We start from the raw sequence: 57,671 nt of genomic DNA, 5'->3' as shown, positions 1-57,671 counted from the left end.
GATACGGGATTATGCAGGATACCGAGAAGATGAGCAACGGGCGGGTAAAGATTGGAGCCGGCACCTTATATACGGCGCTTAACACCTTATTAAATAAAGGGCTAATTGATCATTACCCTGTGCCTGAGGGTACAGATTCGCGGCGCAAGATGTATGCCATTACGGAGACGGGCGAACAGGTTCTGGAGGCTGAGGTAACAAGGCTGGAGGAGCTTCTGCAAGTTGGGCGTCAGGCCCTGATCACGAGAAAGGGTGAGGCAGTTGAATGAACAGCTGGAAAAGCGTCATCGTCTAGTTATGGCCTGGAATTATGAAAAGGGAGAGCAATGGCTGAACGAGTTGTCCGGTCAAGGATTGCATTTTAAAAAAGGCGGGCTCATAAGCAATTCTTTCGTGCGCGATGAATCGGTCCGGTATACGTACAGGATGGATTATCAGATGGGGAAGGAAGGCGAGAAGCTCCAGGAGTATCTTGATTTGTATCAGGATGCGGGCTGGGAATATGTCAGTTCATTCGGATTGACATGGCATTATTTCCGAAAGGAATGGCAGCCGGGAGAAGAGCCTCAGCTGTATACGGACCGCGAGTCGTTAGTCATGCTATATAAAAGGTTACAGCAGGTTTTCAGTATAATGATGGTCGTCAATCTTATCTTAATGTTTGTGAACATAATTAACTTGAATACCTTCTTTACAGAGGGCTTATGGACGCTAGGCATACCGCTGTTGATTCTCTATCTCTCTCTATTTGCCTTGTTAGGATTTGGCTGTTGGAAGATACAGCAGAAAGTAAAGAAGCTTAAGCTGCATATTTAGTCTGGAAGGCTGCAAACCTTGGGGTTTGCGGCTTTTTATATTATGATGAAGAGGATGCACAAAGATAAACTAATAAGGAATTAATCGCATAAGACGTCTTTAAAATAAAGGAGTGAGACAGGGATGAAACAGAATCAGTTAGGTAGCTCTGAGATCTATGTAGGTGAGATCGGACTTGGATGTATGTCGCTTGGCACGGATGAGGAGAAGGCGTCAGCCCTTATTCATGAGGCACTGGAGCGGGGGGTTACCTTGCTCGATACAGCCGATCTGTATGACAGCGGCAAGAACGAGGAGCTAGTTGGCAAAGCAATCCGCGGACGGCGTGAGCAAGTGGTGCTCGCGACCAAGGTTGGCAACCGGAGAATTCCCGGTCAGGAAGGCTGGGCATGGGACCCGTCGAAGGCGTACATTTTATCCGCGGTAAAAGAGAGCCTCCGCAGGCTGGGTACGGATTATATTGATCTGTATCAGCTTCATGGCGGTACAATCGAGGACCCAATCGATGAGACGATCGAAGCGTTCGAGCAGCTGAAGCAGGAAGGCGTTATCCGGGAATACGGCATATCCTCGATCCGTCCAAATGTGATCCGGGAATATGCATCCAGATCCTCTATCGTAAGCGTAATGAATCCATACAGCATCGTGGACCGACGCGCAGAGGAAACGGTGCTTCCGCTTCTCGCGGAGAAGGGAATCAGTCTGATTGCCAGAGGGCCGGTTGCGAGCGGAGCGCTTGCGGCAAACCGTCAGCCTTCCAAAAGCATGCCGGATTATGAGCTGGAGGAGCTGCTTTTGCTTCGCGGTCAACTAGAACAGCTGACCAGCCCGGAGCGTAGTCTCTCGCAGCTTGCGATCCGTTATTCCCTCAGTGATCCTTCCGTAGCCGTAGCCATTCCGGGAGCAAGCTCCCGCGAGCAGCTTCTGCAAAATATCGCGGCCGCGGGCATTCCGGCTTTATCCGAAGAAGAAGTGCAGCTCATTCGCCGCTTGAGCAAAGCGGGCGCGTACAAGATTCACCGGTAAGTATTTCACAGCGCGGGGGTCGTTGTTCGGATATGCGGTATGAGCGGAATATCATGAAGACGGAAGTAGAGTCGATGAGGCTTGTGGCTGACAATCCGGCTTTGCCTGTCCCCCGCATCTATACGTACGATTCGTCTTGCGAGCTGATTCGGGCGGATTATTTCGTTATGGAGTATGTAGAAGGGACCGCACTGAACAAAATAAGGGACTCCCTTGCTCCGGAAGAGAGGGAGGACATTGTCCGTCAGCTTGGCGGTTATAGCCGAACAATTAATGCCTATAAGAACAGCTTTTTTGGCTCGCTTCAGCCCGGTGGCCGGATACGGGATTAACGGGTTAACCGAATCCGAGCGGAGAAGGCGGGTGCTGTACGACTTCTATCTGGATCTTATTTTCATTATCGAATGCGCCTACCGCAAATATCAGAATCAGGATCATATTAAGTGGACGCGCGAGAATCTCAAGCAGGGCGTAAAAGAAATACGGGCCTTATAAAATAACGAAAGCTGATGACGGTCGAGGGACGTTATCAGCTTTTTCTTTTAAATAGCGCAATTCCCCCTTCGGAATATCAGGTTCCTTTTCTTAAAATTTACAAATGTTTTCTAGATTAGTAGATTTAATTAGATTATATTTATAGAGGTTTAAAGTCATTTTTACTAAATAAAAAGGGAGAAAAGCAGGATGACTAAGAAGATTTTGTCACGTTTCATTATCTGTTTATGTCTATTGGTTGTATTAGTACCTGGCATGACGGCCATGGCAGCTTCGCCAACAGTGACTTCAGCCGCCGTTCAATCCGGATTATCCGATATTGAAGGTCATTGGGCAAAAGATACTATTGTTAAATGGATTAATCAGGGGTGGATCCATGGATATACAGATGGAACCTTTAAACCTAATGCATCTATTACAAGAGCGGAGTTTGTAACTCTGATTAATAAAGCATTTGGTTATACGGAAGGCGCTGAGAAGCTTCCTTTCACGGATCTTCCGGCTAAGCATTGGGCTTACAAAGAGATTGCGGCAGCCTATCAAGCTGATTATTTCCATGGTGCTGATGGGAAAGCTAATGCGGACCAAAAGACGACTCGCCAAGAGGGTGCTGTTATGCTGGCGAACGTTCTGGGAATTAATCCAGCAGCCGGCGGCGACCTTTCCCAATATAAAGATGGTAATGTTGTAGCCGCGTGGGCTAAGGGTGCTCTGGCGGAATTATCTACTAAACAGATTTTTAAAGGCGATACTACCGGTAAACTTCGTCCGGCTGATACCCTCACACGTGCTGAAGCAGTGACCATTATTGACGCTGCTAAATTGCAGGAAACCACCGTGTTCGATAAAGCTGGGGAGTATGGTACTTCAACAGCAACGCAAACGATTCAAGGGGACGTTGTTATCTCCGTTGCAGGAGTAACGTTGAATAATATGACGATTAACGGAAACCTTTTGCTGGATAAAGGTATTGGCGAAGGCGATGTTTTTCTGAATAAGGTAACGGTAAAAGGAAAAACAGTTGTGCAAGGCGGCGGCGAACATTCAGTACATGCGGTCGACTCTGTATTTGTACAGATTATAGTAGACAAGGCAACCGGCAAAGTGCGTATAGTGGCAAGCGGAACGACGACTGTACAAACCATTGTTGTTAATACACCTGTAAAAATTGAAGCATCGGAACTGACTACCGGCGTTATTAACGCAGTGGAGCTCAGTAATATCTTGCCAAGCAATTCAACTGTTGATCTAGCTGGGAAATTCGAGGATGTGCGCATCCTAGCAGCTACAGTTCAAGTTAATCTTCCAAGCGGGTCTATTAAGCATTTGGAAGTAGGCAAAGATGCTTCAGGAAATAAAATTAATATCAGCAGTGGGGCTTCGGTTGAAGTGCTCGTACTGAACGCCGTAGCTAATTTTGTTGGAGCGGGTAAGATCCAAAAAGCAACGATTAATGAGTTGGCTAAAGGCTCGAAGTTCGAGACCAAGCCTGAAAAGGTCGATGGTGCCGGACAGGGAACGGATGAAGTAATTGTTGGAGGCGGCGGTGATTCTGGAGGCTCGATCCCAGGAGGCGGTGGCGGAGACAATCCAGGCACTCCATCTGGAGACCAAAAGACAGCTTATCTTAATTCGGTAAGTGTTGGGGGAAATCTAAGCTTAGTTGCTAGAGATGAATCCGGGGTAATTAGCCCTGGGTTTAATAAGGAAGCTTACGAGTATACCGTTACTACCGATCGTGCTATGGAAGCTGCTGCGATTCCCGTAACGGTTGTTCCAGAATCCAATGCCGAGACGGTTAAGTATACGGTCGATTATATCGATCAAGAAGGCGAGACCAGTCAAACATTAAGCAGTAAAGGAACATTTAATGTAAATGTAACGCCGTTGGAAGACGTTCATATTACAGTCAATACAACTAGCGGTGACGGTAAATCGCAAAAGAGCTACGTGATTCATATTCAATACAAGAGAACCCTCCAGGAAACGTTTCTTTTAGAGTCTAAATACAGCCTAGAGTCAGGTGGTGCGAGCCATCGGACCTACTCGCTACTTTCAAATCGCATCTTGCAGCGCGGAGATGTTGTTAATTTATACGCTTCATCTGCCGATACAACCCCGCTAAATACAACTACAGTTATATTTGACGGATACTATGATACTTCCTTAACCAACTGGGCCTATGAGTTCCAGCAGTATGGACAGTTTTATATTACGGTTACGCGTGACGGAAAGATCGTAGATCAAGGGAATTATAACTATGAACTAACCGAAATGGATCGTATTAATAGCAGTGCAGGTATTGATGTTCGACAGCTTACGAAACAGGAACTCATGAATCTTGACTATGAGATTCCCGCAGCGGTAAATGTAAAGCTAGATCCGGCACAATGGGCGGGGAGCCCGCTAAAAGATGCCAAGTACTATCAGGCCTTCCTTTCTAATTCGTATCCGATTTACCAGGGGCCAACCGCTCCATTGCAGGCTTTTAATCGGGGAGATTTTGTTCCTACATTCTTTAACCTGACTTCAATCTCGAATAAGAGCAAAACCATTACGAATTATTGGTTGGAACCTGGGGTTGCCACGGATGGCTATCTGCAAGTTATTTTCTTGGATGGTGACCGTAATCCTATCGGATATTATGAAACAACGATTATACCGGATGCCGATCATCTGATTGAGGGTTACACCATTAAGCATACGATTGACCCAACACTTAATACCGGTGATTCTACACCTCCGGTCATTACTAAATTCAATTCGGCCTCTTACGCAAGAATTGGTGAAGATATAGATGTTGCTGTCAGTGAGAATGCAGATGTATACCTCGTTCCTGCGAGTACAGAATGGAACGGACGAACCTTGCATGATTTAGTTATGAGCGGCGGCGGCAGTGGGTCAACCATTCAATATGGCTTTAGTTCTGCTATTAAAACGGAAGGTTTATCAGCAGGAGACTGGAAACTCGTTGCGGTGGATGAATCAGGGAATCTCTCTGCGCCAATCGCAATTGAGTTATATGGGCAGGATGTACCACTAATATTTGATTCTATCAAATTAGATTATAACAATTCGATATTCCTTAATTTCGATAAGGAAGTTGTTAACCATTATGGGAACGGGATTGAGTTAAAGGAAGCTATTACCATATCGAGAGATGGAGGAGAAACCTACCAGCCTCTGAGTACAAACGATACAGTGACCGTATCTGGTAACTTTGTTCACATCCTTTTTGAGCAGCCTTATGCCGGAGCTAATAATAAAATTAAAATTGCAGCCAATAGTCTTGCCAATTTAGATGGTAAGGTTCTGGACCATGAATTTATTAGTCCAAGCTTTGCGGCAGGTCCTGCCTTAACAATGAGTAGTCCTGAAGTTATTCATGTCGGAGATGATGTTACATTCCGAGTGAATAAACCATGTAAAGTTTATTTGGTATCGTATCGGGATTACAACAACAAGGATACTGCAGTAGCAGAGGGCAGAGCCAGGGTTGGAGAGTTTAATGAAAGCCAAGTTGACGGTATTCAAACCTTTTCTACAAGCGGATTAGCACCGGGGCAATATATGTTGACCATAGAGGGCGGAGAGCAGAAGAGCTTGGTCATTATTAATTAAGCAACGCAAAAAAGACGATGCAGGAGACTCCTGCATCGTCTTTTGTATACCCCGCTTACTTCTTGTCCGAGCTCAGATCCAGCCAGTCCATTTCTTCGCGGGTCAGCTTGATACGCGAGCCTTCGTCGCAGGAGCGGAGCTCCTCGAGAGATTGAGCGCCGATAAGGGCGCAGGTCGGGAAGGCTTGGTTAAGCACGTAGGCCAGCGCGATCTGAATCTGCGTGACATTCTTTTGCTCGGCAAGCTGCTTCGCGCGCTCATAACGCTCCCAGTTGTCGTCGCTGTAGAAGACACGGACCAGATCGGCATTGCTGCGATCCTCCGGAGTGAAACGGCCTGTGAAGAAGCCGCGTGCTTGGGAAGACCAGGAGAAGAGCGGCATTTGGTTCGCTTCATGCCAAGCGATAGTCTCCGCATCAGCGGACACGCAGCCCGCCCAGAACGGCTCGTTTGCTTTGGCAAGGCTCAGGTTGGGGCTGCTGAACGAGAAGCCAACGAGACCTTTCTCCGCCGCATAATCATTAGCTTCTTGAATGCGCTGCCAAGTCCAGTTGGATACACCGATCGTTTGCACGGCGCCGGACTTAATGTGCTCATTTAGAATCTCGATAACTTCGCCGGCAGGTACGTTTGGATCATCGCGGTGAAGGCCGTACATATCGATCGTATCGATTTGCAGACGCTCAAGACTTGTCATCAGGTCGCTGCGGATCGCTTCGCGGCTGACGCGCGGACCGTTCTGGTCATGATGGGCGCCTTTGGTCAGAATGACCCACTGATCGCGGTTGCCGCGTTCCTTCAAATATCGTCCCATTACGACTTCGCTTTGCCCGCCGCAATAAATATGGGCGGAATCCATGCAGTTGCCGCCGATAGCGAAGTAAGCATCCAGGTTGGCAGCGGCTTTCTCATAAGAGTCGTTGTAGAAATAGTCGGTGCCTTTCATTAAGCGGGATACCGGTTTGTCCAATCCTTGTACCTTCAAGAATTCCATATGAATCAGCCTCCTTGGATTATAACGTTACTCTTGTCCGTTCACGGGCAGACAGCAAGCACGCATCAATGACTTTCATATTGCTGATCGCATCCGACGTTGGGAAGGTCAGCGGCGTTCCGGTTGTAATGGAACGGTACAAAGAATCCGCTTGCTCGGTATACGAGTTCACATACGGCATTTCTATCTGGCGGCGCTCGCCGCCCGCATTCAGGTAGATATGGCTGCTTGCCGCGTCTGGAGTAACAAAGGCGGAAGGAACCTCGATAATGCCGTCCGTACCAAGAACCTCCAGCGGGTTGCGGAAGGCTGCCCACATGCCGCAGTCAAACGTAAGCGATACATCACCCTCGAACTCGACAAGTCCGGAAGCCATCATATCCACATCGTCATGCTGAGGAGAGAAGAGGGCGTTAACCGTAACGGCTTGAGGCTCTTTGCCAAGCAGGAGCCGCGCAGCGTTAAGCGGGTAGCAGCCTACGTCGTAGATCGAGCCGCCGCCCCATTCCTTGCGGAAGCGGACGTTTTTGGCATCATTCGGGTTGTTAAAAGTAAACGCGCTGCGTATCCCGCGAATCTCGCCGATAGCGCCGGATGCGATTAGATCTTTAATCTGCTGGTAGCGCGGATGATAGCGGTACATGAAGGCTTCGGAGAGAAGGACGCCGGCTTTGTCAGCCGCTTCGGCCATCTCTGCCGCCTCGCGCGCGTTTAAGGCGAGAGGCTTCTCGCACAGGATATGCTTCCCGGCTTCGGCTGCGCGAATCGCCCACTCCTTGTGGAGATGGTTCGGCAGCGGGATATAGATAACGTCAATCGAGCTGTCTTCCAAGAGGGCCTCGTAGCTGTCATAGGCCGTTGGAATGTTAAGCTCTTCCGCCGTATGTTTGGCTTTGTCTCCGTCACGGCTCGCGATCGCGGCCGCTTCATTCAACTCGGATAAATGAAGACCTGGAATAACCGCACGTTTTGCAATTCCGGCGCATCCCAGGATGCCCCATTTTAACTTTTTGCTCATGCTTCACCCTCGCTTCGTCTAAATAATTTATGACTATATTGCGATTATAGGAGAAGATAATTAAAATTAAAATGATATTATTTTGTATACCATTAAAACAATATTGTCATATGAGGTGCAAGGTATGAAACGCCAAAGCCTGCTGCTTACGCTTCCGAATATGCCCTACTTCTGCATGCCCGAATCGGTCGGCAATTACCGCCATGACCCGGATCACAGCACAACAAGGGAAGCCGGGGCCCTTAACAATTTTAATATCCACTACTGCGTATCGGGCAAAGGCTATGCCGAGATCGACGGGGTGGTCCACGAGCTTCGGGCAGGAGAAGCCATCCTGTATTTCCCCTTGCAGAAGCAGCGATATTACAGCAGCCAGGATGAGCCCTGGGACGTGCGGTGGTTTCATTTTTACGGCGGGACGGGGCTACGGGATTATCTGATTGAGCAGGGCTTTCATAAAAGCCCATTGTGGAAGCTTCGCCAGCCCCAAATCTGGGAGAAGGCGCACGAGGAGCTGCTGAGCGAAGCGGAGACGCACCGGATGCTGCGGCCAGCGCATCTGTCGATGCTGACCTATATGCTGCTGACGATCTTTGTTGAGCAGGCGGTGGCGCTGCAAGGGAATAAAACGGGGACTTCGAGCGAACGGATTATGGAGCTGCTTCCGCTTATGCAGCAGGAGGCGGTGAAGCCCTTTATCCTGGAGGAATGGGCCGATCGGGTAGGAGTGACGCCTTATTACTTCTGCAAGCTGTTCCGGAGCGCGACGCGCATGACGCCAATGGACTTCATTACCCGCTGTCGCCTGCAGGCGGCAAAGCAGTGGCTGCTCGAGAGGAAGGACGATAACATCGGGCAGATCGCGGAGGAAGCCGGTTACCCAAGCGTCAGCTACTTCAACAAACGGTTTATGGAGCATGAGGGGATGACGCCTACGGCGTACAGAAGATTGTACGGGTTATAAAAAACGCCGGTGACCTTAACAGGTTACCGGCGTTTCTATTAGCCCTTTGGCATTTTGCTCTCGTCCATATACAACAGGTTCCAGCGGTGGCCGTCCAGATCGGCAAAGCCCGCGCCGTACATCCAGCCGTCAACCTCGCTTGGCTTGCCAAAGATCGTGCCGCCGGCAAACTCTACCTTTTGAATAAGTTCGTCAATTTCTTCCCTGCTGTTAGCGCCAAGGGAGAACAAGACCTCCGCGCTTTGGGAGGTATCCGCTATTTTTGCCCCGGCAAATTTCTCAAGCACAGCGTTCGGGAACAGCAATATCGTCGTCTGTCCGATCGTAAGCTTGGCTCTCTCGTTACCTACGCTAGAAGCTTCAAATCCGATTTGATTGAAAAAGGCAGTTGACCGCAGAACATCCCTAACCGGCAGGTTAATCCAAATCTCCTGTGACATGGCTGTAGCCTCCTAGAATAGAATATTAACAAATCCTACTATACTCTACTTCTGCCGGCAGAAGCCAATCCTATTGATTTATCGGGACGATTATAAGATAGAATTTGCTTATCCGGCGAAGCATTGACAGCGTTATTATTTATCCCCCATAATAATACTGACTAGTCAGTACAAATGGGAGGTTGTTTATATGATGGGTTGGGCGAGCCAAAACGAATTGCTTCCTCTAGAGCGGTACCGACAACAACGAGCGGCGGGAGAGGCCGTGTACGACTTGGCTAGCGGATCATGGTCGGTCTATTCGCATAGCGGCGTCAAACGGATCCTTGCCGATTACGAGCATTTTTCCTCTCAGATGCAAGCAAATCCTACCGAGGACGAACCGATAGAGGGCAGCATCCTGCGGCGAGATCCCCCCAAACACAAGCAGATGAGATCGCTTATCGCGAAAGCATTTTCCGCTAAGGTCGTGAAGGCCATGGAATCCCAAATCCGGAATATCGCAGAGGAATTGCTGGACCGTGCCGCATCCTCGGGCGGCCTCGAAGTGGTTGGCGAATTTGCCAGTCCGCTGCCGGTGATCGTTATCGCGGAGCTGTTAGGCGTACCTTCGGAAGACCGGGAACTGTTCAAGGGCTGGTCCGATGATCTCGTCGGAAACGACTACTCGCGATACTTGCAATGCCAGAAAGAAATGACGGCTTATTTCCGCATCCAAATCGAAGAACGCCGCAAGCAGCCGAAGAACGATTTGGTTACGGCGCTCGTGCAGTCTTGCATGAACGATGATAATGGGCTTAGCGAGTTGGAAGTGATCGGAATGTGCATCCTGCTGCTCGTCGCCGGGAACGAAACGACGACCAATCTCATTTCGTCGATGATGATGTGCCTCGAGAGCAGCCCGGAGACCTACGCGGATCTTCGCCGGGATCGGGAGTTGATCCCGGGAACGATCGAGGAAACCCTCCGCTTCTGTTCTCCCGTGCAGGTCATTGAGCGCAGGGTGAAGGCGGATATGTTTTGGAATGGGCATTGGATGCAAGCGGGACAAAGAGTTTATACTTATATCGGAGCTGCAAACCACGATGAAAGAGTGTTTGCTGATCCGGAGCGATTCAACGTCAAACGCAGCCCGAACCCGCATTTGGCTTTTGGTCAAGGCATTCATTTCTGCTTGGGGGCTATGCTGGCGCGGCTTGAAGCAAAAGTAGCGCTAAACGTCATAGTCGATCGTTTGGAAAGTTTGCGTCGTCTCGATGACGAGCCGTTCGAGAGGCTGGATAGCGATATGATGTTTGGCATTAAACAAATGAGAATAAAGGTTTGAACGAGGGTATTGGCTTCTTTTGATTATGGAGGTGACGGATATTGAGCAGAAACAAGATAATAGAAGCCGCCGCCCGAATGTTTTCGCGCAGCGGTTATCACCGGACCAGCATGGATGAGATTGCGCTGGAGGCGGGCGTTGCCAAGGGAACGCTCTACTATCATTTCCCGGGGAAGGCACAGATGTTCCAAGCGCTCATTACGGAAGGGCTGCACATGATCACGGAAACGATCAGATCGGAGATTGACCGGGATCGTTCGCTAGAGGAGCAGATTGAGACGGTTATTCGGTTAAACGTGGATCTGTATTTGGAGTACAGCGAGCTAGCCCATATATTCTTTAACGAAATATCGAACGGAATCGAGGAAGACGCGCTGCTGGCCGTACGGAAAGAACGGAGCGCGTATATTCAATTTATTGCAGATATTCTCGTCGCAGCTGGAATGCCTCCTAAAGACGGGCCTATGGCTGCGGCCGGCATTCTATCGATGATGAACGGTTTATGCAGCTATTATTTAAGTCATCCAAGCGAAGCGAGCCGAGAGCAGATTGATCGCCTGTTGTACGCCGCGGTCGCGACGGTATTGAGGCAACCATGAAGAAACCGCAGGGAGCATGACATTCCCGTCATGCTACGGAATAAAGAGGGTTGGCGCGATTTTGGACAGGCCGTCATAGTTCTCGGAAAGGGTATCGTTAATGAGAATAAGATCCGGCTTCAGGGAAAGAACCTTCTCCAGGGAAGCCGGAGAGCCCGGAGCGTAGGCGAGTCTGTGCACGGATTGGAACAGGTAAGTTTCGCCGGCAAAGCTCTCACGGGGCGCAGGAAGAACCGGGCTATTGCGAATCCGCAGCTCCCGGCGGATCCGGTCAGCTTCCTCCTCGCTTAATGCGCCTAAATATTTCTCGGTCCGATGCTTCCGGCGACCCTGCTCGTCGACATAAGAGGTGACAATACGGTGGTAATAGGGTGTAGGTTTTGCCAAGCTTCCGGACAAGCTGCTTTTTCAGGAACATGTTAGGTGATCTCCTATTGAGTTGAGGACTATGGTAGGGACTAACTACTTCTAGTTTGCCATACGAGGTACTGGCGGAGTCAAGAAAATCATTTGGGCTTAAGCAGGTTGATTATTCACTTGCTTAAGCCTTTTTGTTTGTTTTTTTATAAAAACGAGTAGACGAAGTGCAAAGATTTGAAGCTTCGCCCCTTGTATGATTTGTCTATCAACATATTCATCTCAACAAACGAGAGGGGATAGACAGAAATGAAAAAGATGTTATCGGTTCTGATGTTAACCGCAGTAATCGTTGTGCTTGCGGCTTGCGGGGCGAATAGCAGCAGCGGCGGCAATAACGGCGGCAATGACAAGGCGGCTAACAACACGTCAGGCGCAAACAGCGCGGAAAGCACAAATGCGGGAAGCACGGAGAAGGGCAAAATCGGAATCTCGATGCCAACGAAGTCCTCCGAACGCTGGGTTGGCGACGGCGCCAACATGAAGAAGGAATTCGAAACACTGGGCTACACGGTAGATCTGCAATATGCGGAGGACGTTATTGAGAACCAGGTTTCCCAAATCGAGAACATGATTACGAAAGGCGTTAAGGTTCTTGTCATTGCGGCAATCGACGGCGAGTCCCTGACAGACGTTCTGCAAAAAGCGGCAGACGAGAACATTAGCGTGATCGCGTATGACCGTTTGATTAAAAATACCGAGCATGTCAGCTACTACGCTACCTTCGATAACTTCAAAGTAGGCGTGCTGCAAGCCTCCTACCTCGAAGAGAAGCTTGGTCTGAAGGAAGGCAAAGGGCCGTTCAACATCGAACTGTTCGCCGGTTCCCCGGACGATAACAATGCTTACTTCTTCTTTGACGGCGCCATGTCGGTTCTCCAGCCTTACATCGATAACGGCAAGCTGGTTGTGAAGAGCGGCCAGACGAAGATGGAGCAGGTTGCAACGCTCCGCTGGGATGGCGCAACCGCGCAATCCCGCATGGATAATCTGTTGAGCGCGAACTATGCGAGCGATACAGTAAGCGCGGTATTGTCCCCGTACGACGGTATCAGCATCGGCATTATCTCTTCCCTTAAAGGCGTAGGCTACGGCACGGCCGATAAGCCAATGCCAATCATTACGGGGCAAGACGCCGAGCTGGCGTCGGTGAAATCGATCATTGCAGGCGAGCAGACCTCCACGATCTTTAAAGATACCCGCGAGCTTGCGAAGGTTGCGGTAGGCATGGCCCAGGCTGTTATTGAAGGCAAGGAAGCTGAAGTGAACGATACAAAAACGTACGACAACGGCGTGAAGGTGGTCCCTTCCTTCCTGCTGGAGCCGGTATCCGTAGACAGTGCGAATTACAAGCAAACATTGGTTGATTCGGGTTACTACAGCGAAGACGAACTGAAATAAGCAAGCTCTAGAATTTGCGATTGCCAAATGATTTAGCGACGGCTTCGTCGCTAAATCATTTTCCATTATCAATTGAAGGCGTGGTGATAGCTTTGACGGATATCCTGCTCGAAATGCGGGGAATCACCAAAACCTTTCCGGGCGTTAAGGCGCTGGAGAATGTCAATTTGAAGGTCAAAGAAGGCGAAATTCATGCGCTTATGGGAGAGAACGGCGCGGGCAAATCAACGCTGATGAAGGTGCTCTCCGGCGTTTATCCGCATGGTTCATATGAAGGCGACATTTTATTCAAGGGCAAAGCCTGCGAATTTAAAGATATCGGCAGCAGCGAGCAGCTCGGCATCGTCATTATTCACCAGGAGCTGGCGCTTATTCCGCAGCTATCCGTGGCCGAGAATATTTTTCTCGGGAATGAGCAAGCAAGCCGGGGCATTATCAACTGGAACGAGACGGTTGTGAAGACGCGGGAGCTGCTCAAGACGGTAGGCCTATCCGAGTCTCCGAATACCCTTGCGGGCACGATGGGGGTAGGCAAGCAGCAGCTCGTTGAGATTGCCAAAGCGTTATCGAAGGAAGTAAAGCTGCTTATTCTGGATGAACCAACAGCGGCGCTTAACGAAGAGGACAGCGAGAATTTGCTTAATTTGATGCTGGCCTTCAAGGAGCAGGGACTTACCTCCATTATTATTTCGCACAAGCTTAACGAGATTATGAAGGTTGCCGACTCGATTACGATTCTGCGGGACGGCCAGACGATCGAGACGCTGCAGGTCCGGGAGGATGCGATTACCGAGGACCGGATTATCAAAGGGATGGTAGGCCGCGATCTGACCCATCGTTACCCGGAGCGGGAGCCGAATATCGGGGACATTTTATTCGAGGTTAAGCATTGGAACGTCTATCATCCGCTGCAATCGGAACGGAAGGTCATTGACGATGTCAGCTTCCATATTAACCGGGGAGAAGTCGTGGGCATTGCGGGACTGATGGGCGCAGGCCGCACCGAGCTTGCGATGAGTATCTTCGGTCAGTCCTTCGGGAAGAAAATCAGCGGACAGCTGTTCAAGGACGGCCGCGAAACCAGGCTGCAAGACATCAGCAAAGCGATTGACGAGGGCATCGCTTATGTGACCGAGGACCGCAAGGAATACGGGCTGATCCTGATGGATGATATCAAACGGAATACAACGCTTGCCAATCTACGGGCGATTTCCAAATGGTTCGTGGTGGATGACTACAAAGAGATAACCGAGGCGGAAGGCTTCCGCAAGAAGCTGAACATTAAGACGCCAAGCATCCATCAGAAAACCGGCAACCTGAGCGGAGGAAATCAGCAGAAGGTCGTGCTGAGCAAGTGGATTTTTACCGGACCGGATCTCCTTATCCTCGATGAACCGACACGCGGCATTGACGTTGGGGCCAAATACGAGATTTATACTATTATTAATCAGCTGGCCGCGCAAGGGAAAGGCATTCTGATGATCTCCTCGGAGCTGCCGGAGCTGCTTGGCATGTGCGACCGGATTTATGTGATGAGCGAAGGACGTTTCACGGGAGAAGTGCCAAGGGCGGAGGCTAACCAGGAAACGCTCATGAAGTATATGACGAAAAGCAGGAGGTAGGACAGCATGGAAACCGCGCTGAAATTAATACGCAGCAATATCCGGCAGTATGGCATGTTCATAGCCTTAATCTTAATCATGCTGCTCTTTCAGTTTCTGTCGGACGGCAATCTATTAAAGCCGCTTAATATTACGAACCTTATTTTGCAGAACAGCTATATTCTTATTCTGGCCATTGGCATGCTGCTTGTTATTATTACAGGACATATCGATCTGTCGGTAGGGTCGATCGCCGCCTTTGTGGGTGCCGTATCTGCCATTATGATGGTCAAGCATGGAATGTCCTTCCCCGTTGCCATGGTATTGTCGCTTGTATTTGGCGCTATTGTTGGCGCCTGGCAGGGCTTCTGGGTTGCCTATGTGCGAATTCCTTCCTTTATCGTCACGCTGGCGGGGATGCTGCTTTTCCGCGGGTTAACGATGCTGGTGCTGGACGGCAAATCCGTTGCTCCGTTCCCGGAGAGCTTCCGGTCGATGAGTACCGGGTTTCTGCCCGATTTGCCGGGCAACAACGATATTCATCTTCTTACGGTGTTGATAGGAATCGTTCTATCGGTCTTGTATATCTTTATGGAATGGCGCGGCCGCCTCGTGCAGAAGCGCTACAATCTGGAATTGCTGCCGATTCCCTTCTTCCTCATCAAGCTGGCGGCTGTGGTCATTATTACGAACTTGTTCACGTACGTGCTTGCTTCGTATAAAGGTCTGCCGAACATCCTGATCATGCTGTTCATTCTGGTTGCCTTGTACACCTTCGTCATGCGCAAGACGGTCATGGGTCGTCATATTTACGCGCTTGGCGGAAATGAGAAGGCGGCAAGACTGTCCGGCGTGAAGACGAAAAAAATGACCTTCTGGGTATTCGTCAATATGGGTGTGCTTGCCGCCCTTGCGGGTCTTGTCTTTGCGGCAAGGCTGAACGCGGCAACTCCGAAGGCCGGCGTGAACTTTGAGCTCGATGCCATTGCGGCCGTCTTTATCGGCGGAGCATCGGCTACCGGCGGGGTGGGTACCGTAATCGGGGCAATGGTTGGCGGTCTTGTCATGGGCGTCATGAACAACGGCATGTCGCTCATTGGTCTCGGAATCGATTATCAGCAGGGCATCAAGGGCTTGGTGCTGCTGCTGGCCGTGGCTTTTGACCTCTATAACAAAAACAAATCAGCTTAATAACAAGGCAGTACTTCGGCGCGTCCAAACACATCTTGTGTCTGGACGCGCTTAACTGCTATGTTAATGAAAGCGGTTTTTTGCGTTTTAGACGAGGTATGGGGGGATTCGGGTTGAAAAAGCTTTTGCTCGTATATATCGTGCTGATCGGCACGCTTATGGCCTATTTATATATGGTATTTGTCAAGGAGGACAACAGTAGCCTGCTGAACGAGCCGGAGGGGCTGCACGGTACGCTGGACGAGAAATATGTAATGGTGAATTTTCTGGCAGGAATCGATTATTGGAAAAATGGACTGAAGGGCTTTGAGGACGCGGCGGAGGCGCTTGGGGTATCCGTCGAATACCGAGGCTCCACGCAATACGACGTGCAGGAGGAAGTGATGGTGCTGGAGCAGGTCATCGCGCGCAGCCCCGCGGGGATAGCGGTAAGCGCAATCGATTCCGAAGCATTGAACTCGGCCATTAATAAAGCGGTGGAAGCGGGTATTCCCGTTGTTATGTTCGACGCGGACGCTCCGGGCAGCAAAGCCTATTCCTACATTGGCACCAATAACTATAACGCCGGCGTAACGGCGGCCCGCAAGATGGCCGAACTGACGGGAGGAAGCGGCAAGGTAGGGGTTGTTACGCTGCCCAAGCAGCTGAACCATCAGGAACGGACAAGAGGCTTTGAGGAGACGCTCGAGAAGGAGTTCCCTAACCTTCAGCTTGTTGGCATTGCCGACGGGAAAGGCGATCAGATGATATCCGAGCAGAAGGTACGGGATTTGCTGGACAGGTTCCCGGACTTGAGCGGGATATTCGTGACGGAGGCGAACGGCGGCGTGGGAGCCGGGAATGCGATCCTTCGATTGGGCAAGATCGATCAGGTTCGGATTATCAGCTTCGACACGGATAAAGGAACGCTGGATATGGTCAAGAGCGGCACTATCTCGGCGACCTTAGCGCAAGGGACATGGAATATGGGCTACTGGTCGCTGATGCAGCTGTTCCATCTCCGCAATCATATGGTTAATCCGATGTCGGATAACGGGGACTCTAGCATTCCGCCGCTGCCGACGAATATAGATACGGGCATTACCGTGGTGACTCCCGCCGATGTGGACCAGTTCTATGCCAAGTAACGGAAAAGGGGAGCGCTAACGATGGTATTCAAACAGCTACAGAAAAGCTTCCAGCTGAATAACTGGTCGATCCGGTATAAGCTCATTTTGCACTTTCTGCTGATCAGCATTTTGCCTTCCCTTGTGATAGGACTCTTAATGGGATGGATCGTTAACGGCATTGTGGAAAAGCAGGTCAACGGGCATACGATGCAGCTGATTGACAACGTCAACAAGTCCCTGGATTATTACGCGGGCAATATTCAGAATATCTCCTATTTCATATCGATGAACCCTGAGATTCAGGCCTTCTTGAGCGAAGGGAAAACGGCCATTGATGATGACCATGAGGAGTACCGTTTGTCCAAATTTCTGCAGGGCTTTACTTCGCTCTATTCGGAGGTTGCGGGCATTATCGTGGTACGTCCCAACGGGGATTACTTCAGCAACGAGATGTACGCCCGGACAAGCGAAAGCCTGACGGAGGAGAACTGGTACCAGGAAGCGGTGAGTGCCAAAGGGATCTTCAAAATCATCGGTCATCCCGCGAACCGGAATGTGACCACTCATTCCAATTACAAGGACAATGAGGTGGTCTCCGTAGTCCGAGCCATTCAGGATCCGGATACGCAGATGACGCTGGGGGTTGTCCTTATTGATCTTAAGCTGAGAGTGATTGCCGAGACGGTTCGGGATGTGAGGCTTGGCAAATCGGGCTACCTGATGGTGATCAATGATCAAGGCGAGAGCATCTATGCGCCAAGAAACTCCAAGATCGGAAGCCTGGACATGTCGCTGCTGGGCCAGCAGCCATCCGGCATGTTCGCCCAAACCGTGGGGAGCCAGAAGCTGCAATTTATTTATCAGAAATCGTCCTTCACGAACTGGACAACCGTAGGGGTCTTTGCCGTACAGGACAGCGTTCAGGAGATTAAGGACATTAATTTATACCTCGTTACCTTCGTATTTATCGTCTGCATGCTTGGCATTGCGGCGTCTTATTACTTGTCTCATTCGATCTCGCGGCCGATTTCTCAGCTGGCCTCCTTCATGCGCAAGGTGGAGGAGGGCAATATGAGCATCCGCATTCCGGAGGAGCGGGAGGATGAGATTGGCCTGCTCGGACGCAGCTTTAACAAGATGCTGTCGCAGATGACCCGTCTTATCTCGCAGGTTTTGGCGGAGCAGCGTCTGAAGCGGGAGGCGGAGCTGCGCAGCCTGCAGGCCCATATTCAGCCGCATTTTCTGTACAACACGCTTGATACCATTCAATGGCTTGCCCGCAAGGACGGCGCGAAGGAAGCAACGGAGATGGTCGAGGCTCTATCCAAGCTGTTCCGGATCGGGTTAAGCAAAGGGCAGGAAATGATTCCGCTGACCGATGAGATCGAGCATATCCGCAGTTATTTAAAAATCCAGCAGACCCGGTACAAAGATAAGCTGAACTATACCATTGATGCGGCCGGGAGCGGCGACGATCTCTATGTGCTTAAGCTGATACTCCAGCCGCTGGTGGAGAACGCCATCTACCACGGGATTAAGGAGCGCCGCGGGCCGGGGATGATTACCATCCGCGCAATGATAAGCGAGGATTTGCTGGAGCTCGTTATTGAAGACGACGGAGCAGGCATGACGGAGGCCAGGCTGGAAGCGCTGCGCGCGGTGCTTCAAGCGGTGCCTTCGGTTAGCGATGCTGGCGCCGCACAGCGTGCCGAAGCCGCGGCTGCGGCGGATCGCCCGCAGGGTCAGACGGCCAGCTACGGACTGAGGAACGTACAGGAACGGATCCGGTTAAGCTTTGGCGAGGCGTACGGCATAACGATTGCAAGCAAAGAGAAGACCGGAACAACGGTAATCATTAAGCATCCTATTATTCATCGGAAGGGGCAGAGTACGCATGACACGCAAATGGAAGGTGTTAATCGCGGATGACGAGTCAATTATCCGGGAGGGTATCCGCAGCTCTATACCATGGGAGGAGCTTCAGCTGGAGGTCGTTGGCGAAGCGGAGGACGGCGAAGAGGCGCTGGAGCTTGCCATCGAGAAGCAGGCGCAAATATTGCTTGTTGATTTGAGCATGCCCATTATGAACGGCCTCACCTTAATCAGTCATCTCCGTGAGCAGCTTCCCAAATGCAAGATCGTCATTATTACCGGTCATGATGAATTTAACTATGCTTACGAAGCAATCAAGCTGGAGGTCGACGACTATATCCTTAAGCCGGTTAACCCGGAAATGCTGGGAGAAGTGCTGGCACGGGTGGTTCAGAAGCTGGAGGAGACAACGGTTAATGAGGAGCTTCTGCAGATGGCTTCCAAGCAGATCGATAAGAACTTTACGCTTCTGAGGGAAAGGTTCTGCCTGGAATGGATCAAGGGAGAGCTGGGAGAAGCGGAGATTAAGGAGCAGCTTTCGTTCCTCCGGATGCCGGGCGAGGAGCCGGATTATGTGGGTGTCATCCGTTGGCCGGAGCAGTCCAAGGGCAAAGCGTTCTTTTCCGAAAAGGACCGTCAGCTTCTGTTGTTTGCCATCGAGAATATTATGGAAGAGCATCTCGCGCCGTTTACATCCGTCCATTTCCGGGATAAAGTAGGGTTAATTGTCGTGCTCATCTGGGGCAAACCGCAGGATGAGTTGTTTAGACGGATTGAAGCGGATGTAGCCGGCTATTTGAAGATCGAGATTGTGGCCAGCTACCAGCACGGCTCTTCCGGGACTGTGCCATCCCTCTATACGGAGGCGCGGGCGAACGTCAACCGCGAGACCCGGCTTAGTCCGTTCGTCCGCCGGACGAAAGAGATTATTGCGGACCGGTATGAAGATCGCAGCTTATCGCTTGAGGGAATTGCGGGCGAGCTTAACGTGTCGTCGGTTTACTTAAGCCGGATCTTCAAGCAGGAGATGGGTGCTTCCTTTATCAGCATGCTGACGACTGCCCGGATGAAAGAGGCAATTCGGCTGCTGAATGAAACGGAGCTGGCTATACACGAGATCGCAGAGAAGACGGGTTACGAGTCTCAGCATTATTTCAGTACGGCATTTAAGAAAACAACGGGGCTGCCCCCGAATCAATACCGCAAACGAAGCGAGCATGCTTAGGAAGAGGAGATGGCTGCCATGGAACTGACCTACTTGAAAACCTTCTGCGAAGTGGCAAAGCACGGGAGCTTTACCCGTGCCGCCGAGCTTTTGGGCTATGCCCAGTCCAGCATTACGACGCAAATCCAGCGGCTGGAAGAGTCATACGGAGCCGTGCTCGTTGAGCGGTTCGGCAGGAGCATGAGGCTGACGATAGCCGGCGAGGCGCTGCTTCCTTATGCCAAGGAGGTGCTCCGGCTGCATGAAGAATCGAAGGAAGTCGTACTCAAGCAGTCGAAGGGCACGCTGTCTATCGGGACGATCGAGACGCTGGCTGCCTATTATTTGCCTCCGTACCTGCAGACGTACCGCCAGCAGTACCCGGATATCAGCATCATGCTTCAGCCGGGGAATGAGCCCCTTATTATAGAAGCGGTCAAAGAAGGAACGCTGGATGTGGGAATTATACTGGATCCCCCATTCTCCGACCCGGAGCTCCATACGCAAATGCTGAGGGAAGAGCAGCTTGTTATTATTGCGAGTCCGGAGCATCGTTTCTCGAAGCTAAGCGAGGTCCGGGCAGAGGATCTGGCGGGCGAGCCCCTTATCCTGACCGAGGACGGCTGCACGTATAGGGCGATGCTGCTCAAAGCGCTGCGCAACAGCGCGGTCGACAGTAAGCCCTCCTATGAATTCGGCAACCTGGAGGCGATTAAGCAATGCGTCGTATACGGTTTGGGCGTAGCCTTATTGCCGCGTATTACGGTAGCCGATGAAGTTCAGAAGCAGCAATTGATCGCGTTGCTTTTTCGTCATCCGGATTGCAGCTTCTACACCCAGCTTATTTATTCCAAGAAGAAGTGGCAGTCCAAAGCATTTTTGGGCTTCGTAGATTTGCTTGGCGGGAGCAATCATCAGAATCTTTGAAGTATGCAATCGAAAACCATCGATAACTCCGTTAATAGGGGATATGTTACATTAAATTCAACAAGCCAAGCACTTGGCGAATCCCATAACTGGAGGCAACGATTATGACAAAACAACCTTTTTCGCTGGTCCTTGAAACTCCCGCTGCTTCACCCGAAGCAACGCACCGCCACTATATGAACAAGCTCTCCGTTGAGACGGATGTGGCAGACGTGCATTACGATATGAAGCACGGCTTGAACGACTTCCTGCTGATTGACGTGCGCAGTCCCAAAGTTTATGCCGAGTGCCATATTCCCGGGGCCATTAACCTGCCTTCAAGAGAAATTACCGGTGAAACGACGGCAGCCTTCTCGAAGGATCAGTTGATCGTCGTCTATTGCTGGAGCCCTGCCTGCAATGGCGGCACGAAAGGCGCAGCGCGCTTGTCCGGTCTTGGCTTCAAAGTTAAAGAGATGCTTGGCGGCATCGAGTACTGGCGCAAGGAAGGCAACGAAGTAGAAGGCACGCATGTTGAAACCGCGCCCATGGTGGGCTGAATAGTAGAGTTATAGGACCAGATCCCGTGGAGGGACTGGTCTTTTTGCTGCGTTTTCTTATAAAATAGAATTATATGGAAAATGGTGGTGGAGTAATTGAACAGGACAAATGACAAATCGATTGCTGCCTTGGTGCTTGGTATTCTAGCTGTTGTCGTCCCTTATTTAGGGTTTATTCTAGGCATTATCGCCATTGTTTTTGCCAGGAAAGCAATGAAAGAAATACACCGGACAGGGGAGCAAGGGCGCGGCATGGCGATTGCGGGCTTCGTGTGCGGAATTGTTGGAACGGCAGCTTACGGAATTATGATCCTGCTGCTTGTAGTAGTCATGACCTTTACCTTTTCATTTGGTCCGTGATGCCCGGCACATTAATTTCAAAAAGTATTCCTTCGTTAACACGCCGGAAGCTGCGTGCCGAAGGAATGCTTTTTTATTTATTATGTGTGCGTAAAGCCAATTGAAGCACTTATTCGTCTAATCTATAGATGAGTATCTGTTAAAACAAAGTAGGTGAGAGGCATTATTGAGCTGGTAAGGAAGGCACAGCGTGGTGACGAGTCCGCGTTTTTGAAGCTTTTCCGGCACTATGAGGAAGATTTATATCGGGTAGCCTATGTACATCTAGGGAATGAAGAGGATGCATTAGATGTTATTCAGGAGACGGCTTACCGCTCTTTCAAGTCATTAAAGAAATTAAAAGAGCCTGCGTATTTCAAGACCTGGCTTACAAAGATTGCTATAAGCTGTTCCATTGATATGCTTCGCAAACGAAAAAGAGAGGTGCAATGGAAGCCGGAATATTTGGAATCCATTACGATTACGGACCAAGAGGACTTTTCCTTGTCCTTTACATTAAAAGAGCTTATTGAGGCCTTGGAGCCGGAGGAGAAAAGTGTCATTATCCTGCGGTTTTATTACGATCTGACAATCCGGGAGGTCGCCGAAATTCTGAATATTCCGCTTGGGACCGGAAAGACATTATTGTATCGGGCATTAAAGAAGCTAAGAAAACGAGTTGAGGAGGATGGAGATTATGGATTTGAATTCCGATAACGTAAAGCAGCAGATACAAACCATTCCCATTCCTTCAGAACAGCTTCGTCAAAGAACACGTTTAGGCGTGGAGCAAGCAATTCAGGAGCAGAGGAGAACATTACGATTAAGGCGAGGCTGGATTTCTATAGCGGCAGTGGCTGTTGTTCTTTTATTATCAACGGCTTTAGTTAATCATACGAAAGTATGGGCAGCCATTCAGAATGCCTTGCAGTTTGTACCCGGCATAGGGATGGTTAAGGAAGAGAAGTCCTCGGAGGAGCGGTACGTGCTGAGCAAGCCAATTACCTTGAAGGTTGGAGAAGATGGCTCCATCGTTATTACGGGCATTATGTCCGATTCAGAGATGACGTATATTACGATGACCGGGGAGAACACGGCTAGAATTAAAAGCGTTACCCTCATAAATGCAAAAGGGGAATCAACGGTTATTGATAGTTCAATGGCCTCCTGGGGCGGTTCGATCTGGACATCTTCCTTCTGGCATAAAGGGAAGTTGGATGTACAAGGCGATGTGAAGTTAATGATTGATCAAGAGGAAAAAATGGAGGTTCCCATTCATCTTACGGAAGCGGGGTCATTTGCCAGCTATGCTGATCTCGGTCAGACATCTGTAATAAACGGGCTTGCCATTACGGCAGTTACAGACCAAGTAAATGGAAAGGCGAGAGTATCCTTGGTTACATCGCCAAGGCATGATTATCGGATCGTAGATTACGGGTTAGCCGGTATCTATATGCATGAAGAAAGTCTGAAGCTGCATGTGGCAAATAAAGCAGGCAATAAGCTGGATATCAGCTCTGTCCAAGGTGTGAGCAGTCCTCAAAGTGAATTTTATTTCCCTTTGATTAATAAGGAAGATGAACAGTATACCCTCACAATACCTGAAATTAACGTTGAATATGCTGATGAAGTTACGGTTAAAGTGCCGACGGAAACAACCGATAACCTGAACAAAACATTTGAAATTTCAGGTTATCCGGTAACGATTACTCGTGTGGAAAAGACGTCTCAAACGAGTATTAGAGTGTATACCGATTTCCATTATGACGAGCAGGCGCCATCCTCGCTCTACATGATTGGTGCCGAGGAAAGTGGAGGGGCTAAACTAAGAGAAAAGACAGGTGAGGTAGTGTTCTTGGAATGCACGATTGAACCCGGGAGCAAGCAGCTTACTTTGCATATTAATCGGCCGGCTGTCGTTCTTCGGGGTCCGTGGGTATTTCATTTTCAACAGGCTGATTTTAGCTAAAACAAGAAGGAGACAGCGGATGCCGCTGTCTCCTTCTTGTTTCGTAAACTCCCTTAGAAAGAATCTGGGGCCGGGGGCGCGTTTCTGCCTGTTATTTCATCATAGAAGTGAGCTTGCGTAACGCTAATGTATGGACATAGCCACAGATAACCGAGGCCGCAAGGAATGGCGGCCAGAATAGCCCATCCGATGAAAGTGAGCTGAAGCACAAAATACCGCCATTTATTGCCGATCATCAGCTGTTTGCTTTCGCGGATGGCATCCATGACTCCGATGTCCGGGTTATCGCGCAGAATGAAATAGGCTTGGGAGTACCGCAGGGCGGCAACAATGCCCGGAATGATGAATAGCAGCGTCCATAGGAAGGTGAATAAACCAACCATAAAGTACAGGCAGAACGCTTTGATTAAGAGGGAGAAGCCGCTGAAGACTTCCGATACAGGCGGGTTTTCCTTTCTGGCAATGCCCAGGAAGAAGCTGATCAGCCCAAGTGAAATAGCCCCGCTGACCAGGATGCCTATCAGATTACCGAGTATGGGGATCAAGTAATTAAGCAGGCTAAGGACGGCTGCCATTAGCATGGACAGCACAAAGCCTCCAATCGCCTTTCCCCAATTGCCTCTCAGGCTGTCTCTCGCTCTAGCCCGCAGTTCCGAGTACGATGCGTTCATTCATTTACCTCCTAAAAAGAATGTGGAGCAATCTAAATATACGGGGGGAGCGAAGCGAACATTCCTGCGGACAAGCAAAAGGATATTTATTCCGCCTGGCGAATTATTAGGGTCATGTAGATTACAGGGGGAAAAGAATGAAGAAGTTTCTAGTCATTTGTCAGATCATCTATTTGCTCTTTTTAATTCCGTGGGTGTTTACGTTTGGCATGTCGTTTCTAGCTTTTGACGACGGCTTCATCGCATGGAACATTTTGTTTGTACTCGGAATAGCTGTCTATCCTGTCTTTATAATCGCCTGCTCGGTTGTGGCTTGGGCTATTCATAGACGATACAAGCGGGCAGCCATTATTACAAACAGCGTGCCCATGTTATGGGTTGGCAGTATCGGGACGCTGCTCATATATGTAGCGGTATCATAGACAAAAAGCCCCCTCAAACCGGCTCGCGGCCGTCTCGAGGGGGCCTTTGCTATTTAACCGTCTTAATACGTTTTTACCGCATCAATATTAATCGTACTGCTGCCGGTGCTGCCGGAGCCCTGATTGATATAGAAGTTGATCTCGGAGACGGATCCAAGATCACGCGTGCTGTTGCCGCCGATGTACCAGCTTGGGCGGTTGAAGCTGGTGAACGGAACCGTGATGGTTGTGGCCGTTGTGCCCGACAGCACATATGTGGTCTCCCAAGGCTCGCCGCCGGCTTCCTTGAACTGTACGGTCAGCGTCCGGTTCGAGCCGTCCGGCTTCACCCACAGGGATAAACCGGTCTTGCCGGTCCAATTGGCGGAGATCGAATGGATCACCCCTGCATAGTTGGCTGCAGTCGTGAGGCTATAGCTTAGTTTCATGCTATTTGTTCCGTCGCTCTTCACCGCCGTATCGAGTGTTGGCGTAATCGCTCCGCCGGAAGAGTTGGCGGTATAGACGGCTTGCAGCGCGCTGCTTGAAGCATAGCTGTCAAAGCTGTCGATCGCATCGCTTGGAGGAGGCGTAGTGCCCCCGACTTGCCCCGCCGTTACAGAATCAAAGTAAATCGTGCTGCTGCCCGTTGTGCCCGATCCCTGATTGACGTATAGGCTGTATTCCTTAATCGTATTCAGGTCTTTCATGCCGTTGCCGCCGCTGTACCAGCCCGGATGGTTAAAGCTGCTGAACGGCAGATTAATGACTCCGGCGGTTGTGCCGGACAAGGTGTAGTACGTTTCCCAAAGCTCGCCGTTTGTTTCCTTGAACTGAATCGTCAGAGTGCGGTTTGAACCGTCCGGCTTGAGCCACAGCGACAGTCCGGTTGTGCCGGACCAGTCGGCGGTGCCAAGCTGCTTGGTTGCGCCTGCGAAGTTGGCAGGGGAAGCCGCAATGGTATAAGCAAACTTCATGCCGTAAGTGCCGTCGTTTTTATTTGCGGTATCTCTGGTGACCGTTAAGGCTCCGCCGTCCGTGTTGCGAACGTAGGCGCTTTGCAGCGCGCTGTCCGAAGCATAAGAGTCAAACGAATCGACCGTAAGAGAGGTCACTTGAGCAGCTGTAGTGAAAGCAAGGCCGGCATTGGATGCGGTTGTGGAGCCGGTACCGTTCACGGCCGTTACTTTCCAATAATAGGTCTTGTTATAGGCTAATGCGGATCCTGGAGTATACGAGGTTGAAGTAAGTCCGCTGGCGTTAATAACCGGGCTCGTATAAGAGCTGTTATCCGCTACAACAAGCGTATAGCTTGCCGCGTTGTTGGACGCATTCCAGGCAAATGTCGGAAGCACGCTTTGATTCGTTGCACCGCTCGCTGGAGTAGTTAGCGTAAAAGCGCCCGGAGCGGGCAGTGCCGTTCCGCCGGTGGCATAGACAGGCGAGTAAGCTCCAGCCACGCCGGCAAGGTTATGTGCCTTCACTTTGTACCAGTAGGCTGTACCCGATACGGATGTTGGATCGGTCCAAGGAGTATCATTATCCGTCGCGCATTGATTGCACACGACGGTCCATGGACCGCTTGCTCCCGCGGTTGCCCGCTCAACCGTATATTTGTCGGCTGCCGCCGTACCTCTCCACTTGAGCTGAACCTTGCCGCCGCTGGCCTGATGGCCCGTAATCAGCGGTTCTCCAGGTATGCCTGCGGCAGGAACGGCTATACCTCGCATGGCGTAAGCGTGATTGCGCAGCTGCTGGGCTTTGGCCCGCATATCTGTCGTAGTGCCCGGATAATAGATCGTGAAGCCGTCGTTGTGCACTTTGTAGCCGTAATCATCCTTTTGTCCAAACAGAGCCCAATAAGCACTGCCGGCAATCGCCGGATGGGCTTCAATTGCGGACAGGAAGTTAGCAAGCGTTCCGTAGGTCTCCAGGTTCCAGGCGAATTCGCCGACAACCATCGCTTTGCCGGCGGCTTGCACTTTGTCCGCCTGCGTATTTAGTTGAGTGACTGACAAGCCTTTGCAGCAAGCGCCAACAGCCGGCCATTGGTAGAAGTGGTCGCTGTAAATATCAACGCTGGAGATGGTGAGATGGGCATCCTTCACGCCGTAGGTGCCATCCATGACGAGGTGCTTGCTGTCGATGCTTTTCAGATAGTCGGCAATTTCCTGCGTCCAGTTTTTCATCGCCGTCGGGTTGTCGTACCAGCCCAGCTCGTTGCCGGTCTCCCAGGCCATGATGGTTGGGTCGTCCTTGTACTTGATGCCGGTAAGGGTATTCGTCCGGTTAAGCAGGACATTCAGATGCTGCTTGAAGGCGCTGATAATTTCCGGCTTATAGTAGAATTCGTAGCCAGTGTAGCTGATTCCGTCATCGGGATAGCCGAACCAGCGGGTCCAGGATTTTTTGCCGCCGTGATAATAGTCGTATTGGTCAATGAGCGGCAGGACGAGGCGAAGTCCATGGTCGCCGGCTGCCTTAATGGCATAATCAAGCTTTTGGAAGGCTTCCTCGTTGTATGTATTAAGCGTTGGCATAATACATTTGGCGCAGCCGAAAGCATTGGCGGCATGGGAGCGGACAACGGTTGCGCCCATTTCTTTAGCCGTTTCAAGCGCGTTGTTTACACGGAATGGTGTCGGGAAATCAGTAGGGTTCTCGTCAAGAGCGATCCAGTAGAGGTTAGGTCCGCTATAACGGAAAGGCTGACCGTTTAACATAAGCTGGCTGCCGGAGCGGGTAACAAAGCCGGATACGGCGGCGGAAGCTTTTTTCGCTGGAGGACCAACAACGGCTAATAAAGACATAAAAGCGAGCAATAAAGCGAGTGAGTAGGAGAGCATGCGGAATCGGGTAGTGATCACATTATTACCTCCTAAAAGAATTGTGGATTTTAACGGCAGGCTTGCCGTTTCTAGCAATTCTTGCATCGAAAGCATGAGTTTAAAGAATTGTCACCCAAATGGCCTTCTTGGCCATTCGTGATGATTCTTACATCGAAAGCATGAGCTTAAAGAATTGTGGATTTTAACGGCAGGGTTGCCGTTTCTAGCAATTCTTGCATCGAAAGCATGGGCGGCACGCGAAGCCTGGGACAAAATGTAAACGCTTAACCTCCTTCCCGCATCAAATACGCATGCCGCGTGCTACTAATCTAACGCCTTCGGCAGCCCCGTGACTATTGGCTAATTTTTAGGTTTATTGCATTCTGTTTAGGGCCTTGCCGATTTACAGGAAGAAAAGGTTGCCAGCTCGCCGAGCTCTGTGTCAGAATCACAGTAAACGCTTACATAATAGATAGAACAGGGGTCGGCGCAAATGAATATTGGACGTGGCTTTTTCCATTTTAATGGGTTTAGCAGCATGACCATGCAGAAGAAACTGATTATGGTATTCGTCGTGCTGATCATTATTCCTATCTCGGCAACGGGGTTTATTTCCTATCAGAACTATATCCAATCTATTAATAAGAACACGAAAAATTATGTTACCGAGCTGATCGGCAATATGCAGATGAATCTGGACAGCCACCTGGAGGATATGAAGACCGTCAGCAAGATCCCGCTCTACTCGGTAGACATGCAGCAATATATGAGCCATCAGGAGATGACGCTGGAGAAGCAGCGCCAGATGGATTTCTACATCGGTCTTCTGGACAGCATGCGGAAGAATCTCTATTCCGCGTATCTCTACGATAATTACGGAAACGTGTTCTACCGGATCAAGAGCGATGCGATTCGGGAGGATATGATGAGCCATTACGAGGAATGGAAGCGGCTTGCGATTAAGGGAAATGGCGATCCGGTCATTATTCCAACGCAGCGGGTCATGCGCGCCAGCGGCACTCCTCAATATTTGTTCACCGTGCTGCGGAGCATCCGGGATATCGGCACGCTGGAGACTATTGGCTTTGTCGCGGTGGACGCGGATATCCGGGTCATTGAAGACGTCGTGCAGGAGCTTAACACGGTGACGAACGGGAAGACGCTTATAATAGACGGCGCGAACAACGTGGCCTACGACAGCGATCATGTCCTGACGGCCACCAATATTACGGGCAACGAGGTCATTCAGAAAGCCGTTGGAGATCAAGGCAACTTTAACGTTGTGGTGGACGGCGTTTCCTATATATGCAGTTATTCCGTATCCAAGGATACCGGTTGGAAAATCTTCGCGTTTGTGCCCGTTAATTATCTGCATCACGATGCCCAGATGACGCGGAACGTGACGCTGACAACAACGATTGGGATCATCAGCTTCGCGCTGCTTGTTTCCGTCGTGCTGGCCTTCATGATGACGAGATCGCTCCGCCAGATGACAGATCTGATGCGCACCGTGCGAGGCGGCAATATGGACGTCAGCTTTGACGTGAAGCAGAAGGACGAGGTTGGCATTCTCGGCACCGAGTTCAACCGGATGCTGAGGAGGATGAAGGAGCTGATCTCCGAAATCTATGTCATTCAATCCCGCAAGAAGGAAGCGGACCTGGAGGCGCTGCAGAGCCAGATCAATCCTCATTTTATATATAACACGCTTGAGACCATTCGCATGACCGCCGAGATTAACGATGACGAGGAAGTAGCGGAGATGACCTTTACGCTTGGCAAGCTGCTTAGGTACAGCATTAACCGGGGACGGGAGACGGTCGAGCTGAAGGAGGAGCTTCAGCATCTCGAGAGGTATCTGCAGCTGCTGCGCTACCGGTTCAGCAATCGGTTTGTCGTGACCTTCGATATTCCGCAGGAGCTGATGACCCTCTCGGTCATGAAGCTGACCTTCCAGCCTATTGTCGAGAACGCGATTCTCCATGGCATGGAGGGCAAGCCAAACGAGGTATCCATCCGCTTGTCCGCCGAGCTGAAGGAGCAGCTTATTATTTTCTCCATTAAAGACGAAGGAGCGGGCATGGACGGCATGACGCTGGATCTGCTCCGGCAATCGATGAACGGAACAAGAGAGGCAGGAGGCTCGAAGACCGGGGTAGGACTGCGCAACGTGAATGAACGGATCAAGCTGCATTACGGCGAACTGTACGGCCTCGAGATTGAGAGCAAGTGGGGAGAAGGAACAACCGTTTATTTAAAACTTCCGAGAAAGCATGGTGACCGCTAAATGCTGAGCGTTATGATTATCGACGATGAAGATTTGATCCGCCGCGGGCTGGAGAAGATTATATCCAAGCTGAATGAGGAGTACGTGGTTGTGGGCAGCTTCTCGAACGGCTTCGAGGCTTCCCAGGAGCTGGACCGTCTGACGCCGGATGTCGTCATTACCGATATCAAGATGCCCTATATGGACGGGCTGCAATTTATAGAGGAGCTAAGACGCCGGCTGCCGGACACGCGATGCCTGATCCTAAGCGGCTACAACGATTTCGATTATGCGCGCACCGCGATGCAGTATGGCGTGAAGGACTATTTGATTAAACCGGTTGATAAGGAAGAGCTGCTTGCCAACCTGACGCATATTCACGAGGAACTGAAGGCCGCGAAGCAGGAAAAGGAAAAGGAGCAGCTTCTGAGCAAAAAAGCGCAGATGAGCGACCTATTGCTGCGGGAGCAGCAGCTGCGCAGACTGCTGGGCGGGGATAAGGAGGCATCATTATCCGCAAATGGGATTGTACCGGGATCGGCGGCTTTATTTGAGCAGTCTTATGCCGTACTGGCCGTCAGGGCATCGAATCAGGGCATGAAGGAACAGCTGCTGGAATGGGGAAGAACGATGGCCTCCACGGGGCTTGAGAGCGTGGCGATGGAGTCGCAGATTATTGCGCTCCTCGTTCCTTCGGCGAAGGATGAGGAGACGGGCAGGCTGGCGCATAAAACTGCCCTTTGCATGATGAATGACCTGCAGTTTGCCGCCAAAGGCAAGTTTGTCGTCGGCATCAGCAGCGCATTCCAGGGAGGCGACGCGGCAATCGGCGCGTATCAGGAGGCGCTGGCTTTATCGTATGCCGGTATTTATAAAAGGGAAGCCTTTGCGATTGTTACGGCCAAAGAAGGGCATAACGCGCCGGTTGACCCGGCTTTCTTCACCTCCTTAATGGAGGGAGAGTTCTCGCGGGCATTGGAGCGGCTTGATGCCGACGGAATCGGGACGGCCGTTCAGCAGATGTTCGTGGAGATGGAGCGGGTCAGACCGCCTTATGCGGATCTTGTGCAGTTCATGGCGAATCTGCTGTATACCGCCGTGCAAAAGGTTGACGGGCTGCTCGACGAGCTGGTAAAGCTGACACCGCCCGGTGTTGGCGTCTACCAGTCCGTTGCCGACTTCTTCAACGTAACGGAGCTGAAAGAACGGATTCTGCATTTGCTGGAGCTGTCTTTATATCGGCTGGCTTCGCTGCGCAAGGAAGGCGGCAACCGGGTTATTGAGACGGTTAAGCAGCTGATACAGCAGGACTATGATAAAGACCTTGAGCTGACCGAGCTGTCGGAGAAGGTCTTCCTTAATCCGAGCTATCTCAGCACGCTCTTCAAGCAGGAGATGGGGCAGACGATTACGCAATATGTCCTGCAGCTGAGGATGATGAAGGCGAAGGAGCTTCTCAAGAAGCGGCTGGACCTGAAGGTCTATGAGGTTGGGGAGCAGGTCGGCTACCCGGATTCGATCTATTTCAATAAGGTATTCAAGAAGATGGTTGGCATCACGCCAAAGGAATATCGGAATTTATAACTTTTCTGCGAGGAATCACATCGAAAGCATAGACTACTCGCAGAAAAGTACTTCGGGAGCATAGCTTAACTTTTCTGCGAGGAATCACATCGAAAGCATAGACTACTCGCAGAAAAGTACTTCGGGAGCATAGCTTAACTTTTCTGCGAGGAACTACTCCCAGAAAAGTACATCGGAAGCGTAAGCTTAGCTTTCTGCGCGCCATTGCCAGAATGGTCCCCCTAAAGTTATAAGATCCAAAAAGAAGACCATAAACAAAAAAACGCGACATTAAATTATGAAGGCGCTTTCTCTATAATCGGTTTTGTAAGTAAGCGCATTCACCACATATCAAGGGGGAGTCGGGTTTGAAGAAGAAGCAGTTCATTTCCACTATGGCCGTTCTGGGCCTCGCAATGACAATGGCAGCAGGGTGTGGCTCTAATAGCGGCAACAACGAAGGTACTCCGGCAGCGAGCAACAATAAGACAGATAACGCTGCCGCAACGAATACGTCGGGTAACGCAGCAGCAACAAACGCAGCGGCCAGCGAGGAGCCGGCTGCTCCAAAGATTGCGGGCAAGGTGGTATTCACAACGAACCGGACGGACCTCGTGGATACCGAGCTCAAGAACTACGCAGCCAAATTCCACGAGAAATACCCGGATGCAACGGTTGAGATCGAAGCGATTAAGGATTATGACCAAACGACCAAAATTCGCATGGCATCCAATGAACTCGCCGACATCAGCTTGATTCCGGGCACGGTGAAAAACTCGGATCTCCCGAACTTCTACCTGCCGCTGGACGATCTGGGCTTAAACGACCGCATTTACTTCAAAGACAACCGCAGTCAGGACGGCAAGCTGTACGGAATCTCCTCCGGCAGTGCCGCGATGGGCGTAACGTATAACAAAAAAGCATTCGCGCAAGCCGGCATTACGGCAGTGCCGAAAACGCTCGACGAGCTGTACGCGGCAGCCGAGAAGCTGAAAGCAGCGGGCATTATCCCTCTCGCAACGAACTTTAAAGACAAATGGCCGCTGTACGGCTGGGATCAGGAAGCGTTTATTTTCGCGGGCGACCCGTCCCTGCATAATACGATGGCTACGCAGGATGAGCCGTTTGCGGTTGACGGTCCGCACTGGCAGGCGTTCTCCATCCTGAAGAAAATGGTGGACGGCGGTTACGTGGAGAAGGACCTGATGTCGACGAATTGGGAAGGCTCGAAGAAAGACGTAGCCTCCGGCAAAATCGCGATGTTCCTGCTCGGCAACTGGGTAGTGCCGCAAGTCGTGGATAACGGCGCGGCAGCCGAAGATGTTGGCTTCTTCCCATTGCCGCTTGATAACAGCGGAGAAGCGAAGGTCATTCTGGCTTCCGACTACTACTACGGTGTTGATAAGAACAGCGAAAATCCGGAGACAGCAAAAGCATTCCTTAAATTCCTTATTGAAGAATCCGGTTATGACGACTATGCAGGCTTCATTCCTGTCCTGAAAGACAAGAAGCCTAAGCTTGCTCAATTGAATGAATTCATGGCAACAAATCCGAAAGTGATCGAGATGGCCGCAGAGAACGATGATTACCTGGCGATCGCGAACAAAATGCAGTTCGACACAAGCGCTTTTGCCCAAGACGCGATTATGGGGAAAGACATGAAGGCCGTATTTGATTCCTATAACAAGAAGTGGAAAGACGCGAAGGCTTCAGTAGGCAAATAAGGTTAATAGCAGGTCAACGGGAAGAGAAGATGCTTATCGGCGGAATCGATAACGTTTTCTCTTCCTCCTTATCAAGGAGTAAAGAAGGGTTGCCGATGTTTGCAATGAGTTACAAGGTACAGCGCTATGTCATATTATTCTCTTTTCTCACGCTTCCGCTGCTGCTGCTTGCGGTATTTTCCTTCTACCCGGCGCTTTACCTGGCTTGGCTTAGCTTTACCTCATGGGACGGCTACAGCCCGGCGAAGGCTTGGGTGGGCTTCAGCAACTATAAGGAAATATTCACGAACGCGGATATGTTCAAGGTGCTTTCCCATAACTTCGTGTACTTCATAGGCGGGATTGCCCAGAACATTCTTGCCTTATTCTTCGCGGTGCTGCTGAATTCGCGCTTAAGAGGTCGCAACACGTTCCGCGTGCTTCTCTTCCTGCCTTATATTCTGAACAGCGTTGCGATTGCTTATATGTTCACTTATGTCTATGACGCTCAGAACGGCTCGCTTAATGCGCTGCTTACTTCTATTGGACTGGAATCATGGATCAAAAGCTGGCTTGGAGATGCCGGTATCGTTAACTACTCGCTTGCTTTTATCTCCATGTGGAAGTTCATGGGCTTTAATATGGTGATTTACTTAGGAGCGCTGCAATCCATCCCAGGCGATCTGTACGAAGCGGCAAAAATTGACGGAGCGGGTCCTCACCAGTCGTTCTTCTACATTACCTGGCCGAGCATGATCAAGATCGTGGAGCTCAGCATGCTGCTTACGGTCAGCGGGGCGCTTGAAGTATTCGATCTGCCGTTTGTTATGACCAAGGGCGGACCGGCCGGCGCGAGCCAGACCTTTGTCACGCAGACCGTCGAGACGGCCTTCAACTTCAGTAATTACGGGCTTGCTTCGGCGATGGGGATGGTGCTGCTGTTTATCGTGGTGCTTGTTATCTTTGTGCAGCGCAAGCTGATCTTGCGGGGGGAGGAATAGCAAATGTCCCGTACTTTGGCTAACGTACTGAAATACGCGGTGCTGCTTGCAGCGGTGTTCGTTATTCTTTTCCCGCCGTATGTCGTCATCCTGAACGCGTTTAAGGGCAATGACGAATACGCCAAATCCGGCGTCTTCGACTTCCCGAATTCGTTTGCTTATCTCGACAACTTCGTGACGGTGTTCCACCGCGGAGATATGCTGAACGCCTTTATGAACACGGGAACGATTCTCGTCCTGTCCGTTCTGGGCAATGTGCTGATGGGGACGATGGTGGCGTTTGCGCTCGGGCGGTTTAATTTCAAGCTGAAATCCTGGATTCTTGGCGCGTACGTTGCGGCAACGTTAATCCCGTCCGTCACCACGCAGGTGGCGACCTTCGGCATCATTAAAGAGCTTGGTCTGTTTAATTCCTTGTATGGTCCGGTGCTGCTGTATATCGGGACGGATGTTGTTCAGATCTACCTGTACCTGCAGTTTATCCGCCATATTCCTTACGATCTTGACGAAAATGCCATGATTGAAGGCGCATCGCTCTTCCGCATTTACCGCTCGATTGTTTTCCCTTTGCTTGCTCCGGCAACAGCCACGGCAATTATTCTGAAGAGCATCTCGATCTACAACGATATGTACATTCCATACCTGTACATGCCGTCGCAGAAGCTGCGGGTTGTCTCGACGGGGCTCATGAACTTCGTTGGCGTCAACAGCGCGCAGTGGAACGTAGTGTGTGCGGCCTTGCTTATTATTCTAATTCCGACGACTATCCTGTATCTCATCATGCAGCGCTACATTTTCTCGGGGATCGTCAGCGGTTCAGTCAAATAACCTGAGTCACTATTACCTTTGAAGGAGTGGACTTATGTTTATACGCAAGAAGATGCTTTCGCTGAGCCTTGCCGTACTTGTTGCGGCTTCCGCTTGCTTGCCGGGAATTCAAGGTTCCAAGGCGTATGCGGAGGAAGGCGCGGCCCCTGCGGCTGCGGCTTCCTTCATTACGCGCAGCGGCGACAAGCTGATGGACGGCGAACAGGAATTCCGGTTTATTTCGGCCAACGTGCCAACCTTGTCGATGGTAGAGGATATTTATTGGCGGACGCCAAGCGAGTGGGAACAGGAGGACGCGTTCAAGACCCTTGTCCAGATGGGCGGTACGGTAACGCGGCCTTACGTTCTGTCGGTGCGCAAAGCCGATGATCCTTCCGATATGGTGCGCCACATTATGGGCGTGGGCTCGGACGATAAGCTGATCTTTAATGAAGATGCGTTTGTCGCTTACGATAAAATGATCCAGCTGGCCGGCGAATACGGCATTAAATTGCTGCTGCCGTTTGTTGACCAATATCAATGGCAGGGCGGGATTACGGAATATGCGGCCTTCCGCGGCAAGAGCAAGGATGCGTTCTGGACTGATCCGCAGCTGATCGCGGACTTCAAATCGGTTATTAACTATACCCTGAACCGCGTGAATACGTTCACCGGCGTTGCTTACAAGGACGATCCAACGATTCTAGCCTGGGAGACCGGCAATGAGCTGGTACCTCAATCGTCGACATGGACGCATGATATGGCAGCTTATATCAAAAGCCTCGACGGCAACCATCTGGTGCTGGACGGCAAATACGGCATCGACGATGCCTCTTTGACCGATGATGCCATCGATATCGTATCCAATCACTACTATCCGGATCATTATCCGAGTTATGCTTCCCAGGTGAATGTCGATAGGAATAAAGCGGCGGGCAAAAAGCCGTTTATCGTTGGAGAATTTGGCTTCAAGCCAACCAATGAGCTGAGTGCCTTCCTCGATAACGCGATCGAGAACGGCACATCCGGCGCCATGATCTGGAGCCTGCGTTATCATAGCCGGGACGGCGGCTTCTATCCGCATACGGAGTCCACGTTTAACGGCGTCTTCTACGGAGCGTACCGGTGGCCGGGCTTCCCGTCCGGCGACGGCTTTGATGAGACGAATATGCTCCAAACGCTGCGGGATAAAGCATTTGAGATCCGCGGCATCAGTGAACCGCCGGCACTGGAGAAGCCGGAAGCCGCCGAAATGCTGCCGGTTGATTCCGTCTCGACTATTAGCTGGCTTGGTTCGGTAGGTGCTTCGTCTTACCGGTTGGAGCGTTCCGCGCAGCCGGATGGCGGCTGGGTGACGGTTGGCGAGAATGTCTATGACGCCGTTCCGACGGAATCACAGCTGTTTAATGATACAACGGCCGTGACAGGCGAGTCTTATTATTACCGGGTAACCGCCAAGAATAGCGCAGGCGAATCGGCACCATCGGCCGTTGTTGGACCGGTTGTTGCAAAGCATGTGATTCAAGATGAGATGCGCAACTTCAGCAAGCTTTACAGCCATACCTCGGATCTCGAATATGAAAGCCGTGATCCAAACGCTTTTGGAGGGGATGTCTCCCGTCTGAAAGCACTGGCGACAGATGAGCAGCAAAGCGTGCAATATGCGATCCCGCTTCATGGTGATGGCACGCCGGCAAAGGTGCTGTCGGTGAAAGTAGAAGGCTATGTGGCTTCAGCGCATAGTGACCAGAACTTTAGTCTGTCTGCTTCAACCGATGGATCGGCGTTTGAGCCGGTTGATACGGAAGCAGCGGAGTCGGGCAGCTCTTGGAAGAAGCGGGTCTATACGACAGGGGAGCTGGCCGCTGGCGTGAAGCTGCTGCAGATTGACTATCCGGCAGCATCGGCGGCAGGTCAGCTTGGCAAGGTTGTAATTGAATATGAGCATGACGGAACGGCGCTGACCTTCCCGGATTCCGTGCAGCAGGGCAGCATCAAGGACGGCATTCTGACGGATGACTTGAACAACTTTCTAAAGATAGATTCGAAGTCGTTAAACCTTGGTATTTCGTCGGATTCGCCGGAGTACTACGGCGGCGATACGAAGCGTCTGTCGCGTACGTCAAATGAGCATGAGTGGTTCGCCTATAAAGCGGACGGCGATATGAACTACTTCAAATTCTACGAGTATGCGCGGCAGAATCCGGCCGATTATGTATTGCCTGACTTCAAATTCTACACCTCGGCAAACGGCACGGATTATGCCGAGTTCACGAATGTCGTGAAGTCGAGCAAGATGGGCGAGGGCTATTGGGCGAAGACGGAATATATTGCTTATCAGCTTCCGGCAGGTACGCGCTATGTGAAGTTTGAGTTCCCCGTCGTGCCTGAGAGCCATAAGGATCAGCGCTGGAATCCGCAGGTGAGCAGTCTGCAGATCGGGGTTGGCAGCGCGAAGCTGGATCCTCCGGCGAATAACGTCAAATCCGCGATTATCGATGATTTTGAAGGATATACAGGTTCAAATAATGCCTTGCGCGCAGCGTACAAAGCAAACCAGGACGGCTCGCCGGTCACGCTGACGCTGGATACGGCAGGCAAAGTGAATGGCGCCTACGCCATGAAGCTGTCGACCGACCTCAGCAAAGGCTGGGGCGGCATGGAGAAGGATCTGGCAGGCGCCGACTGGTCGGGCAACAGCGGCATTCAGCTGTGGATTAATCCGGGCGGCAAGGATGTGGGCATCTCCCTGCAGTTGACCGAAGGAATGGCCTCGCAAAATGAGGTTTGGAAGGCCGATACCCGCATCAGCGGCAATGAGCCGGTGCTGGTTCAACTGCCGTTCAGCCGATTCGCCATACCGGAATGGTGGAAGAACAGCCACGCCGGCCAAGGCAACGGAGTTGTTGATTTAAGCGGAGCCTCGTCGTTTGGATTGTATTTTGACGGACCGGCCGGCGATACGGCCCTAATTATTGATGATATTAAGCTTTATCGCCTGCCAACGATTGATACCTTCGAAGGTTACGGCGGAGATAATGCCAAGCTGGCCGGAAGTTATAAGGTAAATTCGGATGGCGGTCCAATAACGCTATCCCTGGATGCCGGACATAAGAGTGAAGGCGAGCAGGGATTAAAGCTTGCTTACGACTTATCAAGCAAAGGGTTTGGCGGAGTGACCAAATCGCTTGGCGGAATCGACTGGACCGGCAATAACGGCATTCAGCTGTGGCTCGAGCCGGATGGTCAAGGCAGGGGCGTTACGGTGCAGGTGAAGGAAACGAGCGGCGAGTATTGGGAGGCGAAGGTTGCAACTTCCGGAACGTCTCCGCGGACGGTAAGCGTACCTTTCCATCTGTTTGCAATGCCGAGCTGGAGTCACAAGGATAACGAGAAGTTAAATATCGGCTCTATAGCAGAATTTTCGGTGTACGTGGACCGAGGTGCCGGAGAAGCCGGTACCGGTGCTATCTATCTGGACGATATCCGGGCAGCAAAGCTGAAGGATATTGATACGTTTGAGTATTATCAAGGCTCCTCATCGCTTGTTGGCGCGGCTTATGTGCGCAATACAAGCGGCGATGCGATTGCGGCAACACTGAATTCCGCTTGGAAGAAGAACGGAAGCTACGCTCTGAAGCTGGATTACACGCTGACTGATGCTCTTGGTTATGCCGGAGTGAACAAGGCGCTTGGCGCCATGGATTGGTCGCAGGGCGGAAATGCGGTTCAGTTCTGGATGCTGCCAAACAGCGCGAACCATGGACTGACCTTCCAGTTCAAAGAGACGGACGGCGATATTTGGGAAGCACAGGTTAGCATGGCGGGAACGGAGGAGCAACTGGTTACGATTCCGCTAGCAGGCTTAACCCGTACCAAATGGTCTACCGGCGATGGCGTTATGGATGTGTCCGGCGTAGCGGAATATTCCATCTACGTGAATAAGGGCAGCGGCTCCGCAGGTGCCTACTCGGTGAGCCTGGACGATGTTGGGCTGACGACGATTCCGGTTATCGACAACTTCGATTACTATGACGGCCGCGAGCTGATTGCCTTACAGGCTTACGCGCGCAACCCATGGGGCGGAAGCCTGACGATGACGCCGGACGCCGAGCATAAGGAAAGCGGACGTTACGGAGTGAAGTACGAGTACTCGTATCCGAGTGCGGCAACGAACTTCGCGGGAGCGACAAAGCTGCTTGGTCTGGCTGACTGGACCGGCGAGGACGGCATCCGTTTCTGGTTCACGCCGGATGGCTCCGGCCGTAAGCTGGTCGTTCAATTCAAGGAGTCCGACGGGGAGACATGGGAGTATTACGTTACTCTGACGGGCACGACAGCAAAAGTACTGAAAATGCCGTTTGATGAGTTTGTGCATGCTCCTTGGAACACGGCGGGTAACGGCACGCTGGATCTTAACGCGATCTCCGAGTTCTCGCTTTATGTGAATCAGGGAGAAGGTACGGTTGGTTCAGGCGCCTTGTACTTTGATTCCATTGGCTTGTATCAAGGTAACACGGATCCAACTGACCCTACAGAACCAACCGATCCTGGCAGTCCATCCAATCCGGGGACACCTCAGGATAAGACCGTTCTGGAGGTAACGGCCGGCCAGCTCAAACCAACTGGCCAAGGGCCGGTTGAGCTCAAAGCCCCGGCTGGCGTTACGACGCTCAAGCTGCCGCTGCAGGCAGGAGAGCTGCTTGGGCAAAGCGATTTGCAAGTTAAGTTTGGCGATGCGATCATCACCGTAGGCGCCGATGCGCTGAAGGCAGCGTCTAAGCTGCTCGCTTCAGGCGGGCAGGGGGGAGCAAGCCTTTATATCTCGCTGGTCAGCACAAACGGGCCGGCCGTTCTTCAAGCACCGGGTGAAGAATGGAAGGCAGCGGGGACCGTATACGATATCCAGGTTGGCGTCTGGACTGCGGCTGGCAGCAAGCAAGCGTTGAAGCAATGGCCGTATCCTGTGTTGTTGCAGCTTCCGGTAAGCGGAGGTCTGAATCCGAAGCTTGCGGGTATTTACGTAAGTGGAGCTAATGGCGGATGGACCTATGCCGGCGGCCGCACGAATAAGGAAGGAACGGTCATCCGCACGTTGATTAATCAATCGGGCAGCTATACGGTGCTGACAAAAGCGAAGCATTTCGCCGATGTTCCTGCCGATTCCTGGGCAAGCGCCGCGGTGCAGCAGCTGGCTGCCCTGCAGATTATTAATGGTACGGATGCGGAGCATTTTGCCCCGAATCGATCCATCACACGCGGTGAGTTTGCTGTGATTCTGGCCAAAGTGCTTGAACTGCCGGCTGCAGACAGCCTGCCGTTTACGGACGTAAACGCAGATGCTTATTATGCGGGTGCGATAGCGGCAGCCGCGAAGGCCGGTTTGATTCATGGCCGTGATGCGGATACGTTCGCTCCCGGCGACAAGATCAGCCGGGAAGAGATGGCGGCACTCATGATTCGGGCTTATGAGCTCAAGCTTGGAAAAGTTGATGCATCTGGCGGACACCAATATAACGACAACGATGCAATTTCCGACTGGGCGCTGGAGGCGGTCAACAAGGCTTTTTCCTCCGGTCTGATGAATGGCGTCGGCAATGGAAACTTTGCGCCGGATAAGGAAGTTACCCGTGCCGAAGCGGCAGTTGGCCTGGCGCGCCTGCTCGACAGATTACTGAAATAAAGAAGGATAAAAAGGCGCCATCCTATGGCGCCTTTTTATAATAGAGACAAGGGAGTAGCTCTTGTATAATGAAGTTGAAACGTATTCACAATCGGATGGAGCTGATCAGATGCTGAAAGGGTTAACGAGGGCTGGACTTGGAGATATCGGTGATGATAAAGCATTTATTGAGCAGGCGGCAAAGTATGGATTTCAGTCGGTAGATTTGGATGCAGCGAATCTGATTCATACATATGGCGTAGACGGCGCACGCGAGCTGCTTGCAGTGAATAACATGGCAATCGGCTCTTGTGGCTTCCCGGTAGAATGGCGCGGCACGGACGCAGCGTTCCGGGACGGCCTTCCTCAGCTGGAAGAGCAGGCAAAAGCCGCAGCACAGCTGAATTGCACGGCAAGCTGCACGTATATTTTACCGGCGACGGACTTGTCCCCTGGAGCTTTCACCATTAAGGCGGTCCTCCGCTTGAGAGAATGCGCTAATGTGCTGAACGCTTATGGCGTTAGGCTTGGGCTTGAGTTTGTAGGTCCGCATCATTTGCGCACGGCATGGAAATATCCGTTTATTTATACGATGGAAGATACGCTTGCCTTCGCCGATGCGATCGGTACGTCAAACGTTGGTCTTCTGCTGGATGCTTACCACTGGTATACGAATGGACTTGGAACGGAAGACCTGGATAAGTTGTCTCCGGAGCAAATTGTCCATGTTCATATTAATGATGCGAAGAATATTCCGATCGAGCAGGTGCTGGACAACGACCGCTTGTATCCGGGCGAAGGCGTCATCGATCTGCCGGGCTTCCTTGGCAGCCTGAAGCGCATCGGCTACAAAGGTTCGGTCGCTCAGGAGATCCTGACCCCTGGCGGCGCTCCGATCTCGGTCGAAGAGGCGCTTCAGCGCTCGAAAGCCGGGTTTGATAAAGCGTTCGCGAATATTTAACAGAGTTATGCAAAAAGGCTCTCCCCGCAGACCTGCAGGGAGAGCCTTTTTTTATTCGTTACCTTTTACTTTGGGCGGTTGTTGCAGACAGTCCACCGCGGTAACTCTTCATACTCACAATCAAGCTGCTTTCCTCAAATCTAGCAAACGATCCCTCTCATCTTAACGACGCACCGCATCGTTAAGCCCACGAAAAAGTAACTCTCCCAGTACCTAAACGATGCCAGAGATCGTTAAGCTACTCGCAAACGCCATAATCCTCGCCCCAAACCGGCAAGTTTGCGCTCGCATCCTCAAGGAAACACCAGCTGCACAGGCACAACAATATGCTGCGGGGCGTAGGTGTGCTTGATTTGGTCCTGCAGCAGCATAACCGCGGAGCGGGCGAGCTCCTGCTCGTCCTGCTGGACGTAGGGAACATTCGGAATATCCGGATTGTCGAAGGAGAAGAGCTCGACCTCCTTGCGTCGCTCCAGCAGTTGGAGCGCCTGCCAGGTGAGGCCGGCAATTTCCTCGGTCAGCGTAAAGGCGGCCGTAATGTTCGGACGAGCTCGCAGGAAGTCCGTAATGTAGCCGAGCGCGCGTTCACTGCGCAGCACATCCAGCGGCATATGGCACCAGAGGCTTTTATCAATGGACTCCCCCTGATCGATATAGGCTTTCTCCAAGCCGGTCGTGCGGTCCTCAATAGCGGTGTTGGCATTCTCCGGCGAGATTAGCGCGATCTGCCGATGCCCCTTGGATAACAAATGCGTCACCGTCCGGTAGGCGCCGCCATCGTTATCCGAGGTAATGGTATACGTCTCGATATTGCGCAGGAAGCGGTCAATAAAGACAAAAGGAAACTTATCGAGAGACAGTCGGAGGAGAGACTCGTTGTATTTTTCATCCTCCGTGGGAAAGACGATAAGCCCCTGAACCCCCAAATCAACCAAGGTGCTGATCGCCCTTGATTCCTCCGCGGCATGCTCGCGGGTAATGCTCAGAATCATCTGGAGGCCGACTTCCTTCAAATAAAACTCTATATAATCGACGAGCTTTTGAATGACGGTTGTTTTCATCGTAGGGATAATGAAGCCAATAAGAGGGATCTTGTCGGACTCTGGCTCCGGAGCAGGCGCCTTCACTTTCACAGGCTTCAAATCGGCTGCGACAAACGTTCCTTTGCCTTGAATGCGCGTGACGAGACCTTCATCGGCTAACTCGGTCAACGCGTTCTTGACGGTGATCTTGCTCACTTTGAATTCGTCCATTAGTTCCTGCTCGGAAGGGATGCGGTCGAGCGGCCGGAGCTGCCCGGAAGCAATCCTTTCCTTAATCTCAAGCTGGATTTGCTTGTACAGAGCTGTCTTTTTCATGAAGGCACCTACTCTCAATAAATAAATATGTTTTTATAACCAATTGGTTATATAAATAATATTTTATGCCTATTATAATCTGATTGTGAAGCGCTTACAATGGTTCAGGTAACAAAATGCTTAACCAATATGTGAGGGGGAAACGTCAAATGAAAAAAGGGATTACGTTAACGGCAGCCTTGGCATTGGCACTCATGTTGGTCTTATCCGCGTGCAGCTCCGGCAATTCTTCGGGCAAATCCACAAAGGTCGTCTTCTGGACCTTTAACGAGCTTCATCAGCAATTTTTCGAGAGTATGGCAGACAAGTGGAATGAAGCGAATCCGGATCAGAAAATTAAGCTGGTAGCTACCACATTCCCTTACGACGATAACCACAACAAGCTGCAGGTTGCGCTGCAATCGGGCAAAGGCGCGCCGGACATGGCCGACATCGAGATCAGCAAAATCGGCAACTTCCTCAAAGGCGAGCCGCAGCTCGTTCCGCTCAATGATATCGTAGAACCAAACAAAGACAATCTGGTTATGTCCCGTCTCGACAACTATGCGAAGGACGGCCAATACTACGGCATCGACTACCACGTAGGCGCGGAAGTGATTTACTACAATAAAGAAATTCTCGACCAAGCCGGCGTTGACGCTGACAAAATCATCACTTGGGATGATTACGAAGCAGCGGGCAAGCAAGTGCTTGAGAAAACAGGCAAGCCGATGGCTACCGTTGAAACAACCGACCAATGGTCATTTTGGCCGCTGGTTGTACAGCACGGCTCGGACCTCCTTGATAAAGACGGCAATGTAACGCTTAACGATCAAGCGAATGTGGATGTTCTGACTTATCTGCAAAAGCTCGTAAAAGAAAAAGTGGCCGTTGTAGCTCCAGGCGGCTTCCACCACTCCGAAGAGTACTACGGCTTTATGAACGGCGGCGGCGCCGCTTCCATCTGGATGCCAATGTGGTACATGGGACGTTTCACGGACTACATGCCTGACCTGAAAGGCAAAATCATCATTAAGCCAATGCCGGTATTCAAACAAGGCGAAATGCGTTCTTCCGGTATGGGCGGTACAGGTACGGTTATTACGAACCAATCCAAAAACCAGGAGCTCGTGAAGAAGTTCCTCGAGTTCGCGAAAGTATCCAAAGAAGGCAATATCGAGATCTGGAAACAGCTTGGCTTTGACCCGATCCGTACGGATGCGTGGACGGATCCGGCTATGAACGAGTCGAACAAATATACCGACTACTTCGGCAAAGATATCTTTACGTTCCTCAGCAGCCTGAAGGACGAAATCGCACCTACCAATATTAAAGAGAAAACGCCTGCCGTATCCGACGTGATCAAGACAAAGACAATGTTCCAGGCGCTGAACGATCTGAAGGATCCGAAGCAAGTATTGGATGATGCGGCAGCAAGCATCAAGTAGAAGCGAACCAATAGTCTAGCGAAAAAACTAGTTTAACCGCTTCGCTGGAGGGCCGAATGCTTGGTCCTTCAGCGAAGTAATCCTGATCAGGAAGGAGCGAGTGAGCGCGCAAATGAAAAAGCTTCTATACAATCAGCGAGTCGCCCCTTATGTGTTTGTGCTGCCGTTTGTGCTTTCGTTAGCGATCTTTTTCGTCTATCCGGTTATATCGACCTTCATTATGAGCTTTCAGGAAGTACTGCCGGGCCAGACCCATTTCATTGGCTTAGACAACTACAGGAATCTCTGGGACGATTCCTTTTATACCGCGCTTTGGAACAGCTCGAGATACACGTTCTGGACCATTCTGGTCCTCATTCCTCTGCCTCTCGTGCTTGCCGTATTCCTTAACTCCAAGCTTATGAAGTGGAGCGCGTTCTTCCGTTCGACCCTGTTCCTGCCGGCTTTGACTTCAGTTGTTGTAGCGGGCATTGTGTTTCGGCTCGTGTTTGGCTCGCTGGATAATTCCGTCATGAATACGTTCCGCCATGCCTTTGGCCTCGAGACCATGAACTGGCTTGGCAGCAGCGCATCTGGCATGCTCGTACTGGTGATCTTGGCGACCTGGCGTTATTTGGGCATTAACATCATCTACTTTATGTCGGCCTTGCAGTCTATTCCAAGCGAGCTCTACGAATCGGCAAGCATCGACGGGGCGAATACCTGGAACAAATTCTGGCGTATTACGCTGCCGCTGCTCAAACCGATTTCGATCTACGTCATTACGATCAGCATTTACGGCGGGTACTCGATGTTTACGGAGAGCTTCATTCTGTGGAGCGGCAACCATTCGCCAAACGACATTGGCCTCACCATGATCGGATTGCTATACCGCAGCGGGATTGAGAAGAACGAGCTTGGGCTTGGTTCGGCCATCGGGATGATCCTGCTGTTGCTCACTATGGTTCTTAATGTCGTACAGCTTCGTCTATTCGGCTTGTTTAAGAAGGAGGATTGAACATGAGCGCCAAATGGAATCGTCCTCAAACCTGGCTTTTGTTTGCCTTATTCGTTCTATTTGCGGCCTTGTCGGTCTTTCCTTTCTATAGCTTGCTGCTGGCTTCGTTTAAGCCGTCAAAGGAATTGCTTCGCTTCGGTCTTAACATTCGCCTGCAGCCGGAGTTGTTGTCTTTCCATAACTATTCCTTTATCTTCTCGAGCGGGGCGGAGAAATACCTGATCTGGTATAAAAACAGCTTAATCGTAACCGTCATTTATACCGTCTTCTGTATGCTGCTCTCCTCCATGGTTGGTTATGGGCTGGCGATGTACCGTTTCAGAGGCCGCAATATCATCTTTCTGTTTGTCCTTCTGGTCATGATGGTACCGGTAGAGATCATCATGCTGCCGCTGTACAAGCAGATGATAGCGATGAACCTGATCAATACGTTCAGCGGCGTGATCCTGCCGTTTGTCGTATCCCCGCTGCCGATCTTCTTCTTCCGCCAATACGCGGCTGGACTGCCGAAGGACTTCATGGATGCGGGAAGAATCGACGGCTGCTCGGAATACGGCATTTTCTTCAAAATCTTTGTGCCGCTTATGACACCCGCGTTTGGCGCGATGATTATCGTGCAGGCGCTTGCCAGCTGGAACAGCTTCGTGTGGCCGCTTATCGTCCTGAATTCGGGCGAGAAGCTGACCCTGCCAATCGGCTTGTCCAGTCTAGTGACGCCTTACGGCAACAACTACGATATTCTTATTGCCGGCTCCGTGCTGGCGATCGTACCGATTATGATCGTCTTTATTTTCTTCCAGCGCTATTTCGTCTCCGGCTTAACCGTGGGTGGCGTTAAAGGCTAATGACAAATACGAATAGAAGCAGGTGACAGGATGGGAGTCCATCAATCGGAAATGAACGGAGTTAAACCACTAATCGAACAGCGAGCAGATCCTTTCATTTATAGGCATACGGATGGCTGCTATTACTTTGTTGCTTCCGTCCCGGAATACGACCGGATCGAGATTCGCAAGGCAGATACGATTCAGGGACTGGCGGAGGCCGTGCCGGCCGTTGTTTGGAGAAAGCATGAGACAGGGCTGTTAAGCGCGAATATTTGGGCGCCGGAGCTGCATTTTATCGATGGCAAATGGTATGTCTATTTCGCCGCGGCGCATACGTCGGATACGAATGAAGGCTTGTTCGACCACCGGATGTTCGTTCTGGAATGCGGCAGCGCTGATCCGCTTGAAGGCGAGTGGGAGGAGAAGGGGCAGGTCCGCACAGCCTGGGAAAGCTTCTCGCTCGACGCGACAACCTTCGAGCACAACGGCGAACGTTATTACGTCTGGGCGCAGAAGGATCCAGAGATTGAAGGGAACTCCAACCTGTACATTTCGAAGATGAGCAGCCCGTGGACGCTCGCCGGCAAGCAAACGATGATTTCCGTCCCGGATCTGGACTGGGAAAGAATCGGCTTTAAGGTGAATGAGGGGGCAGCCTTTATCCGCAAAGGAGACCGCGTCTTCCTGTCCTATTCCGCAAGCGCCACGGACTTCAACTATTGCATGGGCATTCTGGAAGCATCCGCCGATGCGGATTTGCTTGATGCGGCATCATGGGACAAATCACCGATACCGGTGTTGACAACCGATGAGGCTCTTGGGCTGTATGGACCCGGCCATAATAACTTTACGGTAGCAGAGGACGGTACAACCGCGTTGTTTGTCTTCCATGCCAGAACCTACAAAGAGATTGAAGGAGATCCATTGTACGACCCGAACCGTCATACCTTTGTGACGGAGCTGAAGTGGACCGAAGACGGCAGACCTGATTTCAGGGCATCCGTTGCGGCATTAAAGCCTCGTCATGAGGACGACGCGGTTTTGTAGATCTTGGACCCGCTTATATTGGAGAAAAGGACGGAATCGAGATTGCTCTCGAGCCGTCCTTTTTATTGTTCGATGAGCGTCGGTTATACTGCGGACAAGGGATAAGCACCTTCCTATAATTAAGGATTGACTTTGATAATGAGAATTGTTATCATCACTTTAGTCAATTATCGAGAATACAGCTATTAGCTTAATAGGGGGACGTAATTGTGTTTGGTAAGAGCAAAAAACGGATTGTAGTACTTATGAGTGTAATGGTTCTTTCGCTTGTCCTAGCGGCATGCGGAGGGAACAAAGAAAATAACGAAGGCATGAATAACTCGGCGGCAACCGAAAGCGCGTCGCCATCGCCGGAGGCGACTGAAACTGCAGCGGCACCAACGGAGCAAAAGCTGACTGACGGCCTTGGCAACGAAGTTACCGTTCCCGCTAATCCGCAAAAAATCATCGCTTCCTACCTGGAAGACTATCTGGTTGCACTTGGCGTGAAGCCTGTTGCCCAATGGAGCGTTCCAAACGGCATTCAGGATTACCTGCAAACCGAATTGAAGGATATCCCGACAATCGCTTATGATCTACCTTTCGAAGCCGTAACAAGCTTCGCTCCGGATTTGCTGATCCTTGGTTCGAACAGCACGGTTGAAGGCGGCAAATATGAGCAGTATTCGAAAATTGCTCCAACCTTCGTCCTTGGCGACGAAGTGAACAGCGACTGGCGCAAGGCCCTGCTGAAAATCGGTGAGGTTCTGCAGAAGAAAGATCAAGCTCAGAAGGTGCTTGACGACTATGAGGCGAAAGCAGCAGAGGCGAAAACGAAGCTTCAAGCGGCTATTCCTGATCAATCGGTGGCGGCACTCTGGCTTGTAGCAAACAAATTCTATGTGGTTAGCGACAAGCTTTCGAGCGGCGCGGTTCTCTATAATGACCTCGGTCTGAAAGTTCCTAATGTCGTGAAAGAGATTTCCGCTGCCGGTATGGTCAGCTGGAATGAAATCTCCCTTGAGAAGCTTGCTGACCTGGACGCTGATCATCTGATTCTAATCAACAGCGATAAAGCGACTGGCTCCGAAGCGCTGAAGGATCCGATCTGGCAATCCATTCCCGCTGTAAAGAACGGCCATGTTCACGAATATGAAGCTACGACCAGCTGGTTATACTACGGTCCTGTAGCAAGCTCCCAAATGATTGATAATGTATTGAAAGACTTTGTGAAATAATGAGTAGTAGGGAATAGAGGGAGCTGCTGCTCCCTTTTTTCCAATTCTAAGAGGTTATAAAGACTTAGAATTCACCGGAATGAAACGCGTTCCGCCATGCAAGGCCGGCGAAAGCCGTTTCACTCTGGTTAATTCACTTGAAGCGGAGATAAGACGATATGGCTCATAACTCTAGGCTACATAACTCTCAATTGGAATCCGAACCTGCCTCATCAGGCTCGGAGGTGGAGCGGCTGTATTCCCGGCCTCTGACAGCAATCTTAATTATTCTCGGCGGTCTTATTGCGCTGCTGATCGGAGTCGGGTTGTCCGTCTCCTTTGGCGCGATGGATATCAAATTCCTGACGGTATGGGAGGCGGTCTTCCATTTCAATCCGGACTTGAAGGAGCATCAGGTTATTCAGGAGCTGCGCCTGCCGAGAGTGCTTGGATGCATGCTGGTAGGCAGCGCGTTTGCCGTTGCTGGAGCGATTATGCAGGGCATGACGCGTAATCCGCTTGCCGATTCGGGACTGCTTGGCCTAAATTCCGGTGCAGGCTTTGCGCTTGCTTTATGCTTCGCTTTTGCCCCCGGTCTTTCTTATTCTTACATTATTATGATCTCTTTCCTGGGTGCTGCAGTCAGCACGATTGTCGTTGTCGCTTTAGGCGCATCCGTCCGGGGCGGTTTGACGCCGATGCGGATGGTGCTGGCGGGGGTAACCTTGTCTGCTTTGTTAACGGCATTAAGCGAAGGGATCGCCTTGTACTTCCGGATCGGTCAAGAGCTGGCCTTCTGGTATGCGGGAGGCGTAGCCGGCATCCGCTGGGAGCAGCTGGAAATCATATTCCCATGGGTGTTAGCAGCGCTCGCAGGAGCAATGTTTCTATCCCGTTCCATTACGATGCTGAGCCTTGGCGAGGAAGTATCGAAAGGTCTTGGACTTCGGACCGGACCCGTGAAGCTGGCGGGCGTCATCATCGTTATTATGCTGGCTGGCTCGGCTGTATCGGTGGCAGGGGCGGTATCCTTTATCGGCCTGCTTGTTCCGCATTTCGCCCGTAAGCTTGTTGGCGTAGATTACAAATGGATTATTCCGACCTCGGCTGTACTTGGCGCTCTGCTTGTGGTGCTTGCGGATTTGGCGGCCAGAACGATACGTCCTCCATACGAGACACCGATTGGCACCATGATCGCGCTAATTGGCGTACCATTCTTCCTGTACCTTGCCAACAAGGAAAGGAGGGAGCTGTAAGCCATGAAAGCAACTGCAATTTCCCCCGCAGAAATGCGAAGAAGGCGCCGCGGCGCGATGGTCATCTCCATCATGTTTATTGGTATTATTGTTGCTTTTCTTATCAGCATGAACACTGGGGTTATACGGATGTCCCCTCTGGATGTGCTTCAGACGCTGTTAGGCCAGGGAACGGATCAGCAGCATCTGGTTCTGTTTGATTTCCGGCTGCCCCGCATCATTATTTCCATTCTGATCGGGATGGGGCTTGCGGTATCCGGTGCCGTTCTCCAGGCTCTGACGCGTAACGCGCTGGCGGATCCCGGCATTATCGGGATTAACTCCGGCGCAGGCATGGTGATCCTGCTGTATGTTGCCTTTTATAAGACCCCTGCTTCAGCACCTGTCTATTTGCTTCCGATTCTCGCATGGGCGGGAGGCGGTATTGCGGCCTTGCTCGTCTTTGTCATCTCGTACCGCAAGCATAAAGGACTGTCGTCCAACCGATTAATTCTTAACGGCGTAGCGATCAGCTCAGGCTTCTCGGCGGTAACGATCCTTGTCTCCTTGCGGATTAATCCAGAGCAATACCAATTCGTATCCACTTGGCTAGCAGGAAGCATTTGGAGCAAGGACTGGAATTACGTAGGTGCGCTGCTGCCGTTTATCGTGATTTTATTGCCCTTTGTTTATTTCAAGTCACAAACGATTAATATCCTTAACCTTGGTGCGCCGCTCGCAACGGGGCTTGGAGCAGCGGTCGCCAAACAGCAGATTTGGCTCCTTGCCGCTGCCGTTGGTCTGGCAAGCTCCTGCGTGGCGGTGAGCGGAAGTATTGGCTTCGTCGGGCTGATCGCTCCTCATCTGGCAAGAAGACTGGTCGGTCAGCGTTATCAGACGCTGCTCCCGGCGACGGCGCTTGCCGGCGGGCTGCTTGTGCTCGTAGCGGATACGCTTGGCAGATGGATTCTGCAGCCGGCCGAAATACCGACTGGTATTGTTGTTGCCGTAATAGGCGCTCCATACTTCCTCTACTTGATGTTCCGTACAAAAGGATAAGAAGCAGATATTCGAAAGCCGGTTAGACCTCTGCCGAGGGCTGACCGGCTTTTCCGTAGAGTCTAGAGTAGATATAAGGTAAAAGGCAAAGGAGCGTGACGGTTTGGCTTATCTTCATGAAGAATTGGCGCAGGCATTCGTAAAGCTGCCTGTAGAGGTGTACGGGGTATATCGGACGGAGCTGGAGGCAGGCGTCATCTATGATGGTCATGTAGACCGCCCGACAACGAAATGCGCGGTTTTAATCAGCCTGCGAGGCCAAGCGGAATTCATATATAACGAAACGGAGCGTTTCTTGCTGGAGCCGGGGAAAATATTGCTTGGCGGAATGCAGAAACGGCTGGAAATCCATACTAGCGATCAGGGGTTCGAGTACGGGCTTATTCATTATGTGCCTGTGCGCACGGGGACCGAGGATGCCCGGCCGCTCATCGAGGTGAGCATGCTCCATACTCCGCAAAGCCCGGAGCTGCTGCAGCTGCTTGAGAGACTTCTGAAGGCTTCCTCGTCGCCGGATGCGATGCTGCTGCTGGAGAAGAAGGCGTTGTTCTACCAGCTGATTAGCAGAGTGCTGCAATCCGAACGGACCCAGCAGAATAAAGCGAGCTATTCGCTGATTGAAGAGGCAACGGCCTACATTCATGATCATTTTGACGAGCCGATTACGTTGTATCAGCTGGCAGAGCGGTTTGGGCTGAAGCCTAAATATTTTTCTTCCTTGTTCCAGCGTTATACCGGCATCGGTCCCATCGATTATCTGATCCAATACCGGATTAACAGAGCTTACGAGCTGCTGATGACGGGACAGTTCACGGTGGCCGCCGTCGCAAGAAGCGTGGGCTATCAGGATGCGTATTACTTCAGCAGGTTGTTTAAGAAGCATAAAGGATCGTCGCCGGGATTTTTTGGCCTTCACCACAAGCGAAATCGTCCATCATAGAAACGGGAATTTCTCTATTTGCTTTCGCAAGGGGAGATGATAGGATTTAACTGATAATGATAATTGTTATTAATAAGATTTTGGAGAGGGAATGAATCATGAAAGCGAAATGGTTTCCAATTCTATTAACGGCACTAAGCCTTATGCTGCTGCTGAGCGCCTGCGGAGGCAATAACGGCAGTAACACTATTCATAAGGGGAATAATGCCGGGCAGACTAGCGAAGCAGCCAGTACGCCTGAAGCATCGGTCACGCCGGAGGCGGCCAAGTTCCCGCGCACGATCAAAGACGCGAACGGCGAAGTAACGATTAAGGAGCAGCCGAAAAAGATTGCGGTTGTACACTGGGGTTACGCCGATTCCCTGTTGTTGTTTAACCTCGATTCCGTAGGTCTGGCGCTGCCGTTCACCGAGAAGCAGTCCGTGCTGCATTCGGATGAATACAAGCCTTATGTAGATAAAATCAAGGATATTCAAATTGTTGGCGAGAACACGCAAGTGAATATGGAGAAGCTGCTGGCTTATGCACCGGATCTGATCATTGCCGGTAATGCGATTAATAAGGATATTGCAGCCGATCTCACGAAGATCGCGCCTACGGTTATGGTCGATGAGCAGCAGACGGATGTATGGTCGGACTGGCCTACGCTCGTAACGAAGTTTGGCGAGATTCTGGGTCAAGAGGACGTTGCCGAGCAATATGTATCCAACTACAAGTCGGAATTGGCTGCAGCGAAGGAGAAGCTGGCTAATCTGGACGGCAATGTTGCTTTCGTACAAGTTCGCGAGAACGAAGTATGGCTGCAGGGTACCCATTATACGAAGCAATATTATGAAGGCATGGGTCTTACTGCCCCGGCTTCCGACGCGATGGCGGACGGGGAGAAGATTAGTCTGGAAGGACTTAGCGCCTTGGATCCGGATTATCTGTTCCTCGGTTACTTCAACTACAGTGACAAGACGCTTCCTGCTGCTACCGATCAGTGGGAAGACAGCGAGGTATGGAAGAAGCTGAAGGCCGTCGCAAACAACCATGTGTACAGCATCAACGGTGAGCTGGCGCTGGGCTACGGTCCTATCGGCAGCAGCTACGGGGTTAAAGCCGTTCTTGAGGCACTTCAGAAGTAATAGATGGGGAAAAAGAATAGGGCAGCCGCAAAAACCTCTTGGTTTTGCGACTGCCCTATTTTCATGCGAGCGTTTCGTTAAAAGGACGTCGGATGCGGCGGAGGTGTTGTTCTGCCCGTAATCTCATCGTAGAAATGAGCTTGCGTAACAAGGATATAAGGGTAGAGCCATAGGAACCCTATGCCCAAAGTAAGTAATGCAAGGAACATCCAGCCGATAAACGTCAGATTAAGCACAAATAGTTTCCACTTCCGGCCTTTCATTAATTGTTTGCTTTGACGAATCGCTTCTAGCGCTCCGATATCCGGATTATCCTGCAGAATGTAATAAGCCTGTGAATAACGAAGGTACGCAATGATTCCGGGAATAATGAACAACAGCGTCCACAAAACGGTGAAGAGGGTCATAAGGAAATAGACACAAAAAGCTTTAATAAAATGAGAAAAACCGCTGAATACTTCACTAATTTGCGGACCCTCTTTCCGCGCAATGCCAACAAAGAAAATAATTAAGCCGAGTGCAAAAGCTCCGCCCGTAAGTATTTGTATAATATAGCCGAGTACAGGAATGAAGTTTAGCAAACCGATGAGACCGGCAACAATGCCGTATACGATGAGGGCCAGGATCGATTTGCCCCAATTGCCCTCCAGACTGTGCCTTGCTCTTGCTCGAAGTTCGGAATACGTTGCGTTCATGATCGTGAATACACTCTCCTATTTATTTATATAAACTCCATTTCGGCATAAACCATCAGTAAGTTTAGACTAAATACCTAATTTACCTTAATAACATATCCCTAAAAGAAAGGCCGGCAGTCCTTCAGTTCAAGGAATGCCGGCCTAATCGTGTCTTACTTCACATTGTCGTCCAGTGCTTTAACGAAATGCTCGTTGCCGTCCGATGTGCGTGTAGCTTCGTGGCTTCTTGTTGCTTCTTCGACTTGACCAAACGCCCAGTTGCTCTTCTTAACATCCGGGAAGGATGGCTCTACGTCCGTCAGCGGTCCTCTGTACAGGAGGCGGTTGATCAGCGTTACGGCTTCAAGACGCACGATGTCTTTGCCCGGTTGGAACGTGCCATCCGGGTAACCCGTTGTCAGACCGTTGCGGAACAAGGCCTCGATCGCTGCGCTGGACCAGCGTCCATCGCTGTCGCCGAATTGCGGAGTAATTGGCATGGATGTCTCAAGCTTCAGGTAGCGGACCATAACCGTAGCCAATTCCTCGCGGGTAACCGGTTGATTCGGACGGAAGGTGCCGTCTGCAAAGCCTTTGAAGATGCCGCTGTCCGTTACGATTCGGATATAACCGCTAGCCCATTGGGTAGAAGGCACATCCTTGAAATCGGCTTTCAGCGTTGTCGAGCCGCCGTTCAGGAGGCGTGCGATAATGGCCGCAAGCTCCGCGCGGGTCAGCTTCTGGCTTGGTTTGAATTTGCCGTCAGGGAAGCCGAGAATGTAGCGTTGATGCTTCACTGTCTCGTTTCCGGTTTTGAACAGCAATACTTTAACGGATGCTTTTGCCGCTTCAGGGTTTAGCAGCTCTTGGCTGGCTTTGCCTTCAACGGAGATCGTCACGAGAAGCTCTGTCTCCTTAATGGACGGATACTTCACTTCTACATTGCGGACGCCTTTGTCTCCGACATTGAGATCCCCAACATTCCAGGTCACTTTATTGCCTTCAACCTTGCCGCCGTCGGCCTTGGTTACCGTTGTGCCTTCCGGAAGAGTCAGCGTAACGGTTGCGCCGGTTGCTTGTTTCGTACCGTTGTTCAGGTACTCTACTTTGATCTTGCCTGCCGTATTTTCTTCCTGTCTGTCTTTGTCTACCGATACGTTAACAACGACGTTAGGTTTACCGGCAGGTGTAACAGCCGCCTTGGACATTTGGATATCGTGGCGGACAATCGCAAACTCGACAGGGATCGTTGGGCTCGTATAAGTGACGTAGCCTGGAGCCGTTGCAACGATGTAGTAATCGGTTGTCGGGTAGACCATGTACGCGTATTTGCCGCCGTCTTTACTTGTCTGCGGGTTCGCGTTGTCGCTTGGAGCAAAGCCTACGATTTCAGGAAGCTTAACTTCCGTGCCAGGCGTATTGCCGTTAGTAATATTGCGCGGCGTGTTTGCGTAATACAATTTTACGGTTGCGCCGTCAATGGCAGCATGGGTGTTGTTGTCGGTAATGTCGCCATACGGGTCAATGAGCTCGTTAAGAATGTTCATTTCGCCGTTCGCCGCCAGCTTGATTGTCGGAAGCGTACCGTTGTTGTCTAATGCGTTAATGATAATGTCTTTAAAGCCGCCGTGCTCTGCATCCGGAACCTTGAAGATGATTGCGATCTGATATTCCGTATTCCGTTCAAGGCCGGGAATATTGAATACGCCGTCTTTCAAAGGTGCGGAGAATTCTTTATGATCCGGTGCCGGACCAATCAGCTTCACGGTTACCTGATTCATGAATTCCTGTTTAAGCGTGTCGTTCTGACCGGTTGGAAGCTTTTGCGTAAGGAGGCCGGTAATTGTTTTGGTCGATTCGAAAACTTCGCCGGCGTTTCCGCTTACCGCGCCAACCTCAACGGTTTGCTTGAAGGAAACCTCTTTGGTTTGGCCGCCTACTTGAACGGTCTTGATCACTTCAATATTGTAGCTTTCGTCACCGCGCGGAACAGCGATGCTGTACTTGCCGTCTGCGTCGGTAACGGCTTCGGCCGCGAAGTCGATAACGCCGTCGCCGTCAAAGTCTTTCGTGATTTTCACGACTGCGCCCGCAACGATGGTGCGCGTACCGTTATCCGTTGTAGCTACAACGCCCGTAACGGAAGCAGGCTCAAATGTGATAATGATTTGCTCTTTGGCATAAATGCTGCGTTCTACGTCATTTGCCGTAGCGGTTACCGGAACGCTTTGCGATAAAATACCTTCGATCTTGGACGATTGGTATTGAATCGTTGCTTTGCCTGCCGCATCCGTTACCGCTGTTGGGGAACCGCCAAGGAAGGTTCCGAGCGATGCGGAGAACGTGATGTTGACGTCTTTGAGCGGTTTGCCGTCCATATCAGTCAGGACAGCTGTCAGCTTCGAGATCGTATGTCCGTCACCGACGATGGAGCTAGGGTTAGCCGTCAGCTTCAGAATATATTTCACAAGCTCAAAGTTCTGGTGAATCGTTGTCTCAGCAGCTTGTCCCGGCAGGGCGTTAATCACTTGGTTACGCGTTGCATAACCTTGCTTCTCTACAACAATCAGGTAATGCTCGGTACGGACATTCGGGAAGCTGTAGTAGCCGGAAGCATTTGTTGTTGTATCCGTTACTTTGTTTGTTCCCGTTGGATCGTACAAGGTAACCTTTGCTCCTTCGATAGGAGCTTGGGAATTGTGATCCTTAACCGTTCCGTCAATAGATACGGCACGGACTACGGTAAAGTTATTGTTTTGCAGCTTGGAAGCCGGTTCAGCCGGCAATGCAGTTTCACCCTTTGAAGCAGTGAAGGTTACCGCGTGAGCGCCGCTTGCCGCTTCTGCGGGAAGGCGATACTGCACATTTTCCCATTTTTTGAATCCGTCTGTTAAGTATGTCTCTTCATTAGCAAGTGTTAGAGTCAACGTATCGTTCTCGGTGCCGTTGTCCGGACCGTCGAAGTCGAAGGCTGCTTTAACTGCTGTTGCCGAAATATCCGTAATGGCGGAGATTTTCAGCGGTTTGTTAGGTGCAACAGTCCATTCGGAATTGTCCGTTACGCTGCGGTCGCCAACCCATCCGTCGAGAAGACGAACCGTAATGGAAATCTCAGCGGTATTGGAGTCCAAAGAACCGTCATTTGCTTTAAAGGTAAAGCTGTCCGTGCTGCCATAACCGGCGGTAGGCGTATACGTGTAAGTGCCGTCGTTGTTAATAACAACCGTACCATGCGCCGGCTGGGTCACAACCGAGAAGGTAAGGGAGTCGCCATCAACGTCTTGGGCGATAAAGCTGTCCGTCACGCTGGAGCCGGAATCAACAACAGCAGTGTCATTAGATGCGGTTGGCGCATCATTCACGGCGGTAACCGTAATGTCCACCTTCGCTGGCGCAGAATCCGCGGTACCGTCATTTGCTTTGAAGGTGAAGCTGTCCGGGCCGTTATAGTTCGGATCCGGTGTATACGTATAAGTGCCGTTCGGATTTAATACCACAGTGCCGTGCTCGGGCTCTGTCACGATAACGTAGGTTGGCGTTGTACCATCTACGTCACCGCCGGTTACCGTGCCGGTTACCGGTTGATCCTCAGGTGTTGTGTTGCTGCCCGCATCAGCGGTTGGCGCATCGTTTACAGGCGTTACGGTAATGCTGACAGTCGCTTCAGGAGAATCCAGCTGTCCGTCGTTCGCTGTAAAGGTGAAGCTGTCAGGACCGTTGTAATTCGGGTTTGGCGTGTAAGTAAACGTACCGTCTTGGTTAAAAGTAATCGTGCCGTGATCCGGCTCATTCACAAGCGTATAGGTCAAGGAATCACCGTCTACATCGCTTGCTTTTACTTTGTCGCTCACTTGCTTATCTTCTGCCGTGGTAACTGAGCTATTCTCCGAGCCAGGCGCATCGTTCACCGGAGTGACCGTGATGTCGACTTTAGCTGGGGAAGAATCCGCCGAACCGTCGTTTGCTTTAAAGGTAAAGCTGTCCGGGCCGTTGTAATTAGGATCCGGCGTATACGTGTAAGTACCGTCCGGGTTCAAAATAACCGTACC

General features: G+C 51.1%; 46 protein-coding genes (2 of these 46 cut by a window edge). 37 read left to right on the top strand and 9 right to left on the bottom strand.

Annotated features, from left to right (window positions below):
* The 6 genes from M3194_RS20010 to M3194_RS19985 all read left to right on the top strand — a co-directional run.
* On the top strand, nucleotides 1-269 hold the 3' portion of the coding sequence (locus M3194_RS20010; protein ID WP_251655986.1) for a PadR family transcriptional regulator. The gene continues 64 nt to the left of window position 1, outside the view; 269 of the gene's 333 nt are visible here — the last part of the coding sequence; its start codon lies off the left edge, out of view; its stop codon occupies nucleotides 267-269.
* Entirely contained in the window at nucleotides 262-816 is a 555-nt protein-coding gene (locus M3194_RS20005; protein WP_251655851.1) for a DUF2812 domain-containing protein, read from the top strand. The genes M3194_RS20010 and M3194_RS20005 overlap by 8 nt, the downstream gene beginning before the upstream one ends.
* Nucleotides 817-939: 123 nt before the next feature.
* Nucleotides 940-1,842: an aldo/keto reductase gene (locus tag M3194_RS20000; protein WP_251655850.1), complete on the top strand. Its 903-nt coding sequence runs from the start codon at nucleotides 940-942 to the stop codon at nucleotides 1,840-1,842.
* Between the two features lie 53 nt (nucleotides 1,843-1,895).
* Nucleotides 1,896-2,174 carry a phosphotransferase family protein gene (locus tag M3194_RS19995; RefSeq protein WP_251655849.1) on the top strand — a complete coding sequence of 93 codons (279 nt, stop codon included), beginning with the start codon at nucleotides 1,896-1,898 and terminating at the stop codon, nucleotides 2,172-2,174.
* The gene (locus M3194_RS19990; RefSeq protein ID WP_251655848.1) at nucleotides 2,137-2,337 is read left to right on the top strand and encodes a hypothetical protein; all 201 of its coding nucleotides are present in this window, start codon (nucleotides 2,137-2,139) and stop codon (nucleotides 2,335-2,337) included. Before M3194_RS19995 ends, M3194_RS19990 begins: the two co-directional genes overlap by 38 nt.
* A gap of 189 nt (nucleotides 2,338-2,526) precedes the next feature.
* Entirely contained in the window at nucleotides 2,527-5,958 is a 3,432-nt protein-coding gene (locus tag M3194_RS19985; protein WP_251655847.1) for an S-layer homology domain-containing protein, read from the top strand.
* A gap of 55 nt (nucleotides 5,959-6,013) precedes the next feature.
* Here M3194_RS19985 and M3194_RS19980 read toward each other — a convergent pair whose 3' ends face one another.
* Nucleotides 6,014-6,952 (bottom strand): aldo/keto reductase, encoded by a 939-nt coding sequence (locus M3194_RS19980; RefSeq protein ID WP_251655846.1) that lies wholly within the window; start codon nucleotides 6,950-6,952, stop codon nucleotides 6,014-6,016.
* Nucleotides 6,953-6,971: 19 nt separating this feature from the next.
* A complete protein-coding gene (locus M3194_RS19975) occupies nucleotides 6,972-7,970 on the bottom strand; it encodes a Gfo/Idh/MocA family protein (protein WP_251655845.1) in 999 nt (332 codons plus the stop codon).
* A 124-nt stretch (nucleotides 7,971-8,094) separates the two neighbouring features.
* Here M3194_RS19975 and M3194_RS19970 point away from each other — a divergent pair, with 124 nt between their 5' ends.
* A complete protein-coding gene (locus tag M3194_RS19970; protein WP_251655844.1) occupies nucleotides 8,095-8,934 on the top strand; it encodes an AraC family transcriptional regulator in 840 nt (279 codons plus the stop codon).
* Between the two features lie 38 nt (nucleotides 8,935-8,972).
* Here M3194_RS19970 and M3194_RS19965 read toward each other — a convergent pair whose 3' ends face one another.
* The gene (locus tag M3194_RS19965) at nucleotides 8,973-9,374 is read right to left on the bottom strand and encodes a VOC family protein (protein WP_251655843.1); all 402 of its coding nucleotides are present in this window, start codon (nucleotides 9,372-9,374) and stop codon (nucleotides 8,973-8,975) included.
* A gap of 190 nt (nucleotides 9,375-9,564) precedes the next feature.
* On the opposite strand from M3194_RS19965, the gene M3194_RS19960 reads away from it, so the two are divergent.
* Together M3194_RS19960 and M3194_RS19955 are read left to right on the top strand one after the other, a co-directional pair.
* Nucleotides 9,565-10,701 carry a cytochrome P450 gene (locus M3194_RS19960; protein WP_251655842.1) on the top strand — a complete coding sequence of 379 codons (1,137 nt, stop codon included), beginning with the start codon at nucleotides 9,565-9,567 and terminating at the stop codon, nucleotides 10,699-10,701.
* A 41-nt stretch (nucleotides 10,702-10,742) separates the two neighbouring features.
* On the top strand, nucleotides 10,743-11,300 hold the full coding sequence (locus M3194_RS19955; protein WP_251655841.1) for a TetR/AcrR family transcriptional regulator: 558 nt from the start codon (nucleotides 10,743-10,745) through the stop codon (nucleotides 11,298-11,300).
* Between the two features lie 33 nt (nucleotides 11,301-11,333).
* Here the strand turns inward: M3194_RS19955 and M3194_RS31695 are convergent, their stop codons facing one another.
* Complete coding sequence (locus M3194_RS31695) at nucleotides 11,334-11,687, bottom strand: hypothetical protein (protein WP_397334368.1); 354 nt, start codon at nucleotides 11,685-11,687, stop codon at nucleotides 11,334-11,336.
* 279 nt (nucleotides 11,688-11,966) lie between these two features.
* On the opposite strand from M3194_RS31695, the gene chvE reads away from it, so the two are divergent.
* The 11 genes from chvE to M3194_RS19895 all read left to right on the top strand — a co-directional run bounded on the left by chvE (nucleotide 11,967) and on the right by M3194_RS19895 (nucleotide 23,869).
* Entirely contained in the window at nucleotides 11,967-13,118 is a 1,152-nt protein-coding gene (gene chvE / locus M3194_RS19945; protein ID WP_251655840.1) for a multiple monosaccharide ABC transporter substrate-binding protein, read from the top strand.
* A 92-nt stretch (nucleotides 13,119-13,210) separates the two neighbouring features.
* Nucleotides 13,211-14,740, top strand: a complete 1,530-nt coding sequence (mmsA, locus tag M3194_RS19940) for a multiple monosaccharide ABC transporter ATP-binding protein (RefSeq protein WP_251655839.1) — start codon at nucleotides 13,211-13,213, stop codon at nucleotides 14,738-14,740.
* A gap of 6 nt (nucleotides 14,741-14,746) precedes the next feature.
* Nucleotides 14,747-15,910 (top strand): multiple monosaccharide ABC transporter permease, encoded by a 1,164-nt coding sequence (gene mmsB, locus M3194_RS19935; protein ID WP_251655838.1) that lies wholly within the window; start codon nucleotides 14,747-14,749, stop codon nucleotides 15,908-15,910.
* A gap of 113 nt (nucleotides 15,911-16,023) precedes the next feature.
* Nucleotides 16,024-17,037, top strand: coding sequence for a substrate-binding domain-containing protein (locus tag M3194_RS19930; protein ID WP_251655837.1), 1,014 nt, complete (start codon nucleotides 16,024-16,026; stop codon nucleotides 17,035-17,037).
* 21 nt (nucleotides 17,038-17,058) lie between these two features.
* The gene (locus M3194_RS19925) at nucleotides 17,059-18,948 is read left to right on the top strand and encodes a cache domain-containing sensor histidine kinase (protein ID WP_251655836.1); all 1,890 of its coding nucleotides are present in this window, start codon (nucleotides 17,059-17,061) and stop codon (nucleotides 18,946-18,948) included.
* Nucleotides 18,914-20,116: a response regulator gene (locus M3194_RS19920; RefSeq protein ID WP_251655835.1), complete on the top strand. Its 1,203-nt coding sequence runs from the start codon at nucleotides 18,914-18,916 to the stop codon at nucleotides 20,114-20,116. Before M3194_RS19925 ends, M3194_RS19920 begins: the two co-directional genes overlap by 35 nt.
* Nucleotides 20,117-20,134: 18 nt before the next feature.
* Nucleotides 20,135-21,022 (top strand): LysR family transcriptional regulator, encoded by an 888-nt coding sequence (locus M3194_RS19915; RefSeq protein ID WP_251655834.1) that lies wholly within the window; start codon nucleotides 20,135-20,137, stop codon nucleotides 21,020-21,022.
* Between the two features lie 104 nt (nucleotides 21,023-21,126).
* Nucleotides 21,127-21,561, top strand: coding sequence for a rhodanese-like domain-containing protein (locus tag M3194_RS19910; protein ID WP_251655833.1), 435 nt, complete (start codon nucleotides 21,127-21,129; stop codon nucleotides 21,559-21,561).
* A gap of 96 nt (nucleotides 21,562-21,657) precedes the next feature.
* The gene (locus M3194_RS19905) at nucleotides 21,658-21,921 is read left to right on the top strand and encodes a DUF4190 domain-containing protein (protein WP_251655832.1); all 264 of its coding nucleotides are present in this window, start codon (nucleotides 21,658-21,660) and stop codon (nucleotides 21,919-21,921) included.
* Nucleotides 21,922-22,074: 153 nt separating this feature from the next.
* Nucleotides 22,075-22,617: a sigma-70 family RNA polymerase sigma factor gene (locus M3194_RS19900; RefSeq protein ID WP_311291449.1), complete on the top strand. Its 543-nt coding sequence runs from the start codon at nucleotides 22,075-22,077 to the stop codon at nucleotides 22,615-22,617.
* Complete coding sequence (locus tag M3194_RS19895) at nucleotides 22,598-23,869, top strand: hypothetical protein (RefSeq protein ID WP_251655830.1); 1,272 nt, start codon at nucleotides 22,598-22,600, stop codon at nucleotides 23,867-23,869. Before M3194_RS19900 ends, M3194_RS19895 begins: the two co-directional genes overlap by 20 nt.
* Before the next feature lie 53 nt (nucleotides 23,870-23,922).
* On the opposite strand, the gene M3194_RS19890 is transcribed toward M3194_RS19895, so the two are convergent.
* Nucleotides 23,923-24,540, bottom strand: a complete 618-nt coding sequence (locus tag M3194_RS19890; RefSeq protein ID WP_251655829.1) for a DUF975 family protein — start codon at nucleotides 24,538-24,540, stop codon at nucleotides 23,923-23,925.
* A 137-nt stretch (nucleotides 24,541-24,677) separates the two neighbouring features.
* Between M3194_RS19890 and M3194_RS19885 the strand changes: the two genes are divergently transcribed.
* Nucleotides 24,678-24,962, top strand: a complete 285-nt coding sequence (locus M3194_RS19885) for a hypothetical protein (RefSeq protein ID WP_251655828.1) — start codon at nucleotides 24,678-24,680, stop codon at nucleotides 24,960-24,962.
* 62 nt (nucleotides 24,963-25,024) lie between these two features.
* On the opposite strand, the gene M3194_RS31490 is transcribed toward M3194_RS19885, so the two are convergent.
* Nucleotides 25,025-27,808, bottom strand: a complete 2,784-nt coding sequence (locus M3194_RS31490; protein ID WP_251655827.1) for a carbohydrate binding domain-containing protein — start codon at nucleotides 27,806-27,808, stop codon at nucleotides 25,025-25,027.
* Nucleotides 27,809-28,262: 454 nt separating this feature from the next.
* On the opposite strand from M3194_RS31490, the gene M3194_RS19875 reads away from it, so the two are divergent.
* The 7 genes from M3194_RS19875 (at nucleotide 28,263) to M3194_RS19845 (ending at nucleotide 41,732) form a co-directional block, all read left to right on the top strand.
* Nucleotides 28,263-30,056, top strand: coding sequence for a cache domain-containing sensor histidine kinase (locus M3194_RS19875; protein WP_251655826.1), 1,794 nt, complete (start codon nucleotides 28,263-28,265; stop codon nucleotides 30,054-30,056).
* A complete protein-coding gene (locus M3194_RS19870) occupies nucleotides 30,057-31,619 on the top strand; it encodes a response regulator (protein ID WP_251655825.1) in 1,563 nt (520 codons plus the stop codon).
* 347 nt (nucleotides 31,620-31,966) lie between these two features.
* Nucleotides 31,967-33,322 (top strand): ABC transporter substrate-binding protein, encoded by a 1,356-nt coding sequence (locus M3194_RS19865; protein ID WP_251655824.1) that lies wholly within the window; start codon nucleotides 31,967-31,969, stop codon nucleotides 33,320-33,322.
* 95 nt (nucleotides 33,323-33,417) lie between these two features.
* Nucleotides 33,418-34,302 (top strand): carbohydrate ABC transporter permease, encoded by an 885-nt coding sequence (locus M3194_RS19860; RefSeq protein ID WP_251655823.1) that lies wholly within the window; start codon nucleotides 33,418-33,420, stop codon nucleotides 34,300-34,302.
* A 3-nt stretch (nucleotides 34,303-34,305) separates the two neighbouring features.
* Nucleotides 34,306-35,130 (top strand): carbohydrate ABC transporter permease, encoded by an 825-nt coding sequence (locus M3194_RS19855; RefSeq protein ID WP_251655822.1) that lies wholly within the window; start codon nucleotides 34,306-34,308, stop codon nucleotides 35,128-35,130.
* A 34-nt stretch (nucleotides 35,131-35,164) separates the two neighbouring features.
* On the top strand, nucleotides 35,165-40,792 hold the full coding sequence (locus M3194_RS19850) for a carbohydrate binding domain-containing protein (protein ID WP_251655821.1): 5,628 nt from the start codon (nucleotides 35,165-35,167) through the stop codon (nucleotides 40,790-40,792).
* Between the two features lie 109 nt (nucleotides 40,793-40,901).
* Nucleotides 40,902-41,732, top strand: a complete 831-nt coding sequence (locus M3194_RS19845) for a sugar phosphate isomerase/epimerase family protein (RefSeq protein ID WP_251655820.1) — start codon at nucleotides 40,902-40,904, stop codon at nucleotides 41,730-41,732.
* 293 nt (nucleotides 41,733-42,025) lie between these two features.
* On the opposite strand, the gene M3194_RS19840 is transcribed toward M3194_RS19845, so the two are convergent.
* Entirely contained in the window at nucleotides 42,026-43,090 is a 1,065-nt protein-coding gene (locus M3194_RS19840) for a GntR family transcriptional regulator (protein ID WP_251655819.1), read from the bottom strand.
* 149 nt (nucleotides 43,091-43,239) lie between these two features.
* Between M3194_RS19840 and M3194_RS19835 the strand changes: the two genes are divergently transcribed.
* The 9 genes from M3194_RS19835 (at nucleotide 43,240) to M3194_RS19795 (ending at nucleotide 52,945) form a co-directional block, all read left to right on the top strand.
* Nucleotides 43,240-44,517, top strand: coding sequence for an ABC transporter substrate-binding protein (locus M3194_RS19835; protein WP_251655818.1), 1,278 nt, complete (start codon nucleotides 43,240-43,242; stop codon nucleotides 44,515-44,517).
* Between the two features lie 112 nt (nucleotides 44,518-44,629).
* Nucleotides 44,630-45,514: a carbohydrate ABC transporter permease gene (locus M3194_RS19830; RefSeq protein ID WP_251655817.1), complete on the top strand. Its 885-nt coding sequence runs from the start codon at nucleotides 44,630-44,632 to the stop codon at nucleotides 45,512-45,514.
* A gap of 2 nt (nucleotides 45,515-45,516) precedes the next feature.
* Entirely contained in the window at nucleotides 45,517-46,359 is an 843-nt protein-coding gene (locus M3194_RS19825; RefSeq protein WP_251655816.1) for a carbohydrate ABC transporter permease, read from the top strand.
* 30 nt (nucleotides 46,360-46,389) lie between these two features.
* Nucleotides 46,390-47,388 (top strand): glycoside hydrolase family 43 protein, encoded by a 999-nt coding sequence (locus M3194_RS19820; RefSeq protein ID WP_251655815.1) that lies wholly within the window; start codon nucleotides 46,390-46,392, stop codon nucleotides 47,386-47,388.
* Between the two features lie 209 nt (nucleotides 47,389-47,597).
* On the top strand, nucleotides 47,598-48,605 hold the full coding sequence (locus M3194_RS19815) for an iron-hydroxamate ABC transporter substrate-binding protein (protein WP_251655814.1): 1,008 nt from the start codon (nucleotides 47,598-47,600) through the stop codon (nucleotides 48,603-48,605).
* Nucleotides 48,606-48,763: 158 nt separating this feature from the next.
* Nucleotides 48,764-49,840, top strand: a complete 1,077-nt coding sequence (locus M3194_RS19810) for a FecCD family ABC transporter permease (protein ID WP_251655813.1) — start codon at nucleotides 48,764-48,766, stop codon at nucleotides 49,838-49,840.
* A gap of 3 nt (nucleotides 49,841-49,843) precedes the next feature.
* On the top strand, nucleotides 49,844-50,878 hold the full coding sequence (locus M3194_RS19805) for a FecCD family ABC transporter permease (protein ID WP_251655812.1): 1,035 nt from the start codon (nucleotides 49,844-49,846) through the stop codon (nucleotides 50,876-50,878).
* A 103-nt stretch (nucleotides 50,879-50,981) separates the two neighbouring features.
* Entirely contained in the window at nucleotides 50,982-51,818 is an 837-nt protein-coding gene (locus M3194_RS19800; RefSeq protein ID WP_251655811.1) for a helix-turn-helix domain-containing protein, read from the top strand.
* A gap of 98 nt (nucleotides 51,819-51,916) precedes the next feature.
* The gene (locus M3194_RS19795) at nucleotides 51,917-52,945 is read left to right on the top strand and encodes an ABC transporter substrate-binding protein (protein ID WP_251655810.1); all 1,029 of its coding nucleotides are present in this window, start codon (nucleotides 51,917-51,919) and stop codon (nucleotides 52,943-52,945) included.
* A 77-nt stretch (nucleotides 52,946-53,022) separates the two neighbouring features.
* Here M3194_RS19795 and M3194_RS19790 read toward each other — a convergent pair whose 3' ends face one another.
* Nucleotides 53,023-53,640, bottom strand: coding sequence for a DUF975 family protein (locus tag M3194_RS19790; protein ID WP_251655809.1), 618 nt, complete (start codon nucleotides 53,638-53,640; stop codon nucleotides 53,023-53,025).
* A gap of 155 nt (nucleotides 53,641-53,795) precedes the next feature.
* A protein-coding gene (locus tag M3194_RS19785) for an Ig-like domain-containing protein (protein ID WP_251655808.1) crosses the window boundary here: on the bottom strand, nucleotides 53,796-57,671 show its 3' portion. It continues 3,108 nt past the right edge of the window; only the last 3,876 of its 6,984 coding nucleotides appear in the window; its start codon lies off the right edge, out of view; the stop codon is at nucleotides 53,796-53,798.

Origin of the sequence: Paenibacillus glycanilyticus (assembly GCF_023715145.1) — a bacterium.
Classification (GTDB): Bacteria; Bacillota; Bacilli; order Paenibacillales; family Paenibacillaceae; genus Pristimantibacillus; species Pristimantibacillus glycanilyticus_A.
This window is presented reverse-complemented; position numbering and strand designations above follow the sequence as displayed.

Coding starts and splice junctions, on each gene's coding strand:
- M3194_RS19805 (WP_251655812.1), top strand. CDS start 49,844: ATGAAAGCAACTGCAATTTCCCCCGCAGAAATGCGAAGAAGGCGCCGC.
- M3194_RS19965 (WP_251655843.1), bottom strand. CDS start 9,374: ATGTCACAGGAGATTTGGATTAACCTGCCGGTTAGGGATGTTCTGCGG.
- M3194_RS19855 (WP_251655822.1), top strand. CDS start 34,306: ATGTCCCGTACTTTGGCTAACGTACTGAAATACGCGGTGCTGCTTGCA.
- M3194_RS19810 (WP_251655813.1), top strand. CDS start 48,764: ATGGCTCATAACTCTAGGCTACATAACTCTCAATTGGAATCCGAACCT.
- M3194_RS19890 (WP_251655829.1), bottom strand. CDS start 24,540: ATGAACGCATCGTACTCGGAACTGCGGGCTAGAGCGAGAGACAGCCTG.
- M3194_RS19870 (WP_251655825.1), top strand. CDS start 30,057: ATGCTGAGCGTTATGATTATCGACGATGAAGATTTGATCCGCCGCGGG.
- M3194_RS19915 (WP_251655834.1), top strand. CDS start 20,135: ATGGAACTGACCTACTTGAAAACCTTCTGCGAAGTGGCAAAGCACGGG.
- M3194_RS19845 (WP_251655820.1), top strand. CDS start 40,902: ATGCTGAAAGGGTTAACGAGGGCTGGACTTGGAGATATCGGTGATGAT.
- chvE (WP_251655840.1), top strand. CDS start 11,967: ATGAAAAAGATGTTATCGGTTCTGATGTTAACCGCAGTAATCGTTGTG.
- M3194_RS19975 (WP_251655845.1), bottom strand. CDS start 7,970: ATGAGCAAAAAGTTAAAATGGGGCATCCTGGGATGCGCCGGAATTGCA.
- M3194_RS19980 (WP_251655846.1), bottom strand. CDS start 6,952: ATGGAATTCTTGAAGGTACAAGGATTGGACAAACCGGTATCCCGCTTA.
- M3194_RS19895 (WP_251655830.1), top strand. CDS start 22,598: ATGGATTTGAATTCCGATAACGTAAAGCAGCAGATACAAACCATTCCC.
- M3194_RS19960 (WP_251655842.1), top strand. CDS start 9,565: ATGATGGGTTGGGCGAGCCAAAACGAATTGCTTCCTCTAGAGCGGTAC.
- M3194_RS19835 (WP_251655818.1), top strand. CDS start 43,240: ATGAAAAAAGGGATTACGTTAACGGCAGCCTTGGCATTGGCACTCATG.
- M3194_RS19790 (WP_251655809.1), bottom strand. CDS start 53,640: ATGAACGCAACGTATTCCGAACTTCGAGCAAGAGCAAGGCACAGTCTG.
- M3194_RS19995 (WP_251655849.1), top strand. CDS start 1,896: ATGAAGACGGAAGTAGAGTCGATGAGGCTTGTGGCTGACAATCCGGCT.
- M3194_RS19840 (WP_251655819.1), bottom strand. CDS start 43,090: ATGAAAAAGACAGCTCTGTACAAGCAAATCCAGCTTGAGATTAAGGAA.
- M3194_RS20000 (WP_251655850.1), top strand. CDS start 940: ATGAAACAGAATCAGTTAGGTAGCTCTGAGATCTATGTAGGTGAGATC.
- M3194_RS19850 (WP_251655821.1), top strand. CDS start 35,165: ATGTTTATACGCAAGAAGATGCTTTCGCTGAGCCTTGCCGTACTTGTT.
- M3194_RS19920 (WP_251655835.1), top strand. CDS start 18,914: ATGACACGCAAATGGAAGGTGTTAATCGCGGATGACGAGTCAATTATC.
- M3194_RS19875 (WP_251655826.1), top strand. CDS start 28,263: ATGAATATTGGACGTGGCTTTTTCCATTTTAATGGGTTTAGCAGCATG.
- M3194_RS19825 (WP_251655816.1), top strand. CDS start 45,517: ATGAGCGCCAAATGGAATCGTCCTCAAACCTGGCTTTTGTTTGCCTTA.
- M3194_RS19985 (WP_251655847.1), top strand. CDS start 2,527: ATGACTAAGAAGATTTTGTCACGTTTCATTATCTGTTTATGTCTATTG.
- M3194_RS19910 (WP_251655833.1), top strand. CDS start 21,127: ATGACAAAACAACCTTTTTCGCTGGTCCTTGAAACTCCCGCTGCTTCA.
- M3194_RS19925 (WP_251655836.1), top strand. CDS start 17,059: ATGGTATTCAAACAGCTACAGAAAAGCTTCCAGCTGAATAACTGGTCG.
- mmsB (WP_251655838.1), top strand. CDS start 14,747: ATGGAAACCGCGCTGAAATTAATACGCAGCAATATCCGGCAGTATGGC.
- M3194_RS19970 (WP_251655844.1), top strand. CDS start 8,095: ATGAAACGCCAAAGCCTGCTGCTTACGCTTCCGAATATGCCCTACTTC.
- M3194_RS19820 (WP_251655815.1), top strand. CDS start 46,390: ATGGGAGTCCATCAATCGGAAATGAACGGAGTTAAACCACTAATCGAA.
- M3194_RS19885 (WP_251655828.1), top strand. CDS start 24,678: ATGAAGAAGTTTCTAGTCATTTGTCAGATCATCTATTTGCTCTTTTTA.
- M3194_RS19795 (WP_251655810.1), top strand. CDS start 51,917: ATGAAAGCGAAATGGTTTCCAATTCTATTAACGGCACTAAGCCTTATG.
- M3194_RS19860 (WP_251655823.1), top strand. CDS start 33,418: ATGTTTGCAATGAGTTACAAGGTACAGCGCTATGTCATATTATTCTCT.
- M3194_RS19830 (WP_251655817.1), top strand. CDS start 44,630: ATGAAAAAGCTTCTATACAATCAGCGAGTCGCCCCTTATGTGTTTGTG.